This is a genomic window from Paenibacillus dendritiformis, assembly GCF_015845845.1.
Lineage (GTDB): Bacteria > Bacillota > Bacilli > Paenibacillales > Paenibacillaceae > Paenibacillus_B > Paenibacillus_B dendritiformis_C.
Window position 1 is genome coordinate 1 of sequence record NZ_LDIG01000075.1, and the last position, 57,671, is coordinate 57,671.

Below are 57,671 nucleotides of genomic sequence, written 5' to 3' on the forward strand. Positions count from 1 at the left end.
TGTGCCTCTACAAACAAGAGTGTCGAAGCGCCGACAAACAACTTTTGGGCTCGGTAATCCAATGACTCATCTCTAGTGGAATTCACATGTAACCACTTTAGGCATTGACAAATGACGTTTTGATTCGGTACGTTATCCATAGGAATCTCCTTTGTTGAGGCGTTTTATGGATAACGCTGAGGGTAACTCAACAATAGGAGATTTCTTTATTTTTGTCCACGAATATAGTTCAATAAGTTACAAATATAGAGAATTATAGGGTGAAAATTTTCGTAAAAAGATTGATGCAACGCTAGTGCAGGACAGGACGAATCTCTCGTTCTTGCAGCGTTTTGCAAATAGCTGGCGTCTTGCAGCCTGCATCCGTTGCAACCGCTTGTGTAGCCGGAACCAGACTATCAGCCTCTTCGAGAACATCTTCGAAGACTTGGCTGTGATGAAACTTTCCAGGTGTTACTTTAACCCCGAGTACAAACCCGTTTCGACAGAGGCAGAAACTGCAATAATCCCGCCGCTCTAGTCATCCCACTCCACTGAAGCTGCATTTCTCCCGCCACTCTAGTCACCTGCTCCACCAATACTGCAAAAATGCAGCAATTTCATTGACACGAGCTTGCGAAAATAAGATTGCTGCAAAAATACAGCAATTACCACACGGCAAGGCATAAGTAGCGTTCAAAATGGCGAAATAATGTAATTTTGCAGGATTTTCTCGGAATTTAGCCTCTTGAGGTTAAAAATGCTGCGCCTGTGCAGGAATTTCATACGGGAAGTAGCTTGCTTCATGCGCAGACCATCTAGCTTCACGCAGGGACCAGCTTGCGCCCTAACCTAACCTAACCTGTCCTGCCTTCCCCGGCCCCGCCCTTCCTAAGAAAAAAAGACTGTCGACAGGCTTTGTCGACAGTCCGAAACGCCCGCGCAAGCGGGCGCTTCTCTCTATGGGTTACACCGATATCGAATGCAGGGAAGCTTTGTTCCGGCTTCCGTGCAGCAGCTTCGCCTGGGCGGCGGCGATGCGGGCGAGCGGGACGCGGAACGTCGAGCAGCTTACATAATCGAGCCCCGTCGCATGGCAGAACAGGATCGAGTCGCGCTCGCCGCCGTGCTCGCCGCAGATGCCGGTTTTGAGCTGCGGATTGGCGGCAAGGCCGCGCTCCACGGCCAGCTCAATCAACTGGCCGACGCCGGACGTGTCGAGCACCTGGAACGGGTTCGACGCCAGCACGCGGCGGTCGACATAGTGGGCCAGGAACTTGCCCTCGGCATCGTCGCGGCTGCAGCCGAACGTCATCTGCGTCAGATCGTTCGTGCCGAACGAGAAGAAGTCGGCATGCTCCGCAATCTGGCCCGCCGTCAGCGCCGCGCGCGGCACCTCGATCATCGTGCCGATGCGGTACGCGCAGCTGCGCCGCTCCGGACCGAGCACCCGCTCCGCCGTGCGCTCGATCAGCTCGCGCAGCAGCTTCAGCTCGGCGGCGTGGCCGATAAGCGGCACCATGATGTCCGGCTGCACGCGCACGCCTTTGCGCAGCATGCGGGAAGCGGCGAGGAAGAGCGCCTCTGCTTGCATCTCATAAATTTCCGGGAACAGAATGCCGAGTCGGCAGCCGCGCTGGCCGAGCATCGGGTTCAGCTCATGCAGCGAACGCACCTTGGCGATCAGGCGCTCCAGTTCCTTCCGCTCGCGGGCGCTTCCCGCTCCGGTCGCTGTCCACTCGGTCTGCCGGACGACAAGCTCCTCCAGATTCGGCAGGAACTCATGGAGCGGGGGATCCAGCAGCCGAATCGTGACCGTATAACCGTCCATCGCCTCGAAAATGCCCTCAAAGTCCTCCTGCTGCAGCGGCAGCAGCCGCGCGAGCGCCTTCCGGCGCTCCGCCTCCGATTCGGCCAGAATCATCTCCTGGACGATGCGCAGCCGATCCGCGGACATGAACATGTGCTCCGTCCGGCAGAGGCCGATGCCTTCGGCCCCGAGCGCCCGCGCCTTCGCGGCATCCGCGGGTGTATCCGCGTTCGCATAGACGCCCAGCTCGCGTTCGCGGTCGGCCCATTCCAGCAGCTGCTGGAACTCATCCGACATCTCCGCGTCGACGACCGGCACGCCTCCGGCGATGACGCGCCCGGTCGCGCCGTCGATCGACAGCAGGTCGCCTTCGCGGAACGTGCGCCCGCCGAGCGCGATGCGCTTCCGGGCGAAGTCAAAGCTGACGTCCTCGCAGCCTGTAACGCAGGGTTTCCCCATACTGCGGGCGACAACGGCCGCGTGGCTCGTCATGCCGCCCCGGCTCGTCAGCACGCCTTCCGCCGCGAGCACGCCGTGAATGTCCTCCGGCGTCGTCTCCGGCCGGACGAGAATGACGCGCTCGCCGGCAGCGGCCATCCGCTCCGCCTCGTCCGCGTCGAGCACGATGCGGCCGGAAGCGGCTCCCGGCGAGGCGGGCAGGCCGGTCGCCACGGTGTCGATCGCGGCATCGGGCGCAATGGACGGGTGCAGCAGATGCTCCAGCTGCGCGACATCCATTCGCAGCAAGGCTTCCTGCGCCGTGATCAGCCCTTCCTGCACGAGCGCGACCGCGATGGCGACGGCCGCTTGCGCCGTTCGCTTGCCGGCCCGCGTCTGCAGGATGAACAGCTTGCCGCGCTCGACCGTGAACTCGATATCCTGCATGTCGCGGTAATGGCGCTCCAGCTGGCCGGCGGCTTCGACAAGCTGCCGGTACAGATCCGGCATTTCCTCCGCCATCTTGGCGATCGGCTGCGGCGTCCGGGTGCCGGCGACGACGTCCTCCCCCTGGGCATCGGTCAAATACTCGCCGAACAGCAGCTTCTCGCCCGTCGACGGATGGCGGGTGAACAGCACGCCCGTCCCGCTGTCCGCGCCGCGGTTGCCGAATACCATAGACTGGATGTTGACGGCCGTGCCCTCGTCATCGGAGAGCTGGTGCAGCTTGCGGTACACCTGCGCGCGGTGATTGTTCCAGCTGCGGAACACGGCCTCGATGGCCAGCCGCAGCTGGACATGCACGTCCTGCGGGAACGGCGCCCCGGCATCCTCCTCCAAATATTGCTTATACCGCCGGACAACCTCGCGCAGGCCGTCGGCGGAGAGAGCCTGGTCCGTCTGCGCGCCGCTATGCGCCTTGACTTCGGCGAGGATGCGCTCGAACTCGCCCGAGTCGACGCCGGACACGACATTGCCGAACATATGAATGAGGCGGCGGTAGCAATCATAAGCGAAGCGCTCGTCGCCTGTGGCTGATACGAGGCCTTGAACGGTCTCATCATTCAGTCCGAGATTGAGAATCGTATCCATCATGCCGGGCATGGAATGCACGGAACCGGAGCGGACGGAGACGAGAAGCGGATCATGGGCGTCCCCGAATCGCTGGCCGCGCATCAGCTCGACGGCCTGCAGAGCGGAACGTACCTCATCCATCAGGCCGTCCGGCAGCCGGTTCTGCGCGTAGTAGGATCGGCACGCTTCCGTCGTAATGGTGAAGCCCGGCGGCACGGGCAGCCCGATGCGCGTCATCTCCGCGAGATTGGCTCCCTTTCCTCCCAACAGCGCTTTCATGCCGGCATCGCCATGCCGGAAGTGACAGATCCAATTCGGCTTCATTCTGATTCGCCCCCGATTTTATCGATTTTGGAACAGACGGCGCAGTCATCGCACCGGTGATAGTACACGATCACTTTCTCTGTATCGATTTCCTCCAAAAGGGTACTGCAGCGTTCGCATAGAATAGCGCCCAGCATTACCGGGCAGCTGCCGTTTTGCATGAGCCTTTCACTCCCTCCAGCGCAACGTGACGGGTCAAGTCGACGACCCGGGCCGCGTAGGCCCATTCGTTGTCATACCAGGCGAGAAGCTTAATGTGGCGATCATGGGCGATAAGCGACATCCCGTCGACGACGGCCGATTTGTCGTTGCCGATGAAGTCGGTGGAGACGAGCGGCTCGTCGCACCATTCGAGATAACGATCATGTCCGTCGCGAATCGCATGCAGGAAGGCGAGCCGGACATCGTCCGCGGTCACGGAAGTTTTCACTTCGGCCGTCAAGTCCACGAGCGAGACGTCCGGCGTCGGCACGCGCACCGAGATGCCTTGCACCGAGTTCGCCAGATGCGGCAGAATGCCGGCCAGCGCCTTGCCTACGCCGGTGGTCGTCGGGACGATGGACTGCGTGCATGCCCGCGCGCGGCGCAAATCTTTATGCGGATTATCGAGATGCTTCTGATCATTGGTGTAGGAATGAATGGTGGTCATCCAGCCGGATGCGACGCCGAACGAGCGATCGAGCAGATGAAGCAGCGGCGCGAGACAGTTTGTCGTGCAGGATGCGGCCGAGACAAGATGATGGCTTTTATCGTCGTACATATGCTCGTTGACGCCCATCACGATCGTCAGGTCGAGGTCTTTGCCTGGGGCGGTGATGACGACTTTCTCCGCGCCGGCTTCGATATGTTTGGAAGCGCCCGGGCGATCCGTGAATTTGCCGGTTGCATCGATGACGGTATGAATGCCGAGCGACTGCCAGGGCAGCCGGGCCGGATCGGCTTCTGCGACGACCTGAATGGGCGTATCATTAATAAGGAGCGTATTGCCTTCAGCGGCGATGTTCGCGTTCCATTTTCCGTGAATGGAATCGTACTTGAGCAGATGCGCGATGGTGGCGGCGGGATAAAGAGTGTTCACGGCCCGGATGGCGAACGGCGAATGCGCTTCATCCATAGCGCGGCGCAGCACGAGACGGCCGATGCGGCCCATGCCGTTGATGGCAACAGGTAAAGCCATTGTCGAATTCCTCCTTCAGAGTGGATCCATAATTGGTTTGTTTTTCATGATACAGTATATCACAATAAATAAATGATGTGTAATATATAATCGCATATTTTTAATATAATACGTCATAATAAAAATGGGGCGTTCTTTTTCTACATCCTGCGGGCAAAAATGGCGTGCTGAAAAAAATAGCAGTCTGACGGCTCGGAGAGCGGGGAGAAGAGGGGAAAATAGCTATAATATCCTGTTTCTCGACGGTCCGGAATCAATCAGATATCGAACGCGATGAACTCCGCGAATTAGACTTGCAAAACAGCGGCGAGTTGACTATAATACTTGAAATGTAACAAGTTGACTATACTCAACAGCATTGGTTTTAATCTAACGCATACGTATCCATGCAACTGCCAAGATGGAGACAAGTACGCAGCACCGCTTCCCAGGGAGGATGCGCCAGCGATTGAGAGCGCGTCTGAAGACATGGACTGCCGAAATTCACTCCGGAGCAGGGCCTTGAACGGCAGGCACCGCCTGTGCCAGTAGGGGCTCCCGGCGAACGACCCGTTACCGTCGTATCAAGTGAGACAGCTCGCGGCCTCGGCTATGCCGAAGCGCGTGATGTCTAATAAGGGTGGTACCGCGGCCTTCTCGTCCCTTGAGACAGAGAAGGCTTTTTTGTTTTGAGAGGTTGTTCTTTTTGAACACGTAATTGAACTGGAAAACCAAAGGGAGGTTGACACTATGAAAGAGCGTTTGCAGGCGTTGCGCGCCGAAGCGCTGGAGAAGCTGCAGCAAGTGAAGGATGCGAACAACTTGAACGAGCTGCGCGTCAAATTTCTTGGCAAAAAAGGGGCGCTTACTGAAATATTGCGCGGCATGGGCGGTCTGAGCGCGGAAGAGCGTCCGCTGATCGGCCAGGTGGCGAACGAGGTGCGCGGAGCCATCGAGCAATTTATCGAAGAGAAGCAGGCCGCATTCCAGCGCGAGGAGACGGAACGGCGCCTTCAGGCGGAGACGATTGACGTGACGCTGCCGGGCCGCCCGATGGCCCAGGGAGCGGTACATCCGCTGCAAAAGGTCATTCAGGAGATTGAAGACATTTTCATCGGCATGGGTTATACGGTAGCGGAAGGACCGGAGGTCGAGCATGATTACTATAACTTCGAGGCGCTGAACCTGCCGAAGGATCACCCGGCCCGCGATATGCAGGATTCCTTCTACATTACGGAGGAGCTGCTGATGCGGACGCAGACATCGCCGGTTCAGGTGCGCACGATGGAGAAGATGAAGGGCGGGGTGCCGGTCAAAATCATTTGCCCGGGCCGGGTATACCGCCGCGATGACGACGATGCGACGCATTCGTTCATGTTCCATCAGATCGAGGGCCTTGTGATCGGCGAAAATATCCGGATGAGCGATCTGAAGGGCACGCTCCTTCAGTTCTCGCGCGAAATGTTCGGTCCGCATATGCAGATCCGGCTCCGTCCGAGCTTCTTCCCGTTCACGGAGCCAAGCACGGAGATCGATGTCACTTGCGTGAAATGCGGCGGCAGCGGCTGCCGCATCTGCAAGCAGACCGGCTGGATCGAGATTTTGGGAGCAGGGATGGTTCATCCGCGCGTGTTGGAGATGAGCGGCTACGATCCGGAGAAGTACACCGGATTCGCGTTCGGCATGGGCGTAGAACGGATTGCGATGCTCAAGTACGGAGTGGATGATATCCGCCATTTCTATACGAATGACCTGCGGTTCTTGCAGCAATTTGCTCGCATGTAAGCCGGAAGGGACTACTTCTCACAGGAAAGGAAGCGAACGGCCATGAATGTATCCTACCAATGGTTATCCGAATATATCGATCTGTCCGGCGTGACCGCCGAGGAATTGGCGGCGCGGATGACGGAAGCCGGCATCGAGATTGATGTCATCGAAAATCGCAACAAAGGAGTAAGCGGCGTCGTTGTCGGTTACGTGCAATCCAAGGAGAAGCATCCGGACGCGGACAAGCTCAATGTCTGCCAGGTGGATGCCGGAACAGGCGAAGTGCTGCAGATCGTATGCGGGGCCAAAAATGTGGACGCCGGCCAAAAGGTGCCTGTCGCGCTGATCGGGACGGTCATGCCGGGCGGCATGAAGATCAAGAAGGCAAAGCTGCGCGGCGTCGAGTCGCAGGGCATGATCTGCTCGGCGAAGGAGCTGGGCATGAACGACAAGCTGCTGCCGAAGGAAATGCAGGAAGGGATCCTCGTCCTGCCGGAGAGCACCGAAGTCGGAACGCCGATCGCGGATGTGCTCGGTCTGAACGACCATGTGCTGGAGCTGGATCTGACGCCGAACCGCTCGGATTGCCTCAGTATGCTGGGCGTGGCGTATGAGACGTCTGCTCTCCTTGAGCGCCCGCTTCGCCTGCCGGAGACCCAGGTCCAGGAGGACGCTACGCAGGCATCGGATGCGATCCGCGTCAGCATCAGCGCAGCCGACGGATGCACTCATTATGCGGCCCGCTATATCCGCAATGTGACGATTCAGCCATCCCCGCTGTGGCTGCAGAACCGGCTGTTGGCGGCGGGCGTGCGTCCGATCAACAATATCGTGGACGTGACGAATTTCGTCATGCTGGAATACGGTCAGCCGTTGCATGCGTTCGATGCTGACCGGTTGAACGAAGGCACGATCGACGTCCGCTACGCGCGCGATGGCGAGACCCTCGTGACGCTGGACGGGCAGGAGCGGAAGCTGGAGCCGCATATGCTCCTCATTACGGACGGATCGAAGCCGATCGGGCTTGCGGGCGTGATGGGCGGAGAAAATTCGGAGGTAACGGAGCGGACGGCCAACATTTTGCTGGAATCCGCCCATTTCGCGGGGAGCGTCGTGCGCAGAACGTCCCGTCAGCTCGGACTTCGCTCCGAAGCGTCGCTCCGCTTCGAAAAGGAAGCGAACCCGGAAGCGGTCATCCCGGCCTTGAACCGCGCGGCCGAATTGATTCGCCAATTGGCGAACGGCACGGTCTCCGCAGGCATCGTTGAAGAGATCAAGCGGCGTCATGAGCGCCCTGTCGTCACGCTTACGCTCGGCAATACGAACCGTCTGCTCGGCACCTCCCTCCACCCGCATGAAGTGAAGACGATTCTGGACCGGCTCGGCCTCGAATCGGAACCGTCCGGCGACGCATTCCAGGTGACGGTTCCGGGCCGGCGCGGCGATATTACGCGCGAAGTCGATCTGATTGAGGAGGTTGCCCGCATTTACGGCTATAACCGGATTCCGACGACGGCGATCGAAGGCGTGACGACGCCGGGCCATCTGACGAAGCCGCAGCGAATCCGCCGCGCTATCCGCCAACTGCTGACGGACAACGGCCTGCATGAGACCGTCACGTACTCATTCACGCATCCGGCGGAAGCGAAGCTGTTCCCTGCGGTGGCGGCGGATGCCGTTCCGGTCAAGCTGCTTATGCCGATGAGCGAGGAACGCAGCGTGCTCCGCACGAGCCTGCTGCCGAGCATGCTCGATGTCGCGGCGTACAACCGGAACCGCAAATCGGACAACATTCAGATTTTTGAATTGGGCAGCTTGTACATGACGCCGCAGGAAGCGCTGACGGAGATTCCTCAGGAGGAGCCGGTGCTTGGCCTGCTGTTGGCGGGCGCGCGCCGGGCGCCGCAATGGAATATCGCGGCGGAAGCCGTCGATTTCTATGATGTGAAGGGGATTGTCGACAGCTTGGCGGCGTATTTCGGCCTTGAGGGACAGATCCGCTATGAGGCGAACCGCCCGCAAGGCTTGCACCCAGGCCGTTCGGCGACGATGTATCTCCAGGCGAACGGGGAAGAGCAGCGGCTCGGCATCATCGGCCAATTGCATCCGGAGGTGCAGCGGGAGAAGGATCTGGGCGACACCTATGTCGCGGAAATTCATCTGAAGCCGTTGATTGAAGCGGCTTCCGCCGAAATCGTCTACAAGACGCTTCCTCGCTTCCCGGCTGTCGATCGCGACATCGCGATCGTCGTCGATCGCGGCGCGGCGGTCGGCGAGCTCGTGCAGACGGCGAAGGACGCGGCGGGAGAATGGCTGGAATCGGTCCGCGTATTCGATGTCTATACCGGGGATCGGATTGCGCCGGACAAGAAGAGCGTGGCGATCTCGTTCACGTACCGCCATCCGGAACGGACATTGACCGACGAAGAGATTACGGAGATTCACGGACGTGTCGTATCCGCGCTGGAAGCCGGATTCGAAGCGGAGCTCCGCAAATAGAACGACATGAAGGAAGCGGATTGCCGTCCCTCTGGGCTAATGGGGGAGCGGGCAGTCCGCTTTTCTATCATCAATTCGCAGCAACGCTTTCCTCTCGCGGAGAGGCCGAAGCGTTGCTGCCTGCTTCAACGCTCTTTTTCGCAAGGAAAACAAGACATTTCTACAGAGACCGAGAAGGAAATAATGCTTGTCATGCCGAACCTAATAGGGAAGGAAGTATAGATATTGTCAGCGCTTGGCAGCATCAGGAAGCCAGGGCGACATGAAGGCAAGGAGGACGCTAGGATGACCACTCCGGACAATAAGCATCGGGTTACGGTTGACATATATGGAACGCAGTATAAATTGGTAGGAACGACAAGCAAGGAATACATGAGAAACATCGCCGCCATGGTAGACGAGCGCATGCGCACTATCTCGGACGTCAATTCCAGATTGGACACGACGCGCATCGCCGTCCTTGCGGCCGTGCATATTGCGGAAGAAGTGCAGAAAATAAAGGATGACCATGCGCGGATGAGCCAATCTCTGCAGGAGCAGGAACAGGCCGGCCTGGAGCTGACCCGGGAGCTGGAACGGGTGAAGTCGCAATCGGTACGGGCGCTTGAGGATCTTCGGAAGGAGACGGGAGCGCAGATTAAGGAGCTCCAGCAGGCGCTGACGGCCGAGAAGGAGAACACCGAGAAGCAGACGGCGGGTTTGCGCGCGGAGACGGCCAAGCTGAAGGAGTCGAATCGGCAGCTGTCGGAACAGAAAAAGCAGGCCGATGAACGCCTTCACAAGCTGAGCCAGCAGTTGAAGGAAGCGGATCGCAGCGTGCAGTCCGCGGCGGCCCGCGAACAAGAGGCGAAGCGCAAGCTGCAGGAGCTGGAAGGCAAGTGGAAGCAGGCGGTGGCGGAGAAGGAGCAAGCCGCCGCGAAGCACGAACAGCAGATGAAGCAGAAGCTGTCCGAACAGGAGAAGACCTGGAACGAGAAGCTTGCCGCTCAGGCGAAAAGCTGGCAGGCCAAGCTGGAAGCCGGCGAGAAAGAATGGAGCGGGAAGCTGGCTGCCCGGGAGGCGGAATGGAAAGAGAAGATCGCGGCGGCAGAGCAGTTGGCCGAGGAGACAGCGACGATCTGGGAGGAACAGCTTGCCGAGCAGACCGCCGCTTGGGAAGGCCAATTGGCGGCACAGGCAGCGGAAGCGGAAGAACGGGCGCGCCAGCTTGAAGAACAGGCGCAGCAGCAGCTCGCCGAACAGGCGCGGCTGCATGATGAGGAATTGAAGCGTCGCTTGAGCGAGCTGACGGAGCAATATGAGGCTGCCCAAGAGGAAGTGCGTCAGGAGGCGGCAGTCGAGCGCCAGCAGCTTGAGCGCAGCTTCCATGAACGGATGGAAAAGATGAAGGAGCAGCAGCAGGAACAGTTGGCCGCGCTTAAGTCGGCGCATGCGCTCCAATTGAAGCAAGCCCAGGAGAACCTGGAGGCGGAACGCGAAGCTTGGGCCGAGCAGCACGCCGCCTCGCTGGAGCAGGCGAAGCGCGAAGCGGAGGAACAGGCGGCCGCCGAACTGGAGAAGCTCCGGGCGGAAATCGGGCGCCTGCAATCTGCGCATGAGGCCGAGCGCGAGCAATGGCTTGAAGCGCATCAAGAGGAGCTGGAGCAGACCATCGGCGAATGGCAGGACAAGCTGACTCGTCTTCAAGCGGCTCATGCGGAGGAGCTGGAGAAGGTGCACAATCGCCATGCCGAAGATGTGGATGCGATGACAAGCCTGCAGCTCGAAGCGGAGGAAAAGCATGCGCAGGCGCTGGCCGAGGAGAGAGCGCTGCGCGAAGCGGCGGAAGCGAAAATGACCGAGGCCGCGGAGGAGCATGCCAAGGCGCTGGCCGAGGAGAGAGCGCTGCGCGAAGCGGCGGAAGCAAAAGTGATCGAGGCCGCGGAGGAGCATGCGGAAGCATTGGCCGAGGAACAGGCCCTCCGCGAGGAAGGGGATGCGAAGCTGGCGCAAGCGGCGGCACGCATCCAGCAGTTGGAGGGCCGCCTGAGCCGGGCGGAAGAGCTGGATCGCGCCCGTCAGGTAGAGATGGAGCGCCTGATGCGGGTTCGCGACGAGGCCCATGCGAATGCGGCCGAGCTGCAGCAGTCGCTCTCCGACGCGATGGAGATGCTGCAGCAGGCGGAAGATCGCGAACGCGAACTGCTGGAGCAGGCGGAGGAGCGCGAGGCGCAGCTCGAAGCGTGGCGGAAGCAGGCGGCCGAAGAGCGGGACGCGGAGCTCGCGAGCTGCAAGCGGGAGCTGGAGGAGCGGTTCCAGGCCGAGCGGGACGCGTGGCGTTCCCAGAGCGAGCAGGCCATCGCCGCTTTGCGGGAGCAGCATGAAGCGGAGCGCAGCGCATGGCGTGCGAAGGAAGCGCAGGAGCAGCAGACCTACGATGAGCTGATCGCCGAGCTGGAAGAGAAGAACCGTCAGCTTGAAGCGGAGGCGCTCAATTGGAAAGCGGCTGCCGAGACCGTGCAGGAAGCGCAGCAGGAGGCTGCCGCAGCGGTCGAAACGGCCCAGCGCGAGCTGTTGGAAGCGCGGGAGCGGACTGCCCAGTGGGAAGCGGAATGCGGCCGTCTGGAGGCGGAATGGCAGGACAAGCTGCAAGCCCGCGAAGCCCACTGGCAGGAGCTGGAGCAGAAGTGGGAGCAGCGCGAGCGGCAGTGGCAGGAGCATTTCGAGCAATTCCAGGCTCGGGAGCAAGAATGGAAACGGACCGAAGCCGCTTGGCAGGCTCAGGCCGACGAGTGGGCGGAGCAGGAGCAAGATTGGTCCTTGGCGTTCAAGGCCTGGAACGAAGAACGGGATGAACTGCAGCGGCGGCTGAGAGAAGCGGAAGCCGAGCTGCGCAGCCTGCAGGCGGCCGAACAGAGCGGCCAGGAGCAGCTTGAGGAGCTGAAGCAGATTCAGGAGCAGTTCGAAGTGCTGTCCCATCAATTCCGGCTGTCGCAGGTGGAACGCGATATGGAGCGGCAGCAGGCCAAGGAGACGGAGGAGGCTTATCTTCGACTGAAGGACGAATACCAGAAGCTGCAGAGCGAGTTCAATGAGTGGCTGGAATTGATAGAGCAGGACGCTAATTAATAGTGATGTTCAAAAAGCGGCCTTTTTGAGCACATACGGATAAAGGAAGCAAATATGGATATAGACATCTTGGAATTTTTGGATAGACTGTGGAGCGACATCGCGAATGCTTTCGCCGCCTGGAACGGGCTGGATTATGCACTGGCGGCGGCAGCGGCGGCATCGGTGGCATGGGGAGCATGGCGGGGCATGAAATCCCAGATTTTGTCCCTCATTGGATGCATCGTGTCGTTCATTGTCGCCTCGCGGTATTACGAAGATTTCGTGCCTTGGGTGCGCCGGCGGCTGTTCACTCCCGATTCCGGGAGCCGCGCAGGAACAGGAGGGACAGCAACGTCCCTTTCCCCGGCCTTGATGGACACGGTGCATGCGGTTGTCGCGTTCATTCTGCTGTTCACCTTCGCGATGGCGGGGCTATGGCTCATCCGGTTCGCGATTCAGAAGCTGACCGCGGGGAAGCCGGTGCGCGCCGTGGATCGGCTGGTCGGCGCCCTCTTGGGATTGGTGCAATTCGCTTTTCTATGGTGTATCTTGTACGTGATGCTCCGGGCTTGGCCGGCGGGCGCGATTCGCGATTGGGCGGCAGCATCCGTCTGGATGGAATGGACCGGGGCATGGATTCCGGATGCGATGGCGCAGGCCGTCACGTGGGCGCAATGGCTGTAATTGGGCGCGTGCATCCGGCTCTGATCGAAGCGGGCGCGCCGCATGCAAAAGCCGCCGTCTCCCCGAAGGGCAGGACGGCGGCCTCTGTCTGCCTGGCGCGGCCCGTGCGTTAATCAACAATCAGCTTGGCGCGCATGTCCTTGTGGCCCGGCCCGCACATGATGGTGCAGAAGAATTCATAAGTACCCGGCTTGTCGGGCGTGATGACTTGCTCGGTCTGGTTCGGGTCCAGCTTCAGGCCGAGTTCCTTCACTTCAAGGCCGTGATTGCCCTTCGCCTCCAAAATGATGCGAACGGACTCGCCCGCCTTGATATGATATTCCGGCTGATCGAATTGGTAGTTGGTCGCTGTGATGACCAATTCGGCATCCGCGGCTTCCCTTGAGGCCGCTGGTGTATCCGCTTGCGTTCCGCCGCATGCGGCCAGCCCAAGGCTAAGCAAAATGGCGGCTCCTATCGTCCATGGCCTGCTTCGTCTCATGCTCATCCCCCTTATCAGTCCAGTGTAGCGGATGAATTGGCGGATTGCCAAGCCTCTGCGGACAAGGTGTTCCGTCAATACCGGCCTGCCGGCTGACGAGGGGGAGAGTATGGACTTGGAAAAGGATTACAGTCCGGGTTACGATTCTTTACCGGCTTCGAATGGAGACGCGATCGGGATGAACAGGTCGATCAACCCGATTACGAGCGCGGCAAGAATGGCGCCCAGAATGCTAACCGATACGCCGCCGACGAAAAATTGGGCTACATATATGACCAAGGCGCTGGCCAGAAAGCCGACAATTCCGCGTCCGAACGGCGTGACTTTTTTGCCGAAGATGCCTTCGACAATCCAGCCGATCAATGCGATTACCAAGGCCAGGATCAGGGCACTCCAGAAGCCGCCTACGGAAAACGCCGGCACAATCCAGCCCGTGACCATCAATACAATTGCCGCGACGATAAATCGAACGACATGGCCGAGAAAATTCATGGACTTTCCTCCTTACTCGTTTGAAAGGGTGTAGGTTGTGCAACAATTAGTGTAACCTTTTCCTCGATAAACATTAGTGGCAGGTTCAGACATCATAGCTATCAAAAATGAGTTTCGTTATAATGGACACCGAGAGGAGTCGAACTGGTTGTGGATTCAAAAATATTGAATACGATGGATTACCATAAAATACTAGCTTCCCTCGCCAATCATGCGGCGACCGGGCTGGGAGAGCAGGCGGCGCTGAAGCTGAGGCCGAGCTCGGACTTCGAGGAAGTGAAGCGGCGTCTGCAGGCCACCGACGAAGCGATGACGGTCGAGCGCCTGAAGGGCGGACCTCCGCTTGCGGGGGTCAAGGATATTCGGGGAGCGTTGAAGCGGGCGCGGATTCAAGCGATGCTCAGTTCCGCCGAGCTGTGGGATATTTCAACGCTGCTCTTCGCGGCGCGCCGAACGAAGCGCCATATTGCCGCCGTGCATGAGGAAGAAGCGATACCGTTATTGCAGGATCTGGCGGACACGATTAGCGATCAGAAGCAGCTGGAGGAAGATATCCGCCAATGCATCGACGAGCAGGGCGAGATTCTTGACCAGGCCAGCTTCGAGCTGGCGGCCATCCGGCGGGAGCTCCGTATCGGCGAGACGCGGATCCGGGAGAAGCTGGAGGCGATGATACGCTCCTCGAACGCGGCCAAAATGCTGCAGGAGCAGCTGATTACGATCCGCAACGACCGGTACGTAATTCCGGTCAAGCAGGAGTATCGGAGCCATTACGGCGGCATCGTCCATGATCAATCGGGTTCGGGCGCGACGCTGTTCATCGAGCCGGAGGCGATCGTGGCGATGAACAATAAGCTTCGCGAGACCAAGCTGCGGGAGGAGCGGGAGATCGAGCGCATTTTGTCCCGTCTGACCGAGCAGGTCGGCTTGATTGCGGATGTGCTGGAATATGATACCGAAGCAGTGGAGATGCTGGACTTCATGTTCGCCAAGGCCCGCCTTGCGCGCGAAATGAAGGCTTCCCTGCCGCGGATGAATGACCGCGGGTTCCTCAAGCTGCGGAAGGCCCGGCATCCGCTGATCCCGGCCGATCAGGTCGTGCCGATCGACGTCGAATTGGGCAATACCTATACGTCGATTCTGGTCACGGGTCCGAACACCGGAGGAAAGACGGTTACCTTGAAAACAATCGGGCTGTTGAATCTGATGGCGATGTCGGGGCTGTTCATTCCGGCGGAGGATGGAAGCCAGATGTGCGTCTTCGATGCCATCTATGCCGATATTGGCGATGAACAGAGCATTGAGCAGAGCTTGAGCACGTTCTCCAGCCATTTGACCAATATTATTCGCATTTTGCAGCAAATGACGCCGAAGAGCCTCGTGCTGTTGGACGAGGTTGGGGCAGGTACGGACCCGGCCGAAGGGTCTGCCTTGGCGATTGCCATTCTGGAGCATATTCACCGGCTGGGCTGCCGGATGGTCGCGACGACGCACTATAGCGAGCTGAAGGCGTATGCCTATGAGCGCAAAGGCGTCATCAACGCCAGCATGGAGTTCGATGTCCAGACGCTGCGCCCGACCTACCGGCTGCTGGTCGGCGTTCCGGGCCGAAGCAACGCGTTCGCGATTGCGGAGCGGCTTGGGCTGCCGAAGCCGATTATCGATCATGCGCGCGGAGAAGTGACGGAAGAGGATATGCGCGTCGAGACGATGATCGCGTCCCTGGAGGACAACCGGCTGAAGGCGGAGGCGGAGCGGGAGACGGCCTCCAGACTGCGCATGGAGCTGGAAGCGATGCGGCAGAAGCTGGCCCGCGAGCTGGAGAAGCAGGAGGCGGAGCGGGAGAAGCGGCAGCAGCAAGCGGAAGAGAAGGCCCGCGCCATCGTGGACAAGGCCCGCCGCGAAGCCCAGGAGATCATCGCCGAGCTGCGGCAGCTGGCGATGGAAGGAGTTCAGGTCAAGGAGCATATGCTGACGGAAGCGCGGAAGCGGCTGGATGAGGCCGCGCCCGAGGCCAAGCTGGCTGCGAAGCCGAAGCGGGACGCGAAGCCGGTCCGCCGCATTGAAGCGGGGGACGACGTCAGGGTATACAGCTTGAATCAAAAGGGCAGCGTCGTCGAGCTTGTCGGCGAGGAAGCGGTCGTTCAGCTCGGCATCATGAAGATGAAGGTGCCGCTTGACGATCTGGAGCTGCTCTCTTCGGCGAAATCCGCCGCAAAGCCCGTGCAGTCAGGCGCGAATGTAAAGCGGACCCGGGGAGAAACGGTCCGTTCCGAGCTCGATCTGCGGGGGGCCAACCTGGAGGAAGCCTTAATGGAAGTCGACCGCTTCCTCGATGAGGCGCTGCTCGGCAATCTGGGACAGGTCTTTATTATCCACGGAAAAGGAACCGGAATCCTCCGTTCCGGAATTCAGGAATTTTTACGCAAGCACAAGCACGTCAAGAGCTTCCGTCTCGGCAGCTTCGGAGAGGGCGGAACGGGAGTGACCGTAGCTGAGTTGAAGTAAAATATCTGGAGACCAAAGGGGGAGCACCGTGGAAGTGATGATTGAACAATGGCTGAGCAATCCTTACGTATCCATGATTGCTTATTTTTCCGTAGCCGTGCTGGCTTTAGTGCTGCTGTTGTCCATTTTCGAGCTGGTGACGAGATACAAGTGCTGGGACGAGATCCGCAAGGGGAACCTCAGCGTTGCCATGGCCACGTCCGGTAAAATATTCGGGATATGCAATATTTTTCGCTTCGGGATCGTGGCCAGGGATTCCTTGTACACGTCCTTGCTATGGGCTGCGCTCGGATACGTGCTGCTGCTTGCCGCCTATTTTTTATTCGGCTTCCTGATGCCTTATTTCCGGCTGGATGAAGAGATCGAAAAGGATAACCGGGCGGTCGGACTGTTGGCGATGATTATTTCCATTTCGCTGTCCTATATTATCGGGGCGAGCATCAAGTGATGCCGCCTGACGCCGCGGGTTGATCTCCATGACGTCTGGGAGGGATACGGAATGAAGTATTTATGGGGCGCGCTGTTTGCGCTGGCTGCGATATTTTTCATTATCGGGATTATTTATTGGAGAAATATAGGGTGAAAAGGAGTGGAAGCCGATGAGCGAGACCGGCAAAACAATATGTCCTTGGTGCGATACGGAGATTGTGTGGGACGAGGAGCTGGGCCCGGAGGAAGAATGTCCGCATTGTCATAATGAGCTGAACAATTACCGCACGCTTAATATCGAGCTGGAAAAGGAAGAAGAGGAAGGGACCGCCTCCGGAGATCGGGAGGAAGAGTCCGAAGAAAAGGGCTGGTCCAACTTCGGTTGGGATGATGGCGGCGTGCTGTACAGCGATACGGATACCCTTCGTTATCAGGAAGGCGTGGACCAGATCCTGCACAGCCAGGAGGAAGTCCCGGAATGTCCGCACTGCCGTGAATATATGCTGCTGGCCGGCACGGAGACGGTATCCGGATCGGGCTTCAAGCCTGCCAAGCCGGAAGCGCTGGCGGCCCCATTGCTTCAGCCGCCGTTCGAGTTGAACGTCTATGTGTGCACGTCCTGCTTCCAGGTGTCCAAACTATTGGCGGCGCCTTATCGCGAAGCGATGATGGAAAATGTGAGAAATGCAAAAGCTTAATAAATAAGACGCCTGCTTTGGGGCAAGTTAAAAGCTGTAACCATATGGCTACCAGCTCTGAAAGCGGGGAGGGTTCACCTTCGTGAAAGCGCGTCTTGACGGCCAGTCTTTGTTGCTTTTGGTCGTATTCGGTCTATTTTCGTTGGCGAACGCCCTGTCCGGGACGTTCGTCAATGTTTTTTTATGGAAGATGAAATCGGAATTCGCCTTTATTGGCTGGTTTACTTTTACACAGCAAGCGGCTATGACGATCATGTTCTATGTTGCCGGAAAATGGGTGAAGGAAGGCAATAAAATGAACTGCCTTCGCTTGGGGATTGTCCTGTCCGCCCTGTTCTACGCGGCGGTCCTGTGGCTTGGCAAAGGCGCGGTGCATTACATGCTTCCGCTTGGTTTTATACTTGGGTCCGCCAGCGGAGCGTTTTGGTTGGCCTATAATGTCATTTATTTTGAAATTACGGACGCGGACAACCGCGATTTGTACAATGGCTGGGCAGGGCTGGTCGGATCCTGCTGCGCCATGATTGCCCCATGGGTGTCCGGCTTCCTGATCTCCAAGCTGGGGGGAGATCGGGGGTATACGCTAATATTTACGAGCTCACTCGTCGTGTTCGTCGGAGCCGGCATTTTCAGCTTCTGGCTGCACAAGCGGCCGCCGCAAGGAGCCTACCGCTGGTCGCTGCCGTTTACGGCCTGGAAGCCGAAGCATAGCCCGTGGCGCGCTGCCTTGCCCGCGCTGGGGGCCCAAGGGGTGCGCGAAGGCGTATTCTACTTCCTGGTCGGGCTCGTCGTCTACATCACAACGACCAACGAACTGAAGCTGGGGAACTACACGCTCATCACTTCGGCGGTCGCGCTTGTCAGCTTCTATCTTGCGGGCCGGCTGTACCGCGCTTCCTATCGCGCCGCAGGCATGATCGCGGGAAGCGTGGCGATGGCGGCGGCCATTGTCCCTTTATTCATTCAGGTAAATTACGTGATGCTTATTCTGTTCGGCGTCATCACTTCCTTGTTCTCGCCGCTGTTCATCGTGCCGATGACCTCTTCCACCTTCGATATTTTGGGCCGGGATGACAAATCGGTCGAGCAGCGGGTGGAGCTGACCGTCGTCCGCGAATTCGGTCTGTTGGCCGGAAGGATATTGGGGATCGCGGCCTTTATCGCGCTTGTGAGCTGGCGGACCGAGCAGTGGGCCATTGTCGGCTTTCTCGCGGTTACCGGAAGCGTGCCGATCGTCGGCGCCCTGTTCATGCAGCGGCTCGTCAAGCAGGCGGCTAAGCAGTAGCTCCGCTCTCGGGAGCCGAGAGAAGCCGTCTGCGGGCGTTCCGCGGCCTGTTGCCTCGTAGCGGACGGCTGGAATCTTCAGCGGATTCGAGCTAACGGAACAAAGCGGCATCCCCGATCTTGATCGGACAAGCCATCGGATCGGGGCGAGCATGCGGTATGCGATTCCGTTGCCGCAGAAGCCAGACCCGATCGGCATCCTGCTGATGCACCGCTATTCCGCCTCTTGCCGCAGACGAACGCTGCCTCCAAGCGTATTTCGAGAACCGGGCTTGTGATGACGATCTCCTGTATTGGGAATGCCGGAGCGGCATCTGATGGGGCCAGGCCGCCGAACCGCCGAGCCGGCTCTCCATGAGCCCTTCTCGGTTCCTACGAATTTGATTTACATATTTTCCATGAAAGAGACTCATAATACATATGATTACCAACAATTTCATGGTTGAAAGGAGCAAAACCAACGATGCCATACGGACAACAAAGCCTTTCGATGAAACCGCTATCGGCAAAAGAACTGGAATATATCGTAGATTCCATTTCCAATGAAGATTTGCTGATCAAGCAATGCGCGGCGACGGCGGCAAGCACAAATAATCCCGCCGTCCAGCAGACGCTGACCCAGATGGTGTCGGCGCATCAGCAGCATTTGAATCTGCTGGTGCAATCGCTGCAGCAGCATGCCCAGATCGCGCCGAACCACGCCCAGCAGCAGAATCAGTCCCAATAACGACGATCGACAGGAGGTTATGACCAATGAATGGCACTTCGATGAGCGGGTTCATGCCCGAGAAAGATTTATTACATACGATTCTGAATGACTTGAAGCGCACTTCAAGAGAATATGCGACCGGCGTAACCGAGGCGTCCTGCCCTTCCGTTCGGCAGATGTTCACCGATCTGACGAACAGCACGCTGCAGATGCAAGGCCAACTGTTCAACCTGATGCAGCAGCAAAATATGTATTCCGTCGCCTCCCCGGCCCTTCGGGATGAAGTCAACAAACGGCTGCGCGACCAGGAGCAGACGATGCAGAAGGCGAACCAGTTCGTCCAGCAGAAGCTGCAGGCGCAGCAGAGCTACGGCGCCGGTTATTACGGGCAGGGCGGATATCAGCCGCAGCAACAGCAGCAAGCGCAGCAGGCTCCATACCATCCGCAGCAACAGCAGCAAGCCTCGTATCAGGCGCAGTCGCCGGGAAGCAGCCGCTACTCCGATTATCTATCCTAGCGCGCCGCCATACAGCCGCTTTTCCGATTCCATGGAAGGGCGGCTGTTGCTTGTTCCGGCAACCGCGCCTGACATATGTTTGTGCTGGTGTGGATCAGCAAAAAGGTGTATCATATTGAAATATCAACAATATATCGGCTGATTTGCAGACACGTCGAGGGAGGCAATGGGAATGACAGATTTAAGCTCGCTTGATATTGAAATACTTAAATTATTAAAAGAGGACGCCCGCCGTTCCCCGGACCTAATCGCCACGATGCTGGGGGTTGAGGTCGAAGAGGTTCAATCGGCGATCGCTGAAATGGAACGAAAGCATGTTATTGTTAAATATTCGACGGTGGTGAACTGGAGCAAGGTCGATGACGAGATGGTCACGGCGCTGATTGAAGTCCAGATTACGCCCGAGCGCGGCCGCGGATTTGAAGGGATCGCCGAACGAATCTATTTGTTCCCGCAGGTCAAGGCGGTCTACCTGATGTCGGGTTCTTATGATCTGCAGGTCGAGGTTCAAGGCAAAAGCTTGCGCGAGGTGGCGTCGTTCGTCTCGGATAAGCTGTCGCCGATCGAATCGGTGCTGTCGACCAAGACGCATTTTATTCTCAAAAAATATAAGCAAGACGGCATCATCTATGAAGAGCGCGAGGACGATCAACGTCTCGTCGTAACCCCGTGAGAGGTGACAGATCATGATTAAGGAAGAGGAGAAGCAAGGGACGAACCGTTCCATGCATCAATACATTAATCCGCTGGTCCGGGATATTCCGCCTTCCGGCATCCGCCGGTTCTTCGACATGGCGGTATCCAGCAAGGATATTATCACCCTCGGGGTAGGGGAACCGGATTTTTGCACGCCTTGGCATGTGCGCGAAGCTTGTGTCTATTCTTTGGAGCGGGGACGCACCAAATATACGTCCAACGCGGGGATGCCGGAGCTGCGGGAGGAAATTGCGAAATATTTGGATGAATCATTCAAAGTTTCGTATGATCCTGCCGATGAGATCATTGTAACGGTCGGCGGCTCGGAAGCGATCGATCTGGCGCTGCGAACGCTCGTCGCTCCGGGCGATGAGATTCTCATACCCGAGCCAAGCTATATCTCGTATTCGCCTATCGTGTCGATTGGCGGCGGGGTACCGGTAGGAATCGAGACGTTCGCGAAGGATAACTTTAAGCTGACCGCCGAAGGGCTCCTGGCGAAGATTACGCCGAAGTCGAAAGTGCTCATTCTCTGTTATCCGAGCAACCCGACAGGCGGCATCATGACCTATGAGGACTGGCTCCCGATCGCGAAGATCGTGGAGGAGAACGATCTCATCGTCATTTCCGACGAGATCTACGCCGAGCTGACCTATGATCAGAAGCATGTCAGCTTCTCGTCCGTGCCGGGGATGAAGGATCGCACGATTCTGGTAAGCGGCTTTTCGAAGGCGTTTGCGATGACCGGCTGGCGCATGGGCTATGCATGCGGCCATAAGGAGCTCATTTCGGCCATGCTCAAAATCCATCAATATACGGTCATGTGCGCCCCGATTATGGGCCAGATTGCCGCGTTGGAGGCATTGAAGCACGGGCATGAAGAGAAGGACCGCATGGTCGAGTCGTACAACCAGCGGCGCCGCCTCATCGTCAAGGGGCTGCGCGAGATCGGGCTCGACTGCCACGAGCCGCAGGGCGCATTCTATGCCTTCCCTTCGATTCAATCGACTGGGCTTACCTCCGAGGAGTTCGCGCATCGGCTTCTGTTCGAGGCAAAGGTGGCGGCGGTGCCGGGAGACGTATTCGGTCTGGGCGGCGAAGGCTTCATCCGATGCTCCTACGCGACCTCGGTGTCGCAGTTGAATGAAGCGCTGGATCGAATGGGGCGTTTTCTCGACAAGATTAAGCAGGAAATGTGAAAAAAATTCAAATAAAACTAAAATGAACTAGTTTTCTTTTCCTTCATCTGGTATAATATAACATGTCTCGCGTGTTTATCCCATCAAATGGCACAGATGGGCGATGGTGGGGCTTCGAGGATCCAGCTGCGAAAGGAGGAAAGGGCTTGTTTTGTTCGAACTACACCTTGACGACGTATTCACGTAGTTTACTGAGAGAAGATGGATTTCATCCCAAATGGTCGGGCAAAACAAGAAACGTTTCGTCCAAGATGCTTGCTCTGGAACAGGAGATAAGGATTTTGCGCAAGCAAATGGAGCAGATGTTTCAAGAAGAGCAGTCTTTCACGGCTGAAAGCATGATTGAAATCAGCAGCATGCTGGACTTGAAGATTAACGAGTACATGAAATCGCTCGGCAAGCGATCTTAACATACCGAAGACCCTGAGGGGTCTTCTTTTTTTGCTTATGCCGTTTGTGATATAGTTGGGGATAGACGGACAGACATGCTGGAGAAAGGGGAACACATCGTGCGGAAATGGGGATGGATGGGGATGGTGCTCGCACTGGCGCTCGTACTGGGAGGCTGCGGGCCAAAAGCGGACATATCCGTGTTCATGATGTCGACGACAACGGTGCCATCCGAATTGACCGAGGCGCTGAAGACGGAATTGAGTCAGAAATTGGAGGGACAATTCACCGTAGACGTGTTCGCGTCGCCGATGTACAATTTGCAGAAATTATTTGTCGAATATGCGGCGGGCGATAACGGCGTGCATGTCGTGCCCGAAGAAGACGTCAAGACGATGAGCAAGCAAGGCGGCCATATCCCGTTGGATGATTATTTCGACAAGGACAAATATGAAGAAGGCTATTTTGACGGCATGGTGCTGGAAAAAGCGGAAAAGGGTTATATCGAGCATCAAGAAAAGCATCTATATGCGCTTCCGGCAGAAAAGCTGCCGCTTCTGAACAAGCTCGGCATCACGGAGAAGGGCTTGTTCGTCGCGATTCCGGTGCGCACGCCGAATGTAGAACGATCCATGCAGATTTTGAAGCTGATGGAGGAAGCGAAGTGAAGGCCGGCAGATGATGCGGACGGATGGAGGGAGTCAGTGTGATTATCGGGATTACCGGAGGCCATGGCAGCGGGAAGACAGCGTTCGCGTTGTCCTATGCGGCAGGATTCGGCCGTGAAGGGCTGTATCTGTCGACATTACATACAAGCCTTCCCGATGGTATGCCCGATTCTTCCCGTTGCCGGTGGCAGCATCTGCCGGCGGGGGAAGAGCTGCCGGGACTTCTGCATCGGATTAACGAAGAGTCCAATCTGTTCCGGGCGGAACGGAGGGTCGTGGTCGTGGACAGCGCGACCGCCTATCTCGCAGGCGCCCATGCGCGGCTATGGAAGAAGCGTCCGGATGTCGACAATACAGAATATGACGCCATATATATAGAGGAGATTGCGGCTGCCCGCAAGCGGCTGGAGGAGGCCTTGCTCGCTTTTCAGGGAAAGCTGTTCCTCATTACGAACGATCCGCCGGCTTACACGCCGTTCACGGATCCGAAGGAACGGAGCTATATTATCGAGCATGCGGCACTCAATCGGGAGATTGCCCGCCGCAGCCATCAATGGTTCCGGCTGGAGGCAGGAATGCCGGAGGAGGTATCGGCCAGGAGGTTCAGAGGCTGATGCGCTTCCGGCCGCTGCCGTGACGGGATACGGACTGGATGCTGCGCCGCGCGGCGTCAACATAAGGAGGAAAAGACGTGAGAATCTATACACGAACAGGGGACGAAGGAACGACATCGCTTATCGGAGGCCGGGTGTCCAAGGATCATTTGCGAGTGGAGGCCTACGGCGAGCTCGATGAATTGAATTCGTTCATCGGCTGGGCGGCGGCATGCTGCCGGGAAGACTCGTATGAGGAGCTCCGCAACCAACTGATCGAGATCCAGCATGAAGTGTTCGATTGCGGATCGGATGTCGCCTATGCAGAGAAAAAGCAGGGCGAGGTCGTCTATAAGGTGCATGCGGAGCAGGTGGAACGGCTGGAAGCCTGGATCGACGAACATAATGCCCACACGGAAGCGATCCGCAAGTTCATTCTGCCGGGAGGAAGCGAGGCGGCCTCGGCGCTTCACGTGTGCCGGACGGTGTGCCGCCGCGCCGAACGGCGCCTCGTGACGCTGGCCCGGGAAGAAACCGTGCACCCGCAAGTGATGAAATATGTGAATCGGCTCTCGGATTACTTCTTCGTCGCCGCCCGCCGGGCCAATGCGATTGCATCGGTTCCGGATGAAGAATATGTGCGGAGCGCGGAGGTTTTCCGCCGCAGATCCCGTCATGACGGAGCCTAACGGACGGAAGCTTGCCGCGGAGCTCGAATATGTCGTGCCGGAAGGCGACGAGGGGATTCAACTGCGGGCCGTGCTGCGCTCGCGGCTGAATCTGTCGCGGCGGCTGCTGACCCGGCTGAAGACGATGGAAGCCGCCATTACGGTGAACGGGCTGACGGAGCGAAGCGGAAGGCCGCTTAGCGTGAGAGAGCGCCTCCATGCGGGGGATGTCGTTCACGTGCGGATCGAGGAGGAGGCGGCCGAATCGATACCGCCGGAGCCGATTCCGATTGATATCGTGTACGAGGATGACGATGTTCTGGTGCTGAACAAGCCGGCGGGGATCGTCGTCCATCCGACGAAAGGCTATCCGGGGGGCACGCTGGCGAACGGGGTGATCCATTACTGGCGCGCCAAGGGGGAGCTGACCCGCTTCCGTCCGGCGAACCGGCTCGATCAGGAAACCTCCGGCCTGCTGATCGTCGCGAAGCATGGCCATGCCCATCATCAGCTCGCGGATCAGATGCAGACGGATGACATCTGGAAAGGATATGAGGCGTTCGTCTATGGCGTTCCTTCGCCGCTGGAGGGGACGATCCGGGCTCCGATCGACCGCGACAAGACGGAGCCTCATTTGCGTGTCGTGACGGAGGACGGCTATGATTCGATTACCCATTACCGGGTGCTGGAGACGTACGGAGAGGAAGCATCCCTCGTATCCTGCCGCTTGGAGACCGGGCGGACGCATCAGATTCGCGTTCATATGAAGCATATCGGATGCCCGCTGCTGGGGGACAAGTTCTATGGCGGCGGGCAGCCGGAATCATCATGGCTCGCCGGAGCGCTTCAGCCGTTGACCCGGCATGCGCTGCATGCGGCCGAGCTGCGGTTCAAGCACCCGATGACCGGGGAGCCGATGCATTTCAGGTCTCCGCTGCCGGATGATCTGCTGGCCCTGCGGGAGCGCTTGCGTCATGGGCGTGAGCATTGAATTGAGGAACTGTTGGGCCGATGTGGCGCTGGGGCTCTCGCACCGGAGCCGGCAAAGAGGAACGGCTGCCAGGACAGAAGGCTTAAAACGGCAAGAACGGCATTTCACAGGCCTGAAAGGATAAGGAAGGAGTTGGAGCAAGTGAAGGTAACGGTCTATCATTATGCGAAATGCGGCACCTGCCGCAAAGCGATTCAATGGCTGAAGGAGCAGGGGCTCGAATTGGAGCTGGTGCCGATCGTTGAGCAGCCGCCAAGCGAGCGGGAGCTGGAGGAAATGATTGAGCGGAGCGGCCTGGAGCTGAAAAAGTGGTTCAATACGAGCGGGGAGGTCTATAAGGAGCTGAAGCTGAAGGACAAGCTGCCTCAGATGAGCCGCGAGGAGCAGATCAAGCTGCTTGCCTCGAACGGCAAGCTTATCAAGCGTCCCGTCGTGACGGACGGCAAGCGGGTGACGGTCGGCTTCCGCGAAGACAACTACCGCGATACGTGGACGACCGCGGCCAAGCATGACTGACCGCGCTGCGAGAATGACTGACCGCTTCGGCGAGCATGGCTAGCAGCGCTGCGGCCGGATTGCCAGGCTGGGGCGTGCGGCGCTGGCGGAAGCTTATGTATGCTATAATGGAGTGCAGTGTCAGCAATGTAGAAAAATAGCAATTCTGTCATGAAAAGATAGTGAAAGGGGAACGCGAATGATGTGGGATACGGACATGATGTCCGAACCGGCCGCGCCGCGCATGCTGCTGGTGGACGGGATGGCTCTGCTGTTCCGCGCGTATTACGCCAGCGCATACGGCGGGTCCATCCGCCGGATGAAGGACGGCACGCCGACCAATGCCGTCTATGGATTCATGCGCTACTTCTGGGATGCGGTCAAGCGGTTCGAGCCGACGCATATCGCCTGCTGCTGGGATCTGGGAAGCAAAACATTCCGGGCGGAGCAGTTCGATCAATATAAGGCGAACCGGGCCGATTGCCCGGACGATCTGGTGCCGCAGTTCCAATTGATCCGCGACGTCATGGACAGCTTCCATATACCGAATGTATCGGCCGAAGGCTATGAGGCCGATGATTGCATCGGCACGCTCTCGCGGCTGTTCCGCGATGAGATGGAAGTGTATGTATTGACGGGAGATCATGACATGCTTCAATTGGTGCATGAACGGACCCGCGTCGTCATCATGAAGAAGGGACAAGGCAATTATGCCGTCTATTGCCCGCAGACGCTGATGGAAGAGAAGCAGCTTACGCCGGAGCAGATTATCGATGTGAAGGGGCTGATGGGCGATCCGTCGGACAACTATCCGGGCGTTCGCGGAATCGGCGAGAAGACGGCCCTCAAGCTGATTCAGCAATATTCGTCGATAGACGGGATTCTTGCCAATATGAGCTCGCTCCCGGCAGGCGTCCGCGCCAAGATCGAGGCCGATCTGGAGATGCTCCATCTGTCGCGGCGGCTGGCGCGCATCCACTGCGACGCGCCGGTCGTATGCGAACCGGATCAATGCGTGTTCCGGCCGCAGCGGGATGCGGTCGCGGCCATGTTCGAGCAGCTTGAGATGACAAGCATTCTTCGTCTGATCGAGACGGCCTAACGATCCGGCTCTTCGCTGCCGATACAATAGATAGCGAGATGCGCATCGAATGACTAGAAGACCCTGTCCTCCCCGTATTCGGCACTCTGTAGGGGAGAGACGGGGTCGAATTGTTGGGGGAATGAGAGAGTTGAATCAGGACAATGTATGCCGGGCTCCTTCGGAACGCCGTGCCGGCCGATGGCGTTCCTGCCTTGCGGGCCTGATCGCATTCGGCCTGTTATGGGCGTGGACGCCGGGAGCGGACATCCGAGACGGAAGCTCCGCGGCGTCTGGCGTCGTCGTCGCGGCAGCCAAGCCCGCGAACAAGGTAAGCGTTTCAGTGAAGCGGGTCTCCCTCGGCCGCAAAGTCTTCCGCGTAACCACTGTACGCGTGCCAAAAGGAATGAAGCCGCATGTCTCCTTCGGCAAGGACCGCTTCGGCACGACCGCGACGCTGACCCGCACCGCGAAGCGGACCGGAGCGAAGGCGGCGGTGAACGGAACCTACTTCGAGGCCTATGGAGGCCGTCCCGAGCCGTATGGCACCATTATCAACCGCGGCCGGGTCGAGCATACGAGCAATTACGGCACGGCCATCGGCTTCCGTCCGGACGGACGGGCCGTGATGGACAGCCTGCGCATTGAGATTAGCGGTCAAGTGACGGACGCGGCCACCGATCGCACTTCGTCATGGTATGCCTATTTCGTCAACCGAACGCCCAAGCGGGACGGCAGCGCGGCCGTATTGTACACGCCGCTGCGCGGCAATTCGCTCGGCTTCGCTTACGGACGGGCCGTCGTCGTTCGCGGCGGCGTCGTGAAGAAGGTGACGGCGGGCCGCAACGTGAGCATTCCGAAGGACGGATATGTGCTTGTCTTTACGGGGACGGAGAAGCCGATGGCCGATCGGTTCCATGTGGGGGATAAAGTAACGATGTCGATTCGCTACACGGACCGGCTGGGCCGTCCGATCGACTGGGACGACGTGCAGGTTGGGCTGGGGGGAGGCCCTCGGCTCGTGAAGGATGGGAAGGTGGCATTGAATCCGCGGGCGGAGGGCTTCAAGGAGGACAAAATATTGTCCAAGTCGGCGATGCGGAGCGGGATCGGCATCCTGCCCGACGGCTCGATATTGTTGGCCACGGTTCCATCCGCGACGATGAAGCAGTGGGCGGAGATATGGAAGAAGATGGGCGCGGTGCAAGCGATGAATCTGGACGGCGGCGCTTCCGCAGGGTTGATCGCCAACGGCCGGATCGTCACCAGACCGGGACGGGAGCTGAGCAATGTGCTCTGGTTCTCCGAGTAAGCCCGTTCCCGGCCATTGCGGAATCCGAATCAGTCCGTAAAATGCGCCGCGCCGACGACGAGGGACAGGAATTGGCGCAGATCGGCGGCTTCTTGGTCGGTCAAACGGTAGAAATGCTCCAGATAGCCTTCCTCCTCCAAGTCGTCCTGTCCGAGAATGGCGGTCAGGCCGCTCTGCAGATCGGTGACGAGCGTCTTGCCATAGAAGCGGGAAGTCGTCGTAAGCGCGAGATCGAAGCGGCGCATGCTGCCGCCGATAAACGTAACGAACCTCGTTGACGTTGCTTCGGTATGATCGGCCAAAAAATCGAGTTCATATGCACTCATGGGACAACCCTCCTTGTATCGGTAACGCTATCATTATACCGCACGCTTGCGAAAAGGCCATAATCAATTGACAGATTCTGTAGTCATGCTATAATTTATATAAACTCATAACTAGGACGAGGAAGCACCTCTTCACGATGCGCAAGCCGCATTGGAAGAGGTGCTTTCTTTTTTTGCGTTGCTGGGTATGAGCGGCATTGAGAAGCGAGAAGGAGGAAGGTAGATCATGCAGGTTGTATGGATGGTTCGATTGGAGCGAAGCATGGAGGAGGAAGGGAGCGAGAAGCGGCCGAAGCGCGGCGGCAAGCGGAAGGAAGATTCGCCCGAGGCTCCCTTTGGGCTCCTGACCGCGGGCGAGGAGCAGGGGCAATGGATGGTGCTGTGGGAGGCGGATGGCGCGGAGCCGGAGATCTGGTTCGAAGGCGGCGATTGGAGCGAGATGCGGGCATCGCTCCGGCGGGGCATGGCGAGGCTCATGAGCGCAGGCTATCGGCTGTCGCTCGGCTTCGTTCCGGAGGTGGACATTCATGAGCGCCGCATGCGGGAGCAGCAGGAATGGATCGCCTGCTATGCCGATCTTCATCCGAATGCGGAGGTATATGATCGGCTGGCCCAATGGCGCAGGGAAGCGGCCGCGAGGCTGAGACGCGCCCCGTACTGGATCGCGTCGAACCGCATGCTTCGCATGGTCAGCGCTTATTTGCCGCAGAATCTGGAGGAACTGGAGCAGATTCCGGGCTTCGGCGCGGTAAAGGTACGCGATTTGGGCGAAGAGATTATTCAGATTACGAAGCAGTACGACCGCACGACAGACTTCCCGCTCGACTGGGTGGCCGCTGCCGTCAGCGAACCTGAATTCGCCAGATGGGTGTATGCGGAATGGGAAGCGAAGCAGGCGAATGAGTTGGCCAAAATATCGGAGCGCCGCCTGCTGATGGAAGGGCTGCAGCAAGGGATGGGGATCGAGCAGCTGATGGATCGGCTGCAGGTGGATCGGCGCGAATTGATAATGCGTATTGAAAAGATTGCGAAGGAAGGCGGCGCGTTCGAACGGCTGGCCGAGGAGGAGCTGGCTTCGATGCCTTCCGCCGAGCGAGCGGCGGTTGAGTCTGCCCTCATTGAATTGGGGGACGAGTATATCAAGCCGATCTATATCAAGGCATTCGGCGAAGCGGCGCTGGAGCTGCCGGCTTCCGAGCTGCAGACCAACTATGAACGGATACGCTTCCTCCGGCTTCTGCACCGCAGACGGAAGAGCCGGGAGGCGCGGCAGGCGGTTGCCGGTTAATCCGGGGAAAGCATGAACAAGCCCGCATCCCTTGTTGCGGGAGGCGGGCTTGGGCTTCAACGTGCGTATTCGTTCGTATTTCCTATATAAGGCCGTTGTTCGGAAATCCTTAGATCCAGTCTTTTTTGCGGAACAGGTAGAACATCAGGGCTCCGAGTATGAACATAAAGCCGATAATATAAAGCGAGCCGTAGTCCCAGTCCATGAATGGAATATAATCGAAGTTCATTCCGTAGATGCCGGTAATGAGTGTCAGCGGCATGAAGATCGTCGTAATCGCGGTAAATACGCGCATGATGTCGTTTGCGCGGTTCGCGATGCTGAGCTGATACGATTCCCGCAAGTTGCCCATCAGATCGCGGAATGTCTCGAACGTCTCGGAGACTTTGACCGCATTTTCATAGATATCCCGGAAATACTTCTGCAGATCATCCTCGATGAGACGGAGATCCTTGCGATAGAGGACCAGCAGCACTTCTTTTTGCGGCGCCAATCCTTTTTTGAGCCATAGAATCTCGCTGCGAAGACTAATGATTTCGTTCAGGTGGGCCTTCTTGGCGCTGACGATCAGTTCTTCCTCCAAGGTGTCGATCTTGGCTTCGATCCGATCGGCTACCGAGAAGTAGTTATCGACCACAAGATCGAGCAAGTGGTACAGCATGCGGTCGGCCGAGCTCACCTGCTGCTCCCACAGCATCGGCTTGACCATGCGCAATTCATTGATTTTCTGCTTCGTCACGGTGATGATGAAGTGTTTGCCGAGAAAGATATTCAGGGCCCGCAGAAATATTTCCTCATCGTCGAAGCGGATGCTGTTCAGCACGATGAAATAGTGATTTTCATAGATTTCGATTTTGGGCCGCTGCTCTTCTTCGCTCATACAGTCCTCGACCGCGAGATCATGTATGGAGAACAAGGGCTGCAGCTCGACCAGATCTTCCAAATCGGCATCTAACCAATAGAAGCCGTTCTCCGGCGGAGTGAGTGTCACCTGTATATCATCCACCGGCGTGAAGACGCCTTCGTTTACTAGACGGATTTTCATTGCCAATCTCCCCTTCGGCCGCATATCCGATGCGGCAGCTTGCTTCGTCTCTGGAGACGATTCGTACAGGGCAGATGCAGATGAGAGCCGTTGACCCCAAGGCACGGCAGTTATCCGCGCATGATGCTCGGGGATGGGCATAATGACAGAACGCGACAGCCGTCAAGCTGCACGGTGTCCCGCCGAATCGCCTTATTCGGTTGTCCGTTCGTACCTCGGCATTGCCTCGGGTCGCCATCCATCCGAAATTCACCCCGATTTGAAATGATTTACGATAATCTTCGAACTTTATGACAACAGTGCCGTTCAGGCACCTGTTTAGTATACCGCTCGGCCCGTCCCTTTTTCAAGACAAAATCGGTTCGCTACGGCGTACATGGAATACGATATGCCGGAAGGAGAAAAAGGTGATTTTCCTCTTGACTTCTGGCTCGACTTGCCTTTAAATTATTACCAAGTCCTATTCAGCTTCACGGGGCTGCAATTGAATATGATATGTTAGCAATCTTATCAAGAGCAGGTGGAGGGACAAGCCCGATGAAACCCGGCAACCGGCCAGATGCGCAGAGCCGTTCTTGCATTCAAGGACATTCTGCAGCGTGCACGGTGCTAATTCTTGCGGTAGCGGTCAGAAGACTGCTGCTGACAGATGAGAGAGGCGCATGAATCAGGCTATGCACAACCTTTCTCGAATGTCGGGAAAGGTTTTTTTGTACCCTTATCCCGCAAGCGATAACCCAATTATGATGGATTGATGAAGGAGGAGAGCGTCATGCCGATCAAGATTCCCGATCATTTGCCGGCCAAAGAAATATTGTCCCAGGAGAATATATTCGTCATGGACGAAACCCGCGCGTATCACCAAGATATTCGTCCCCTGCGAATTGTCATCCTGAACCTGATGCCGACCAAAGAGACTACGGAGACGCAATTGCTGCGCCTCATAGGCAATACGCCGCTGCAAGTGGATGTGACGCTGCTTCACCCGGCGACGCACACGTCCAAAAATACATCCGCAGAGCATTTGTCTTCATTCTATAAGACTTTCGATGAAATCGAAGAGCAGCAATTCGACGGCATGATTATTACGGGGGCGCCGGTCGAGCAGATGGAATTCGAGGAAGTGACGTATTGGAGCGAGCTGTGCCGCATTATGGAATGGTCTTCAGCCAACGTGACGTCTACCTTCCATATTTGCTGGGCTTCCCAGGCCGGCTTGTACTACCATTACGGCATTCCGAAATATCCGCTGGAGCGCAAAATTTTCGGCGTGTATCCGCACTGTACGACCATGGACAATGTGAAGCTGACGCGCGGCTTCGACGACGTGTTCCTCGTGCCCCAGTCCCGCCATACGGAGATTCGCCGCGAGGACGTGGAGCGCGTCCCTGAGCTGGACATTCTCGCCGAGTCGGAAGAGGCGGGCGTATACATCGTGGCGACGCGGGACGGAAAGCATATCTTCGTGACCGGACATTCCGAGTACGACCCATGCACGTTGAAGTGGGAATACGATCGGGATATAGCGAAAGGGATGGAGATGGATCTGCCGGTCAATTACTTTCCGAACAACGATCCGTCGCGCCAGCCGCGCTCGTCGTGGCGCGCCCACGCCAATCTTTTGTTCTCGAACTGGCTGAACTACTATGTCTATCAGGAAACGCCGTACGAACTGGGCAAAGCCGTATTGCGTAAGGAAGGGGCCAACGTCTAATGGTGCAGCGCAACGAAGCCGATTACCGCATGGAAAGCCGGCTTGCCCAGATCGGGTCGGTTCACGATCCGGCCACAGGAGCCGTTAATTATCCGATTTACCAAGCTACCGCTTACCGTCATCCGAGATTGGGACAGAGCACGGGCTTCGATTATATCCGTACGAAGAATCCGACGCGCGCCGTGCTTGAGGAAGCGGCAGCCGACCTGGAGCAGGGCGATGCCGGCTTCGCCTGCAGCTCGGGCATGGCCGCGATACAGACGGTGTTTGCCAAGTTCGGGCAAGGCGATCATCTGATTGTATCGCTCGATCTGTACGGCGGCACGTACCGTCTCCTGGAACGGATATGGTCCCGCTGCGGGGTCACCGCGACGTATGTCGACACGAACGACCTGGATGCGCTGGAGTCGGCCCGCACGCCCCAGACGAAGGCGGTCTTCATCGAGACGCCGACCAATCCGCTGATGATGATTACGGATATCGAGCGGGTGGCGGCCTGGGCGAAGAAGCATGGCCTGCTGATGATTGTGGACAATACGCTGCTGACTCCGTTTTTCCAACGCCCCCTGGAGCTGGGAGCGGACATCGTCGTACATAGCGCGACGAAGTATCTCGGCGGCCACAACGATGTGCTGGCCGGCCTTATCGTGACGAAAGGGCGCGAGCTGTCGGAGGAAATGGCATTTCTCCATAACTCGATCGGAGCCGTCCTGAGCCCGTCGGATTCCTATCAGCTGATGCGGGGAATGAAGACGCTGGCGCTGCGGATGGAGCGCCATGAATACAATGCGACCCGCATCGCGGAATGGCTGCTGGAGCACCCGGCTGTCGAAGCGGTCTATTACCCCGGGCTGGCGGATCACCCGGGCTGCGAGATTCAGCGGCGCCAGTCCTCCGGCAACACCGGCATCTTCTCCTTCCGCTTGAAGGATGCCCGCTATGTCGATCCGATTCTGCGCCATCTGAAGCTGATCGCGTTCGCCGAGAGCCTGGGCGGCGTCGAGTCGCTCATGACGTATCCGGCGGTGCAGACGCACGCTGACATTCCGGCGGAGATTCGGGACCGGATCGGGGTGGACGATCGGCTGCTGCGCTTTTCCGTCGGCATCGAGCATGTCGACGACCTGATCGAAGATCTGGCGCAGGCGCTGGAAGCGGCCCGGTTGGAGGTGGAGCAGGAATGAGCGGATCAGGGTCAGACAAAGCGAGGCCGGCTTCCAAGCGAACACAGGGACTGGATTTTGCCACGAAGCTGATTCATTTCGGCGGGGAAATCGACAAAACGACCGGCGCGTCCAGCGTTTCGATCTATCAGGCCACGACGTTCCATCATTACGATATTTACGAGCCGCCGGAATTCGATTACTCGCGCTCGGGCAATCCGACACGGCAGGCCTTGGAGGATCATATCGCCCTATTGGAGGGAGGAACGAACGGCTACGCTTTCGCTTCCGGGATGGCGGCGATCTCCTCCGCCTTTCTGCTGTTTTCCGCAGGCGATCATATTATCGTCACCGAGGATGTGTACGGGGGGACGTACCGTCTGCTGACGACGATTCTGAACCGGCTTCGGATTGAATCCACTTTCGTCGACATGACCGATATCGAGCAGGTAAAAGCGGCGCTGCGCCCGAATACGAAGGCCGTCTATATGGAGACGCCGTCCAATCCGACGCTCAAAATTACGGACATGGCGGAGGTATGCGGCTGGGCGAAGGAGCACGGGCTGCTTACGCTGCTGGACAACACGTTCATGACGCCGTATCATCAGCTGCCGATCGTCCATGGGGTGGACATTGTCCTCCACAGCGCGACGAAGTTCCTGAGCGGACACAGCGACGTGTTGGCCGGCCTGCTCGTGACGGCGACCGAGGAGTTGGGCGCTCGCATCAAGCAGCTTCAGAACGGGCTTGGCACGGTGCTCGGCGTGCAGGACAGCTGGCTGCTTATGCGCGGGCTTCCGCTGGTCGCCGTCAGCCTCGGCGCGGTGGAGAGCATCCTGTCCTATCCGGCGATGATGTCTCATGCCTCGATGCCGGCCCATGTGCGGCTGGAGCGCGGTATTACGGACGGGCTGCTGCGCTTCTCTGTCGGATTGGAGCATATCGACGATCTGCTGCAAGATTTGGATCAAGTCTTAAGCCAATAACAGGCCGTTCTTTCTTTAATTTTCCTTATATATACGGCAATATGCCCTCTTCAGAGCGGAGAACCGGCCATGTTATGCGTCGGGCTTCACTGGAGAGGGTGCTGTTTTTTCGCCCATAATTGTGGTACGATTATGAAGTCATTGACATGCATGGTCCTATGCTCGGACGGGCAGCGGCTACATGTCAGGATCGGATATCGAATGGCTTACGAATAGAGGAGCATCGTACCGGATGCATCCGCTTCGTGCTGCATGTACGCTCATACAGCATGCAACTTATGAGAGAGGAAGTGACTGTGACGATGTCACCGATTGATCGCATTTTGGATAAAGCGCTGCGCGGTGAACGTATCGACACGGATGAGTGCGTGACGTTGTTCGCGTCCGATCAGGTAGAGAAGATCGGGCATGCCGCCAACCAGATTATGTTGAAATGGCATCCTGATCCGATCGCTACGTTCGTCATCGGACGCAATGTGAATTATACGAATATCTGTGATACGTACTGCCGGTTCTGCGCGTTCTACCGCGCCCCGGGCTCCAAAGAAGGCTACGTGCTTCCGGATGAAGTCATCTTCCAGAAGATTCAGGAGACGATCGATGTCGGCGGTACGGAAATTTTGATGCAGGGCGGAACGAATCCGGAGCTTCCGTTCAGCTATTATACGAATCTGCTCAAGGCGATTAAGGAACGCTTCCCTGGCATTACGATGCATTCCTTCTCTCCGGCGGAAATCATGAAGATGAAGGAAGTCTCGGACGGGTTGTCGCTGGAGGAAGTGGTGCGCGCGATTCACGAGGCGGGTCTTGACTCCTTGCCGGGCGGCGGCGCCGAGATTCTGGACGATCGCACCCGCCGCAAGATCAGCCGGCTCAAGGGCTCCTGGCGCGACTGGATGGATGTGATGCAGACCGCGCACAAGGTGGGCATGAACACGACCGCGACGATGGTCGTCGGCTTCGGCGAGCTGCTCGAAGAGCGCGCTCTTCATCTGGAGCGGGTTCGCACCGCCCAGGACGAGTGCATCGAGAACAAGTATCCTTCCAAGGGCTTCCTTGCCTTCATTCCATGGACGTTCCAATCGGAGAATACGAATATGAAGGCGGATCCGGTCAGCCCGGAGGAATATTTGAAGACGCTGGCGATCAGCCGCATTTTCCTTGATAATATCCCGAACTTCCAGGCATCATGGGTAACGATGGGGCCGGAAGTGGGCAAGAAAACGCTGAGCTACGGCTGCAATGACTTCGGCAGCACGATGATTGAGGAGAATGTCGTCTCCGCGGCAGGCACGACGCATAAGGTCAACATCAGCAGCACGCTGCAGCTTATCCGCGAGGCCGGCAAAATTCCGGCGCAGCGGGACACGAAGTACAATATTTTGAAGGTGTTCGACGACGAGAACGTGAAGGTCGATCGCGACTTCGTCATGCAGAATTAGTTCTGCCGGAGGGCGGATATTGATATTGCAGTCTTAAGATGTGCTTAATAGCGTTATTTTATAGATGCGGAACGGGAAGGACGAACGCCGGTTCCAGAGTGTTGACAAACTCCCGCGAAATTGCTGCAACCGCGGGAGTTCTTTACGTTTTTTATCCATATTTCAAATTATCAGATGGGTGACCGGTCTTCCAGAGCCAGGTCGCCATTTTTTTGAGGCTCATGGCAGTAAAAACAAGCATCGCTTGTGTGGTGGCCCTTTTTAGTCCTCGTAAGGTCGCCCACCGTACCATGCTTCTCCTTTAAATCGGCAAAAACTCGCTCTTTTGTCTCTTTTCGCTCCATCGTCTCTTATGTATTTGGGCTATCAATGACAATCAAAGAACAGCTAAACCTTGCGATAGGACGACATAGGGAACCTGTTCACTGCTATATTCCTTTAGAAACAGGCATACCATAAAATAGCGGATGAAGGAAATGTACCAAACTCTTTAGCCGATGATTCTATATGTATGGAACGTCTGCATATCACCAATTCTATTGATTCCGCAAAATGTTGAATAAATAGGAAACCCTCTGATGCCCAGCCTAGGTAGCGTCACATCAGAGGGTTATTTTTTTAATTTATATCCTGCTACGACTTTACGCTTGGTTCGCAGCGTTAGCCAGCTTCTTCTTGCGGCCGACCTGAATCAGCGTCAGGAAGAGTGTTGCCAGTACGCCACTCGCGAGAAGCAACAGGAAGCAACCGTTCCAACCGGAGGATTCGACGATAAATCCAACGAGTGCGCTTGCAGTCAAGTTACCGAACAAGTAAGCGAACAAACCAGTCATGCCAACAGTGGTACCTACAGCGAACTTCGGTACGAAGTCGATTGCGCTCAGGCCAATCAGGAACTGCGGCACATAGATGAGACAGCCGATAATGGATACGGCGATAGTAATTACGAGGATGTTCGCAGACTGCCAATACACGAGCGTAGCCAACACGACGCCGACCATGCTGATAATACAGAGCGGCATCCGGTTGCCTTTGAACAACTTGTCGCTAAGCACACCGACGACGAGCGAGCTCAGAATGGCTGCCCATTCGAATACAGCAAATGCAACGTGATACTGCGATTGCGTGAAGCCTTTTTCTTCCGTCAAGTATAATGGTACCCAGTTCAAGACGCCGAAGCGAATGAAGTACACGAATACGTTAGCCAAGCACAGGTACCAGATGAATTTGTTTTTAAGTACATATTTGATCAAGATTTCTTTCATGGACAGCTTGTCGCCGTCTGGATTGCGTTCCACATCGTCATAATCGTTGCGATATTCATCGATTGGCGGCAGACCAACCGATTGCGGAGTATCCTTGCCGCAGAACCATACGAAAACGGCGATCATCATGGCCATAATCGAGGGAACGACGAAAATTCCGGTTTGCCAGTAAGCCGAGCCTAGAATCCCTAATGCAACACCGACGATTGGCGCGATAATGCCTCCGCCGATATTATGGGACGTATTCCAGATTCCCATATACGTACCGCGCTCTTTCTTCGAGAACCAGTTCGCCAGTACGATACTGCAAGGAGGAGCGCCCATGCCTTGAAACACCCCGTTCACGACAAGCATTATGAAGATGAGACCGAACGAGGAAGTAGATCCTACGATAAGGTTAACGACGGCAGACAAGAACAAACCAACAGCGATAAATCGCTGCGTATGGGCTTTGTCCGCCAAATTTCCCATGAAGAATTTGCTTATTCCGTAGGTAACGGCAAGTGCCGCGCTCAACATACCGATTTGAGAAGGGGTGAACCCGAACTCACTCTTCAAATATGGTGTGGACAACGTAAAGTTGCTGCGTACTAAGTAGTAGCCTGCGTAACCGATAAAAATACCGATTAATGTACGCATACGGAAAATTCGGTACATCTTCGCGATCATGTGCTCCGGCAATCGAGGTATGGCGGGAGCTTTTTTCAACCAACCTAACATTCTTCATTCTCCTTGACCTTTTTTGTCCGCACGCATTCTGTTCCAAAGGTCAATGATTTGTTCATGCCTACGCATGGAACTGTGTACAGGCAAGACAGCGGAATTCGCTGCATCCTGCTTGTTCTCGTGAACGGTCGGGGTGCCGTAAGACACTCGTTCCAAGACAGCTGCCGCCTCTTGTGACAAGCTGTAGTTGATGAACCAGTCTGCAGCGGCCTCATTGGGCGCGTTCCGGATTTTCGATATGCCATTGACGAATAGGCTCGTATTTTTCGGAACGCTGCTCACGATATCGAACCCGGCCTCGCGCAGCTTGCGCTGATCTCCCAGAAAGTTGATACCGATTGCATACTCGCCCGAGCTGACGTATTGTGCGGGCATGAAGCCGTTTACAGTAAGCAGACCGATATTGCGGTTCAACTGTCGCAAATAATCGGAAGTTCTCTGCTCGCCCCATGCATCGTATAACGAGGCGATAAACGTGTACGCGGTTCCTGAGTAATTCGGATCTGGCATGACAAGCTTGCCGCGATATGCAGGATCAAGCAGGTCTTCCCACGTTGTAGGGATCTTCAACCCGAGCGGCGCAAATTCTTGATTCCAGCGTTCGCGATTAACCGCAATGGATAACTGCTCAACCTCGTAACCGGCCCAATACCCGTCCTCATCCTTGAACGGGAACGGGATCAGATCCATATTTGCGCTGTGAATCGGGGAGGATAGATCCTCTTCCTTCATCGTCATGTGCGCATCGATCGTTCCGCCAATGACGAGATCCGCTTGCGGCTTCGTTGATTCTTGAGACACGCGACGCAATATCTCCTCTGTCGACAGCCGGATGTACTCGTACGTACATCCTGTTTGTTGACAGAAGGAGGACAGTAGCGCACTGCCGACTTCTTCACGAGCGGCCACGTATACAACCAGATGGCGCCCCTTCATGTCGGGCATACCTTGCTCATCCACAGTAATGGCATGATGATCATTGGAACAGCCTGCCTGCGCAACTAGACAGACGAATAGTAAAAGGTAGAGTAATCGTGTCATCTTATATCCGCCTTTGCGTTCTCTCGATGAAGCAGCTTCTCCAAGCCCGCCTGCAAATAGATCGAATTTCCGTTGTCATCGCCCATATACTGCATGACGACATAGTCGGAATAAACGACAATATGCAGGATATTGGCGCGGTCATTTTTCAACTCCTTGTCCTCCTTGTATGCAGTAATAGAGCCGAGCGGCTTCTGCTTGCGGAGCAACAATTGCTTAATTTCGACCAGATCTTTGATTTCCAATGCTTGTTGAATGCTGGACACCAAGTAACCCTTTTCATGATCAAGCAAATTTCCTTGTACGCCATCAGAGCGGAAAGTGAGCCCCTTTGCAGTTCGTATGAATTGTGCGAAATGCTCGGGCGTATAATAAAGACTTTGCAGCTGAGTCTGCAGGGCAGACAGCAGAGGAGTCTCGTGTCCAGGGCCGTAAGACCATTTGCCTAGGGTAAAAGTGCTGCCAAGCTCAAAGGTCTGCTCGCTTCCGTTCAAATATTGGATACGTCCCGAGAGAATGGCCTGCTCACTGTCGGTTTCAGTAGACAGCTTCGGTTCATACTCCTGCTTGATCCGATCCATATAGGATACGAACGCGTGCAGACTTACCTCGTCATTGACATGCACAGATCCCCATTTCTGATGAGAAATTATTGCTTGAACAGGAAGGGAATCGCTTACTTTTCGCAATACTTCATGCTTATCGTCGATAATGCCGACCTTCTGATAGACCTGCTCATTCAGGAAGAAGCCGGCAAAAGACAGCAATAGAATGATTCCCGTAAAAAGAAAGGCACTCCATATAAGCTTGTTCATTCTGCATTACTCTCCTTGCTCAGCATAAACAATCATCATTTCATAATCTCCTCGTAATTGTTTCATAAATGTATTATTTCGAGCATGTTGGCAGAGGATGTGTATCCAATGCTGCCGGCGAGCGGAATTGGAGCGTGATCGTCGTTCCGATCCCATCCTCGGATTGTATGGACATTTCTCCTCCTTGCAGGGCCATCAACTGCTTGCATATGAGCAATCCGAAGCCATTGCCTGCGTCCGATGTCAGGCTCTCGTCCGATGAAGAGCTTTCGAACCGTGCAATGAGGGAATGACTTATGCCGATTCCATCGTCCCGGATCGTAATTCGCTCGGCATCATCGCTTGATGTCTGTTGAATCAATAGCTCGGATGCATCGCTATATTTGATTGCGTTATCGAGCAGGTTCAGGAAAATCTGCTTCGTCTTATCCGGATCCGCGACAACCATTGTAGGTACTAGCTCGTTGTGCAGCCGAATCCGATATTTGTCGAGTCGTGGCTGCATTATATAGACGCCTTCGCTCGCAATCGCCGCGATATCGCATATGGTAGGAGATACCGAGAACGGGCTGTCTCCATACTTGGATTGGCTGAGCAGTTCCTCGACAAGTGTAAGCATGCGCTCGCTTTCCACGGAAATATGGCGCAGGCTTTCTTGAACATCCTTCGGATCCTTCAGACGTGGAATAAGGTTCGAATATCCCATAATCGCGGTCAGAGGCGTCTTCAGCTCATGAGTGACTCGATCCAGGAAATCGCGCTGCTTGTCCTTCTCCCGGCTTAGCTGCTTGATATGCAGCTCGATTGCATCGGCCATTGCATGCAAGGAATGCGCCAGCTGACTTATTTCCTCATAACCGCTTAGTTCGATACGGCTGCCATAATGGCCGTTGGCAAGCTTCTTCGCCATATCTCGAAGCTGCTCGATCGGTTTGCTCAGCGACTTGGCGAAGCGATTCGCAATCAACACGGCGGCAGCGAGAATAAGCAAGCAAGCCACCCCGAAGGTGACCTTCATTCGCTTGAGCAGCTGCGATTCATCCTCTAAGGGCTGGAGGAATCGAATTAATCCGATGACTTGATTGTCGACGTAGATTGGGCTAGAGAACAGCAGCAACGGAGAAGGAGAGGCCTTTTGAAACATATAGGACTTATTGCCAAGCATCGCTTGTTCCATATCCTGATTCACATAAGACAGCGCTCCTCGCTCGGTATCGGCCAGGACGAGATGATGCGCGTTAATGAGCTGAACACGAATGCCCATGCGCTTGGACAGATATGAGGCAATGAGCGGCGCCCCTTTTTGAAGCGTGACGTCTGGTCTTCCTTTTTGTTCGCGTTCCACATAATTGATCGTGTAGATCTGAGCTTCTACGCTTAGCTTTTGCAGCGAATTGACCGCGGAGTGATAAACATTATTCTGCAAAGAAATATCAAGCACGATATAGAGAAAAAGCATGACAGGAATGAATAGGGCAAGAAGTGCCAAGTGAAAGCGTTTCTGTAAAGTCATGGGTTGTCCACCTTGTTCAAAATGGCCGTGCAACTCAACAATCTATTTTGTATCCGACGCCGTAAATGGTTTTGATTCGCTCTCCTTCTTTTCCTAGCTTTTTGCGGAGGCGCTGTATCATAATATCGACAGCTCTCGTATTTTCCGGATAATCAAGCTTCCACACCTTCATAAGGAGATCATCGCGAGTGAAGATGCGCTGCTTATTGGATAATAACAGCAGAAGCAGATCATACTCTCGATACGTTAGCGTAATTTCCTGTCCGTTCACAACTAGCGCGCGCTTTTCCGGATCGACTTGAAAAGGTCCGCAATGCATGATGCTGGAGCCGGAGTTCGTCTGCTCTTGTTTTTTCATCCGTCTTTCGATCACCTTGATTCGGAGCAGCAGCTCCGTGCTGTGGAACGGCTTGACGAGGTAATCATCGGCGCCTAATTGCAGTCCCAGCAGCTTGTCGTTGATTTGTCCTTTGGCGGTAAGCATGATGACGGGAACGTCTGAATTGCTGTTGCGGAACTCGCGCAGCAATTGATACCCATCTGTATCGGGAAGCATAACATCAAGAATAATCAAATCTATCTGCTGCGCCTGCCATTGTTCGTGCGCGGCTTGGCCGCTTGCGGCCGTGTGTACCGTGTAGCCTTCAATCTCGAGATTGAGACGGATGAGGTTCAAGATGCTCTGCTCGTCATCGACAACTAGAATATTCATCGCGTCCTCCTTCTGGGATGTGGTTATCATTACTTGCACAAAAAAGCAGCCTGGCAAAAGGCCGCTCCTTCTTCTATTATACGGACATACCCATAACTGTACACGAATTGCTTAATCTTAAACACGGTAAAATAAACTAACTAATGATTCGTAACTCCTATAAACAAATCATTTTGGGTCGAGGCGCGCTTTGACCACCCAGCATCGCCGCCCCCGTTTTACCGGACACATTAAAAAGAAGCTTGCCTCCCAGGATCGCCCCCCGCCTTGCCTGACCTGCCTTCCGCCAGCCTGTCTCACATGCCGGCTACAGCTTGTCTAAATTGCCATCCGGCAGCCTGTCCGGCTTCGGCTTCATTTCCAGAACCCGCTTCGTATATCTGTTTCCGCAGCCCCATATACTGAATAAGGAACAGAAAGGAGTGGGCATATGGAACTGTTCACGTTAACGCTTCCGAATGCGTCACGGGAAGAGGTTTTGTCTTTAAGCAAATTGCTGCAGCAGGAGCTGGGTGATTTACATAAAGAACAGACGATTGTCCAATTGGATGTCACGTTCGGTGAACAGCTAAGCTCCATTGCGTGCAGCGGAGTGCTGCCGGATTTTAAACTGGCGCGCCATGGCGCCGAAGTATGGAATCGATGTGCCCGCGCATTGGCCGAATTCATTCTGACCGCCAAAGAAGAGCAGATTCTGCGCGCCTTGATTCAAAAATATACGAGCTATGAGCCGGAGGAATGCGTCAAAATCGAAAATTACTGTTTGCTGCTATTGAGCGGCGGTGACGATACCGGCGGGCAGGAGGCGCGGCGGCGCCGCAAAAAGAAGGTGGTGCGGGCTATCCGCAGCTATTTGGAGGAGCATCCCTCCCTTCATCTGGACGGATTCATCCGCTTCCGGCTGCAGCCTTATATGGCCGAGCTCCAGGAGGTCGTCGATTATGCCGTGGATGAATTTGTGCTCGAGCGGCAATACCAGGAATTTATCGCGCTGTTGAAATATTTTGTCTATATTCAGGAAACGAAGGTGCCGCTCGCGCATCTGATGCACAGCGGAGGCCATGATTTTACTTTGCTGAATGAGGATCTGCAGCCGTTGGAGCCGAAGCATGTCATGGACGGCATGATCGTGGAAATGGTCGATTGCGATATGGAAATGGAGGACATGATTGTGAGCACGCTTATCAATGTCTCTCCGCAAAATATCATCATTCATACGCGGGAGCCGGATTCCCAGGTTATCAAGACGATTCAGCAAATTTTTGAATCGCGGGTTCATGTCTGCATCCGCTGCAACGCTTGTCAATCGATGCTCTGGCAGAAGCAGGAGACGGCGCCTGATTATTGAGGACGGGCTGGTTCCCTGCTTGACCTCCTGCCGAAAATGCCATATAATATGGCATAATCTAAAATGCGATATCAGTCGCGATGCAACATGCTGTGACGAAGACAACAATGGCGAAATGGAACCGCCCAGAGAGAGGGACCTTGGCTGCAAGTCCCTTCGGTGGCCGCGCACATTGACCCCTTCGGAGCATTGGGCGGGAACCCCGGGAGCCGACATGCGGCTTGGCCGGGACAGTATCGCTCAACGAGTCATTCCCGTTACCGAATGCTCAAGAACCGGAAAGACCGATCGCAAGCAACCGCGCTAAGCGGTGTTGCGAGGGGATATGCGCTTCCGGTTGAATGAGGGTGGAACCACGGGTTAACTGCGTACGTCAACACTCGTCCCTTGCCGGGGACGGGTGTTTTTTGTTATCCGGGGCTCGCGGGAATGTACAGATGACGCATACGGATATCGCAGGGCAATAGCCGAAATGAGGAGGTCCAGCATCATGTCTATGGTCAAAGTAACTCTGCCCGACGGCGCCGTACGGGAGTATGCGCAGGGCACAACATTGGAGGAGGTCGCCGGTTCGATCAGCAGCGGCTTGAAGAAGAACGCGCTGGCCGGCAAGTTGGACGGCACACTGGTCGATCTGGCGACGCCGATTGAGCATGACGCCGAGGTGGCGATCGTGACGGCGGATTCGGAGGAAGGGCTGGAAGTGATGCGCCACAGCACCGCCCATCTGATGGCTCAGGCGATTAAGCGGCTCTATAAGGACGCGAATGTGAAGCTGGGCATCGGTCCGGTCATCGAGGATGGCTTCTATTATGATATCGATCTTGATATTTCGTTGACGCCGGAAGATCTGCCGAAGATCGAGAAGGAAATGGAGCGGATTATCGGGGAAAATCTGCCGATTACGCGCCGCGTCGTCTCCCGGGAAGAAGCGATGGCAATCTATGAGGAGATTGGCGATGAACTGAAGCTGGATCTGATCCGCGATCTGCCGGAGGATTCGGTAATCACGATCTATGATCAGGGCGAGTTCTTCGATCTGTGCCGCGGCCCGCATGTTCCGTCGACCGGCAAGATCAAGGTGTTCAAGCTGCTCAGCCTGGCAGGAGCTTATTGGCGCGGAAATTCGGACAACCAGATGCTGCAGCGGATTTACGGCACCGCCTTTCCGAAGAAGGCGCAGTTGGACGAATACTTGCATTACCTGGAGGAAGCGAAAAAACGGGATCACCGCAAGCTCGGCAAGGAACTGAAAATGTTCACCTTCTCCCGGGAAGTCGGCCAGGGGCTGCCGATCTGGCTGCCGAACGGGGCGACGCTGCGCCGCACGATGGAGCGCTATATCGTCGACTTGGAGGAGCGCCTCGGCTACAGTCACGTCTATACGCCGGTGCTGGCCAACGTCGAGCTGTACAAGACGTCTGGCCACTGGGAGCATTATCAGGAAGATATGTTCCCGAAAATGGAGATGGACAATGAGGAGCTGGTGCTTCGTCCGATGAACTGCCCGCATCATATGATGGTATACAAGAGCGAGATGCGCAGCTACCGCGACCTGCCGATCCGGATTGCCGAGCTCGGCATGATGCACCGCTACGAGATGTCCGGCGCCTTGACGGGGCTGCATCGCGTCCGGGCGATGACGTTGAACGACGCTCATATTTTCTGCCGTCCGGACCAGATTAAGGAAGAGTTCGCGCGCGTCATCGCGCTGCTGCGCAGAGTTTACGAAGATTTCGGCATCAAGGAGTACCGTTTCCGCCTGTCCTACCGGGATCCTCAGGATACCGAGAAGTATTTCCAGGACGATGCGATGTGGGAAATGTCCCAGCGCATGCTGCGCGAAGTCGTCGAAGAGCTGGGCCTTCCATTCTTCGAAGCCGAAGGGGAAGCCGCCTTCTATGGTCCGAAGGTCGACGTGCAGATCAAGACGGCGCTCGGCAAGGAAGAGACGCTGAGCACCGCCCAGCTCGACTTCCTGCTGCCGGAGCGCTTCCAGCTTGAATATGTCGGAGATGACGGGCAGAAGCATCGCCCGGTCGTCATTCACCGCGGCATCATCAGCACGATGGAGCGCATGACGGCGTTCCTGCTGGAGAACTTCGCCGGCGCGCTGCCGCTATGGCTATCTCCGGTGCAGGCGAAGGTGCTTCCGGTATCGCCGGCGTATGAGGCGTATGCGAAGGAAGTGACCGACAAGCTGCTCGATGCGGGCATTCGCGCGGAAGCCGATGTGCGGAACGAGAAGCTCGGCTACAAGATCCGCGAAGCGCAGCTGGAGAAAATGCCTTACATGCTCGTCGTTGGCGAGAATGAGAAGAACGAAGGCGCCGTCTCCGTCCGCAAGCGCGGAGAAGGCGATCTGGGCATGAAGCCGCTCGCGGAGCTGATCGGCCTGATGCAGGAAGAGATTCGGACGCGCTATATCGCGCAGCCGAAGGAATAGTAACCTAGCGAGCGTGCATGCGTGCCGCCAATGGCCGAGACGGAAGCCGAATCCGCTGCGCGGGCGCAGCGCTGCTTGACAATCTATGCCGTAATACAAGACGTCTGTCGTTGACAGGCGTCTTTTGTGGTTGGTGTGAGCGGCAGATGGTCCAATCGATCCGGATGCCGGGCTGACAAGTTTGTAAGCTTCCGATAAGGAAAATCACTGGCATGCCGGTTCTTGCCTCCGCTACATTTAGCAACGATAAGGAGTGGGGAGATTGATGAAAATAACAGGACGCCAACTGCTGCATAAGACCTTGGCGGCAGCGATGGCCTTCACGATGCTGGCGGCCCCTCTGGCCGGCAACGGAACCGCCTATGCCAAGGTGAGCGGCAAGCCAGGCTTGACTCAGAACGCCGCGGCGGAACAGGCGAAGCGGGATGCCGCGGCGCAGGTTCAATATGATATACAAGCGAAGCTGGACACCGAGAAGATGACGATTACCGGAAAACAGAAGGTAACCTACCGCAATACTTCATCCGACCAGATTACCGATGTCGTCTTCCGCCTGTTCGCCGACGCGAACCGCTCGAAAAAGACCCAACCTACCATGTTCGCACGGAATAATGAGCAGATCGCCAAGGAGAATCCCGATAAGAAGTCGGAGGACTTTCTCGGCGGCATCGATATTATTGGCGTGAAGGATGCGAGTACGGGACGGACGCTCGATTTCAAGAATGAGAATCAAGCGCTGACGGTTTCCTTGGCGAAGGCGTTGAAGGAAGGGGAAGCGGTCGCGCTGGAGCTGGAATTCAAGACGAAGATTCCGTTCGGCATGCAGCGGCTGTCCTATTACAAAGACATTGTGAACGGCGCGCATTGGTTCCCGGTCATGTCTGTCTATGACGGGAAGACGCATTCATGGGCAAAAAAGCCGTACAGCAAAACGTTCGAATCCGATTACTACGATATGGCCGATTATCGCGTCAGTCTGAATGTGCCGGACAAGCTGCAGGTAGCGCGATGCCGGGCCAACTGTCCGAAGCGGCGGCAGAGCCCGGACGCAAAACGGTTACGGCCCAGGCCGACAATACGCGGGAGCTGGTCTTCTTCGCCAGCCCGAAGTATCATAAGGCGAGCAAAACGGTGAACGGCTTGACCGTGGAATATTATTATTATAATGATGACAATGATCCGAAAAAGACCGAAATCATTAATCAATACATCGATGAGGCCTTCAAGGCGATCACCTTCTTCAGCGAGAAGTTCGGTCCTTACGACTATCCTGAATTCCGCATCGTGGAATCCCATGTCGAGGGCGTGGCTGTCGAATTCTCCAGACTTATCCAGATGGGGCTGGTCAGCGCGCAGGACGATCCGGAAAATAAGACAGCCTTCGTGCACGAGATAGCGCATCAATGGTTCCATTCGATCATTGGCAATGACTCGGAGCATGAATCGTTCCTGGATGAAGGCTTTGCCCGACGAACAATTTCACCCAATTTAAAGTATTCAAACAGGACGGCACGGTCTATAAAGAGAAGTTTACCGAAAATCCGCTTTCTAAAGTATCCCAGTAAAATCAAAATTGTCTCGATACCGTAGAGGATGATCCTCTGCGGTATTTTGCTGTTAACCTAACCTGCGAAGTGAGATATTTACGTTAGATTCGTTTACACGGGGATGAATGCCCTCTGGGTCATGCTGTCGGCCGTGCTGGTCCTCTTCATGCAGGCGGGCTTTATCCTGCTGGAGTCGGGCTCCACCCGCATGAAGAATGCCGGCCATATCGCAGGGAAAACCGTGTTCACGGTCGGCTTGTGCTCGCTGGTGTATTGGGCCGTCGGGTATGGCCTTATCTTCGGCGGCAGCGGCAACGGATTCGTCGGCTGGGGGGATTTTTTCTTCAATCCCCGGAGCGCTGACGGCCTGCCCCCGTTCGTATTCTTCACCTTTCAATTCGCCTTCGCGGCCGTGGCGCTGTCGATTGCGTGGGGAGGCTTCGCGGAGCGGGCGAAGCTGTCCGTCTATGTGCTGTTCACCATCCTGTTCACGGCGGTCATTTATCCGGTCGTGGCGCACTGGATCTGGGGCGGCGGCTGGCTGGCGGAGCATGGCAAGCAGGACTTCGCCGGATCGACCGTCGTTCATTTGACCGGCGCGATGGCGGCATTGGCGGCGACGCTGCTGCTCAAGCCGCGGCTTGGGCGCTTCGGCGGCAAAGGAGCCCCCGAGGAGATGAAGGGGCATAATCAGGTTTACACCACGCTTGGCGTGCTTATTCTGTGGATCGGATGGTTCGGCTTCAATGCGGGCAGCACGTTGGCCGTAGATGACGGATTTTTCGGGTATATAGCAATGAACACGCAGTTGGGCGCCGGAGCCGGCGCGGGAGCGGCGCTCGCGATCAGTTGGATCGTCAATGGCAAGGCGGATATTCCGACGCTATTGAACGGCACGTTGGCAGGGCTGGTTGCAATCACCGCCTCTTGCGCGTTTGTGGAGCCGTGGGCGGCGGTGCTTATCGGTCTTGTCGCCGGTGTGCTGGTCTTCTACAGCGCGAGGCTGTTCGATAAGCTGCGCATTGACGACCCGATTTACGCGTTGTCCGTCCATGGGATAGCCGGAATCTGGGGCACGCTCTCGAACGGAATTTTCGCAACGACGGAGCTGGCGGCCAAGGCAGGAGTCGGAACCGGAGGGCTTCTCGATACGGGCAGCCTCCACCAGTTGGGGGTGCAAGCTTACGGAATCGCGGCAGCCGGCGCGTTTGCCTTTCTCGCTTCCTATGTGCTGTTGTATGGCATCAAGCAAATCTCTGGCCTGAGAGTGCGAGAGGAGGAGGAAGTGATAGGTCTCGATCTGAGCGAGCACGGCGAGTACGGCTATCCGGAGCAGATGGGCCGGCTTGACGGTGCGCGGCACAACCGCCCCGCAAGTTCCCCGGTCCCTCAACCGATCGGCCATTCGCCCGCGAAGCCGGTCGTGCTAAGAAAATAGGAAGACCGTCTGGAAGGATAAGGTCCGAGAAGCGGTTTGCGTCTTGAACGCGGATGGCTTCCCGGGCTTTTTTTGCCGTTCATCCGGTCTGGGCATGGTCTCCCGCAGCGGGCCGAAAAAAGGGGGATCGCGGAACCGTCCCGTCACCCGTTATAATAGAAGATAAATGTAAGGCCGGAACGGACGCGCCGTCTGCATGCCAGCGCTGCGGCAGCCGGTGCTGTACCCGCGCCGGCTGCCTGATAGAAGTAAATGATTCTCCCTTGTGCATGCATGAATGGGAGTGAAGGAGGCAGCGATGAATACTTCGTGCGGCAATCAAGTGCTCGTCGTTGAAGACGACGATAATATTAGACGGTTTGTCACGATTAATTTGGAACGGAACGGCTTCCAGGTTGCGGAGGCCGCGCAAGGAGAGGAGGGGCTGCATCGTTTTGCGGCAACCCGTCCGGATGCGGTCCTCCTCGACATTATGCTTCCCGATATCGATGGCTTTGCCTTATGCGAGCGGATGAGAGAGGTGGATCCCGACATTGTCATTATCTTTCTCACGGCGCGCGGGCTAGATCTGGACAAAATCAAAGGCCTTGAGCTCGGCGCCGACGACTATATCGTTAAGCCGTTCAATCCGCTGGAGCTTGTCGCACGAATTCGGACGGTGCTGCGCCGGACCCGGCAAGGGGCCGGGCCTGCGCGGAAGATTATGGAATCCGGTCCGTTCCGTCTCGACCTGGATGCGAACCGGCTGTACAAGCAGGATGATGTGATCGGGTTGACCCCGAAGGAATATCAGATGGTCAAGGTGTTTATGGAGCATCCCGACAAAGCGCTATCCCGGGATGAGCTGTTGAACCTCGTCTGGGGAGAGGACTTCGTCGGCGATCCGAAGACGGTAGATGTGCATGTTCGGAAGCTGAGAGAGAAGCTCGAAGACGACTGCTCGAAGCCGCATCGGATTGAGACGGTATGGGGAACCGGGTACCGCTGGAGAAAGGACGAATGACATTGTGGGCATCCGACAAAGATTAGTAGGAAGCTATTTGGCGGTCATCCTGATTACGGTATCGATCTTGGAAGTGTTCCTGATCGCGTCGGTGGATTACTATTACCATTCCAGCGTCAGGCGCATTCTCATAAATCAAGCGGAAATTTCGGCCGCTTTTTTTCAGCAGTATTTCTCCGGGCAGGATGTGTCTCAGCAATCGGAGCGGCTGCTGCGGGGATTTTCCCAAAATACGGCGGCACAGGTGCAGATCATTGACGCTTCGGGACGCCTTCTTCAGGATAATGTCAACGTCCAGGCAGCCGGTAGCCGGATTGATTATCCGGATGTGCGCCAGGCGCGGGATGGAGCGATGGGCATCTGGCGGGGGACATCGGCCTCTACTGGCGAGTCCTTGCTGGCTGTATCTTATCCATTGGCGGCAGCCGGCAAGACGGTTGGGGTCGTCAGGTATGTCGCGTCCTTGACGGGCACGATTGCCACCATCCGCTGGATTGCGGCCTTATGCATTGCGGCCGGCCTGCTTGTTGTCGCCATTGTGGCGGTGGTCAGCCTGTTCCTGTCGCGGACGATCACCGGATCGATTCAGGAGCTGAAGCTGGCCGCAGACCAGATGGCAGAGGGCGATCTCTCGGCAAGAGCGGAGAAACGGTACAAGGACGAACTGGGGGCCTTGGCAGACACGTTAAATACGATGGCATCCCGGTTGCAGCGAAACGATCAGCTCAAAAATGAATTCATCTCCTCGGTATCCCATGAGATTCGAACGCCGTTAACGTCCATTAAGGGATGGACAGTGACGTTGAAGGCCGCGGGCAGCGACAGCAAGGCTTTGCTCGAGGAGGGGCTGGACGTGATTGAATCGGAAAGCGACCGCTTGACCGAGCTAGTGGATGAATTGCTCGACTTCTCCAAGCTGGCGAATGGAAAAATTACGTTGTCCCGCGCCCCGGTGCATATTCCGGAGCTGCTGCGGCATGTCGGGACACAGCTTGCCCCAAGAGCGGCCAGACTGGGTTTGGAGCTGGATGTCAAGGCGGGAGATGACCTGCCCGTCGTCTATGCGGACGCCAACCGCTTGAAGCAGGTGCTTCTCAATCTGTTGGATAATGCGCTAAAGTTCACTCTGCCGGGCGGGACCATTACGATGCGTGCAGACACGCACAAGGAATATATCGTTCTTACGGTCGAGGATACGGGGGCGGGGATTCCCGAGGAGGATATCGGGAACGTCCTGCAAAAATTTTATAAAGGCGACAACAGCGGAGCCGGCAGCGGGCTGGGCTTGTCGATCTGCCACGAGATCGTGAAGCTGCACGGCGGGTATCTGAAAATAGAGAGCGAGCCGGGACGGGGAACGAAGATTCAGGCGTTCCTTCCGCAGCGTTAGACAGCATAATTTTAACCTTTTCATAACCTATTTTTGGTTATGAACCAATACACTAGAGTGGAAGACAGGCAGAGAAGGGGATGCAATGAGAGACATACGGAGATGGGGAGCGCTCGCAGCGGCTTCTTTGCTGTGGATAGGCGGATGCAGCATGCCTTCCGCTCCGGCCGATTTGGTTCAGCCGCCACGGCCCGAGCCCCATCATCGCAGCGGCCTTGTGTTAAGCGACATTCCCGGCTTTTCCAGATTATTGATACCGGCTCTCGGCGAAGAGGGCAACGGCATCTCGGTCGGGGATGTGGATGGGGACGGCAACGATGAGGTCGTCGTCGTCTATGAAGCGAATATTCAAGACGAGAAGGTGCAGAAGGCGGCCTTGCTGAAGCGGGAGGATGAAGCGTGGCGGGTCGTGTGGGATACGAAGGGCTTCGGCCACGGCCTCGATTACGCAGGGTTGGCCGATCTGAACCAGGACGGTTATCCCGATATTGTGCTCGGCTGGGCTCTGGGCGGCGGAGAAAAGGGCATGGATGTCTATGTGTGGAAAGACGATGGCATCGAATTGTGGAGAAAACAAGCATACCGCGGCCAAATGAGTTTGGGAGAGATGAACGATGAAATTAAATAAGAAGTGGGCGATTATTGCGCTTGCTGCGGGCATTATGCTCGTCGGCGCCTTTATATTTCGCAAGCAGCTAGCCGTACTCGCCTTCGATATGTTCCTGTCGGATAAGGTGGAGCAATCATTGGATCGGACCTATAAACCGATTTATGAGACGAAGGACACCATCGGTATTGAAGATGATCCGTTCTCGCTCTTGCTGCTCGGAATCGATCAGCGCGACAAGGAGGTCGGACGCTCCGATTCGATTCGATTCTCTATACCGTCGTGAGGCCTAAGGATAACCGGATATTGCTTTTGTCTATCCCGAGGGATTCCTACGCCGAGATTGTCGGCAAGGACAAGCAAGACAAAATCGCCCATGCCTATGCCTTCGGGGGCGCGAAAATGAGCGTCGAGACCGTGGAACACCTGCTCCAGCATCCGGTGAATCACTATGCGGCCATCAACTTTAAAGGATTCAGGGATGTCGTTGATGCGCTGGGCGGCGTCGAATTGCCGATTACGGAAGACATTCGGAATCGCAGCCGTTATCATGACAAATTCCTGATCGAAGCGAACAAGCCCATTTATACCGGGCTGGAGGCGTTGAACTATGTGCGTTATCGCGAAGATTCGGACATGAACCGGATGGAGCGCAACCGTATCTTTTTGCAGGCCTTGATGAAGCGAATGGTACAGCTTGACAAGATCAGCCATTTGCCAGAGCTTCTGGAGATTGCCGGTGACAACCTGGACACTGATATTTTGCCCAGCGATATGATTGGCTTGGCCAAAATGATGTTATTGAAGGACAGCCTCCCTTCATTCACCAGCTATTCATTGGTTGAGGAAGGAAAAATTATGGATGATATCTGGTATGGCATACTGGATAAAGAGGACCTGAATTATGCGCGGAAGCTGATTGACAATTGGCTCGATCCGGAGGTGCCTTCCGAGGAATTGTTATCTCCGGAGGCAAAGGAATAGCGAGCGCCTGTATCCAAGAATAAAGTTTAATCGCTTTAACTTCTGGTTGCGGAATTTTCCGGACTCTCTGGCTGTATATCGGTCGTCACTTATTAGAATCACAAGGAGGACGAATCAACGTTGGTCGCGGAGGCGGATGCGGCGGTCAGGCGGGCGCTCCGATAGCAGAGGCCTTGGCCCAAAATTGCTGCAAATATACAGTATTCGCCCTGATGCCTCGTTTCGAAAAATAAAATCCTGCATGGATGCAGGATTTTATGCCAATTTATGTTTGTTTAATGGAGAAACAGGCGAAATCCTGGACTTTTGCAGCAATTTTCCAAATTCTTCTGGTGAGAAGAAGAAATTAATGCATTTTTGCAGGATTCCCGAAGACCACGATTCCCTCGCCAGATCTTTGCAGGAACGGTCAAGCCTCCGCACCTATGAATAAGAGGTACTGATATGATCTATATTCGCAAGCTTAAAAAAATGGATAGACCGACCGTTATTTTCATGCTCGCGCTCATTTATCATTGGCACAATAGCCGTGCATGGGGCTACGGCCGGCACCAAGCTGGACGGGTTATACGTGAACAACATCGTTTTGTTTGTCTTGTTCATTATTCCGACGCTGCTTGTCGCGGTGTTCGATTATACGATGCTCATGGGCCCCGTTGCCTACGTGTTATACGGAATCGGAATAGCGCTCCTGCTGCTCGTGATGTTCGTTGGAGAAAATATCAACGGAGCGGTCCGGTGGCTGAGCATCGGCAGCTTCCAGCTTCAGCCCTCCGAGTTGATTAAAATAGCCACGGTATTGGTGGCCGCCGATCTGCTGCACAAGCGGTCGGGACGGACGCTTCGTCTAGTCCCCGATCTGCTGCCGATAGGCGCCGTGTTTTTTGTCCCCACGTTCCTGATTATGAAGCAGCCCGATCTCGGCACGGCGCTTGTCTTCGTCGGGGTCCTGCTCGCCATGCTATGGATGGGCAACATCCGAACCTCCCAAATGGCCTTGCTGCTTGGCGCGATCGCGGTGGCCATCGGGGCGATTTGCTGGTTGTATTACGCCGATCACGATTTGCTGGCCAAGCTGGTCAAGCCGCATCAAATGTCGAGGATACAGACCTTTCTCGATCCGGCCAGCGATCCCGATAAATCATGGCATGTCAACAATGCCATGCATGCGATCGGCTCGGGGGGATTGGGGGGCGATTCGGGATTCTATATCGAGCGCGGCTACATTCCGTATGCGTATTCGGATTCCATCTATGTGGTCATCGGCGAGAAATACGGGTTTTTAGGGTCCTCGACGCTGCTGCTGCTCTATTTTCTTATCTACCGCATGATGCTCATCTCGCGCGCGAGCCGCGATCTGGCCGGATCCTATCTCGTGATCGGACTGGCCGGGATGCTGGTCTTTCAAATCTTCGTCAATATCGGCATGCATATCGGCCTGGTGCCGTTAACCGGGCTGTCGCTGCCATTCATCAGCTATGGCGGCAGCTCTCTGTTGGTGAATATGGTCTCGATCGGGCTGGTGCTGAGCGTCCAGATCCATAAGGATGACGTCATCCTGGATGTTGGCGGCCCGCTTCCCGCTGAACCCGCCCTGTTGGTCCATAAATAGATTAGCCGCTGGATTATGTCGAATGAACGCCTTCCTTATCGGAGGGGGTTCTTTTTTTGTCGATGATGCATAAAATAAATTATCCGTGGACATCCTTCCCACTAAGGGAGGGGTAACCATATGTTGACAGGAATGAACAAGGAACCAAATTGGGAAGAACGTCCGATGCTGAAGCCGACTGGCGGCAATGCCAACTATCCGGGGCTTCGACTGGCGGCCATTGTACTGCTCGGCGCGATCGCGATTGCCTTCACGCCATACCGGGGAGAAGCGGATGCCTATCCATACCGCTATCAGTACATGATGGCGCAAGGAACGATGTCTGTCGGAACGCAGCAGGGGCAATTGCCGGCCTCGGCGCCGGTATGGGGTGGCTCAGCCATTCCGCAGGACGCATGGAATCGTTATGCGGCTCTTCCGCCGATGGTGTACGGTGCGGCTTCGATGGCCTGGAACCGGTTTGCCGCGCTTGGGGCGTACAATGCAAGGAGCGAGCAGTCTCTGCCGGTTCCGCTAGTATATGTCAATCCTCCGGGCCGTCCGGAACAAGCGGCGCAATCGTCACAGAAGGAGCCGCGCAAGGCCGTGCCGACTTCCTCGATGTCGTATTCCGATATCAATCTGGCACCGGGGAAGCAGCAGGTAATCAAGAGAGTGAAGGTCATCGCCACGGGCTATACGGCAGGTGTGGAATCGACCGGGAAAAAACCGGGCCATCCGGAATACGGCATCACCTACTCCGGGGTGAAGGTGCGAAGAGATTACGTGTCGACCATCGCCGCCGATCTGTCCGTTTTCCCGCTCGGCAGCATCTTATATATTCCCGGCTACGGATACGGCATCGTGACGGATATCGGTTCGAAAATCAAGGGAAATAAAATCGATTTGTATTTCCATACAACGAAGCAGGTATATAAGCAGTGGGGCAAGAAAGAAGTGGAAGTTCAGCTTATCCAGGAAGGCAGCGGCAAGGTGTCGGAGGACATGCTGAATCAACTGAACGAAGCCGTCTTCAAAACCGGCTCGATTCCTAAATCGCTGCAGTAGCCCGCAGCGCGAATAAAGCGGGGCGGACCATCGCATACTACTTGTCGTGGGAAACGAAGTTTCCTTGACATGCTCGCCAACGACGGCGAACACTCAGGAGGTGAAATGCGATGAAAAACAACAAAGCGAACAGAATGTCCCCAGCGAATTCGAAATATGTCGACGCTGAATTTGCAGCAGAAAACACGGTTGCAGATACGGGAGTGGCCGCAAGAAACGCGGGTGCAGTTCCGGGAGGAGTTGCAGGAAGAAACGCGGCTGCGAACACGGAGTTTGCAGCGGGAAATGCCTTTGCGGATACGGAATTCGCAGCTGGCAACGAAGCTGCGGACACGGAGTTTGCGGTTGAATCGGAAGGCGCGGCAAGCGCTCTGAACAACCCGCAGGCAAACCGTATCTCCAAAAGACAGCCGGAAAAACTGTAATTACACTTCCATGGAAGACGTCCGGCAACGGCTTGTTCCCTGGTTATAAAGAGATGCAATGACCGCCGATAAGGCGGTCTTTTTTGCATCCCTCCCGGGCCGTGGGAGTATCTTGACCGGCTCTCCATCGACCTGTCGTCCCCGTTCCCGGCGCCGGGTATCGGCGTCACAGGTTTTGACGGGAATAGATGGCTAACGACAGGCGCATCGACATCCATCCAATCAACAGTCCGAGCAGCGCCGGAAGCCAAGCTTGCACGGCAGGCGGGAGCGGCAGATTAAGGCCTAGGCTGAAGCGGGAATCATGCGCCGCCCGAACGATGACCGGCGATACAAACGGCGTCAGAAAGACAAAAATCATAAACACATATTTGGACTTCTCGTAGCCGAAATGATATTGAAACGGCAGCAGAATCCCGAAGATAAGGGAAAAGAGCAGAAACGATCCGGCGAATGAAGCGGCGGACAATAATTCGAGGTTTGACGGCAAAATCAGAGCCGCTATCGTATATATCAAAAAGCAAGCGGCAAACAGTATGCCAATAAATAAATATTTCGCTTTGACCAATGCTTGGCGAGTATAGGGGGTCGCGCAAAGCAAGGCCGCGCCTTTATATTTGTATTCCATCATCGACACGGTATTGAAAAGCAGGTACACAAAATAAAGCCAGCTAATAAAAAACGCCAAAAAGCTGCCGGCGACAGGTAGCTTTGAAGAGATAAAAACGGGCAACACAAACGCCACCGCCAGCATGAAGGCCAAATGCTTTTTTGCCAGAAGAAAATCTTTTTTTACAAGATGTAACAGCATCTATTTTGCCCCCTTTAAATAACCAAGCATCACGTCTTCGATCGTGGGACGCTCGATAAGCACGTTGTTCATTTGTTGGCGGACGGCCAGCTTATCGTTCGTCAAGCCCGTAAAGCCGTAATGAGTCTCATCCAGGCTCAAAAACAACGCTCTCGTCTCCTCGTTCAGCGCCGCCCTGTCTCCTTTGACGACCGCATGAGAATCCAGCAGGTCATCCTTATCCTCCATGAATCTGATTCTTCCCTTATCCATGAAGATGAGCGCATCGGCCACTTTGTCCAGATCGGACGTAATATGGGTGGAGAAGAAGACGGATTTTCCGCCTGAATTCATAAAATCAAGCAGAATATCCATCAGCTCGCTTCGCACCAAAGGGTCGAGACCGCTGGTAGGCTCATCCATAATCAAAAGCTCGGCATGATGGGAGAGCGCCAGAGCAAGCGCATATTTCATGCGCATTCCTTTCGACAAGGTAGAGATTTTTTGGCCGGGCTCCAGGTTGAAGCGCGACATATATTGCTTGAATGCGGACTCATCCCACTGGGAATAGGCCGGCGCGACGATGCTTTTCATTTCCTCCAAGGTCAGATCCTCATAAAAGCAGCCTTCATCCATCACGACGCCGATCCGGTTTTTCAGCTCCCGTTCATGACCGGCCATGTCCTTGCCGAATAGGGCGATGCGTCCGGCATCCGCTTCCGCCAAGCCAAGGATCGCTTTGATTGTCGTCGTCTTGCCTGCCCCGTTAATCCCAACGAGCCCGGTGATGCAGCCTTCCTGCAGAGAGAAGCTGATATCTTGCAGGCTGAATGAGCCAATTTGTTTGTGAAGTCCTGTAACTTCGAGTATCGAATTCATCGGTCTTCCTCCTCGAAAAGTATCTCCATCATGGCCATGAGTTCTTCCTTGCTGATTCCAAGCGCGCGGGCGGTTGTCCATGCTTC

52 protein-coding genes, 2 pseudogenes and 1 riboswitch (1 of these 55 running past the window's edge) are annotated in these 57,671 nt (G+C 56.0%); of the genes and pseudogenes, 38 read left to right on the plus strand and 16 right to left on the minus strand.

Annotated elements, in window-relative coordinates; translation table 11 throughout:
- Window positions 1-292 precede the first annotated feature (292 nt).
- The 3 genes and pseudogenes from ABD76_RS04510 to gap form a co-directional block, all read right to left on the minus strand.
- Window positions 293-472: pseudogene (locus ABD76_RS04510) on the minus strand (IS5/IS1182 family transposase); the annotation flags it as partial.
- Window positions 473-946: 474 nt separating this feature from the next.
- Window positions 947-3,625, minus strand: coding sequence for a pyruvate, phosphate dikinase (gene ppdK, locus ABD76_RS04515; protein WP_197254601.1), 2,679 nt, complete (start codon window positions 3,623-3,625; stop codon window positions 947-949).
- 136 nt (window positions 3,626-3,761) lie between these two features.
- Window positions 3,762-4,802: a type I glyceraldehyde-3-phosphate dehydrogenase gene (gene gap, locus ABD76_RS04520; protein WP_197254605.1), complete on the minus strand. Its 1,041-nt coding sequence runs from the start codon at window positions 4,800-4,802 to the stop codon at window positions 3,762-3,764.
- 729 nt (window positions 4,803-5,531) lie between these two features.
- On the opposite strand from gap, the gene pheS reads away from it, so the two are divergent.
- The 4 genes from pheS to ABD76_RS04540 all read left to right on the plus strand — a co-directional run bounded on the left by pheS (window position 5,532) and on the right by ABD76_RS04540 (window position 12,821).
- Window positions 5,532-6,566 (plus strand): phenylalanine--tRNA ligase subunit alpha, encoded by a 1,035-nt coding sequence (pheS, locus tag ABD76_RS04525; protein WP_197254606.1) that lies wholly within the window; start codon window positions 5,532-5,534, stop codon window positions 6,564-6,566.
- Between the two features lie 42 nt (window positions 6,567-6,608).
- Complete coding sequence (gene pheT / locus ABD76_RS04530; RefSeq protein WP_197254608.1) at window positions 6,609-9,047, plus strand: phenylalanine--tRNA ligase subunit beta; 2,439 nt, start codon at window positions 6,609-6,611, stop codon at window positions 9,045-9,047.
- A gap of 285 nt (window positions 9,048-9,332) precedes the next feature.
- Window positions 9,333-12,155, plus strand: coding sequence for a cell division protein ZapA (gene zapA, locus ABD76_RS04535; RefSeq protein WP_197254610.1), 2,823 nt, complete (start codon window positions 9,333-9,335; stop codon window positions 12,153-12,155).
- Between the two features lie 54 nt (window positions 12,156-12,209).
- Complete coding sequence (locus tag ABD76_RS04540) at window positions 12,210-12,821, plus strand: CvpA family protein (protein WP_197254612.1); 612 nt, start codon at window positions 12,210-12,212, stop codon at window positions 12,819-12,821.
- Window positions 12,822-12,930: 109 nt separating this feature from the next.
- Here the strand turns inward: ABD76_RS04540 and ABD76_RS04545 are convergent, their stop codons facing one another.
- Window positions 12,931-13,302, minus strand: a complete 372-nt coding sequence (locus ABD76_RS04545) for a cupredoxin domain-containing protein (protein WP_242069360.1) — start codon at window positions 13,300-13,302, stop codon at window positions 12,931-12,933.
- A 138-nt stretch (window positions 13,303-13,440) separates the two neighbouring features.
- Window positions 13,441-13,794, minus strand: a complete 354-nt coding sequence (locus ABD76_RS04550; RefSeq protein ID WP_197254614.1) for a phage holin family protein — start codon at window positions 13,792-13,794, stop codon at window positions 13,441-13,443.
- Window positions 13,795-13,944: 150 nt separating this feature from the next.
- Between ABD76_RS04550 and ABD76_RS04555 the strand changes: the two genes are divergently transcribed.
- The 16 genes from ABD76_RS04555 to ABD76_RS04630 all read left to right on the plus strand — a co-directional run bounded on the left by ABD76_RS04555 (window position 13,945) and on the right by ABD76_RS04630 (window position 28,033).
- Window positions 13,945-16,302: an endonuclease MutS2 gene (locus ABD76_RS04555; protein ID WP_197254616.1), complete on the plus strand. Its 2,358-nt coding sequence runs from the start codon at window positions 13,945-13,947 to the stop codon at window positions 16,300-16,302.
- Window positions 16,303-16,330: 28 nt separating this feature from the next.
- Window positions 16,331-16,750 carry a DUF350 domain-containing protein gene (locus ABD76_RS04560; RefSeq protein WP_197254619.1) on the plus strand — a complete coding sequence of 140 codons (420 nt, stop codon included), beginning with the start codon at window positions 16,331-16,333 and terminating at the stop codon, window positions 16,748-16,750.
- Between the two features lie 151 nt (window positions 16,751-16,901).
- Entirely contained in the window at window positions 16,902-17,429 is a 528-nt protein-coding gene (locus ABD76_RS04565) for a hypothetical protein (protein ID WP_197254620.1), read from the plus strand.
- Window positions 17,430-17,511: 82 nt separating this feature from the next.
- Window positions 17,512-18,714 (plus strand): MFS transporter, encoded by a 1,203-nt coding sequence (locus tag ABD76_RS04570; protein WP_197254621.1) that lies wholly within the window; start codon window positions 17,512-17,514, stop codon window positions 18,712-18,714.
- Window positions 18,715-19,176: 462 nt separating this feature from the next.
- The gene (locus ABD76_RS04575) at window positions 19,177-19,440 is read left to right on the plus strand and encodes a hypothetical protein (RefSeq protein WP_197254622.1); all 264 of its coding nucleotides are present in this window, start codon (window positions 19,177-19,179) and stop codon (window positions 19,438-19,440) included.
- A 26-nt stretch (window positions 19,441-19,466) separates the two neighbouring features.
- Window positions 19,467-19,940, plus strand: a complete 474-nt coding sequence (locus ABD76_RS04580; protein ID WP_197254623.1) for a spore coat protein — start codon at window positions 19,467-19,469, stop codon at window positions 19,938-19,940.
- A gap of 172 nt (window positions 19,941-20,112) precedes the next feature.
- Complete coding sequence (locus ABD76_RS04585) at window positions 20,113-20,613, plus strand: Lrp/AsnC family transcriptional regulator (RefSeq protein ID WP_197254624.1); 501 nt, start codon at window positions 20,113-20,115, stop codon at window positions 20,611-20,613.
- A gap of 13 nt (window positions 20,614-20,626) precedes the next feature.
- Window positions 20,627-21,835, plus strand: coding sequence for an aminotransferase class I/II-fold pyridoxal phosphate-dependent enzyme (locus ABD76_RS04590; RefSeq protein ID WP_197254627.1), 1,209 nt, complete (start codon window positions 20,627-20,629; stop codon window positions 21,833-21,835).
- A 251-nt stretch (window positions 21,836-22,086) separates the two neighbouring features.
- Window positions 22,087-22,245, plus strand: coding sequence for an aspartyl-phosphate phosphatase Spo0E family protein (locus ABD76_RS29255; RefSeq protein WP_261945010.1), 159 nt, complete (start codon window positions 22,087-22,089; stop codon window positions 22,243-22,245).
- A 99-nt stretch (window positions 22,246-22,344) separates the two neighbouring features.
- Window positions 22,345-22,893 (plus strand): hypothetical protein, encoded by a 549-nt coding sequence (locus tag ABD76_RS04600; protein WP_338125037.1) that lies wholly within the window; start codon window positions 22,345-22,347, stop codon window positions 22,891-22,893.
- Window positions 22,894-22,931: 38 nt separating this feature from the next.
- Window positions 22,932-23,507: a bifunctional adenosylcobinamide kinase/adenosylcobinamide-phosphate guanylyltransferase gene (locus tag ABD76_RS04605; protein WP_197254631.1), complete on the plus strand. Its 576-nt coding sequence runs from the start codon at window positions 22,932-22,934 to the stop codon at window positions 23,505-23,507.
- A 77-nt stretch (window positions 23,508-23,584) separates the two neighbouring features.
- Window positions 23,585-24,175, plus strand: coding sequence for a cob(I)yrinic acid a,c-diamide adenosyltransferase (locus ABD76_RS04610; RefSeq protein ID WP_197254633.1), 591 nt, complete (start codon window positions 23,585-23,587; stop codon window positions 24,173-24,175).
- A complete protein-coding gene (locus ABD76_RS04615; protein ID WP_197254635.1) occupies window positions 24,162-25,145 on the plus strand; it encodes an RluA family pseudouridine synthase in 984 nt (327 codons plus the stop codon). The genes ABD76_RS04610 and ABD76_RS04615 overlap by 14 nt, the downstream gene beginning before the upstream one ends.
- Before the next feature lie 141 nt (window positions 25,146-25,286).
- Entirely contained in the window at window positions 25,287-25,661 is a 375-nt protein-coding gene (locus ABD76_RS04620; protein ID WP_420901921.1) for an arsenate reductase family protein, read from the plus strand.
- Window positions 25,662-25,842: 181 nt separating this feature from the next.
- A complete protein-coding gene (locus ABD76_RS04625) occupies window positions 25,843-26,742 on the plus strand; it encodes a 5'-3' exonuclease (RefSeq protein WP_197254685.1) in 900 nt (299 codons plus the stop codon).
- Between the two features lie 121 nt (window positions 26,743-26,863).
- Complete coding sequence (locus ABD76_RS04630; RefSeq protein ID WP_242069361.1) at window positions 26,864-28,033, plus strand: phosphodiester glycosidase family protein; 1,170 nt, start codon at window positions 26,864-26,866, stop codon at window positions 28,031-28,033.
- A gap of 29 nt (window positions 28,034-28,062) precedes the next feature.
- Here the strand turns inward: ABD76_RS04630 and ABD76_RS04635 are convergent, their stop codons facing one another.
- The gene (locus ABD76_RS04635) at window positions 28,063-28,359 is read right to left on the minus strand and encodes a DUF3055 domain-containing protein (protein WP_197254641.1); all 297 of its coding nucleotides are present in this window, start codon (window positions 28,357-28,359) and stop codon (window positions 28,063-28,065) included.
- A 226-nt stretch (window positions 28,360-28,585) separates the two neighbouring features.
- Between ABD76_RS04635 and ABD76_RS04640 the strand changes: the two genes are divergently transcribed.
- Window positions 28,586-29,647, plus strand: coding sequence for an HRDC domain-containing protein (locus tag ABD76_RS04640; protein WP_197254643.1), 1,062 nt, complete (start codon window positions 28,586-28,588; stop codon window positions 29,645-29,647).
- 109 nt (window positions 29,648-29,756) lie between these two features.
- Here ABD76_RS04640 and corA read toward each other — a convergent pair whose 3' ends face one another.
- On the minus strand, window positions 29,757-30,692 hold the full coding sequence (gene corA, locus ABD76_RS04645) for a magnesium/cobalt transporter CorA (protein WP_197254645.1): 936 nt from the start codon (window positions 30,690-30,692) through the stop codon (window positions 29,757-29,759).
- A 504-nt stretch (window positions 30,693-31,196) separates the two neighbouring features.
- A riboswitch (SAM riboswitch) is annotated at window positions 31,197-31,348 on the plus strand.
- A 116-nt stretch (window positions 31,349-31,464) separates the two neighbouring features.
- Between corA and metA the strand changes: the two genes are divergently transcribed.
- The 4 genes from metA (at window position 31,465) to mqnC (ending at window position 35,997) form a co-directional block, all read left to right on the plus strand.
- Window positions 31,465-32,406, plus strand: coding sequence for a homoserine O-acetyltransferase MetA (metA, locus tag ABD76_RS04650; protein ID WP_197254646.1), 942 nt, complete (start codon window positions 31,465-31,467; stop codon window positions 32,404-32,406).
- Complete coding sequence (locus ABD76_RS04655) at window positions 32,406-33,590, plus strand: aminotransferase class V-fold PLP-dependent enzyme (protein WP_197254647.1); 1,185 nt, start codon at window positions 32,406-32,408, stop codon at window positions 33,588-33,590. Before metA ends, ABD76_RS04655 begins: the two co-directional genes overlap by 1 nt.
- Complete coding sequence (locus ABD76_RS04660) at window positions 33,587-34,555, plus strand: aminotransferase class I/II-fold pyridoxal phosphate-dependent enzyme (RefSeq protein ID WP_197254648.1); 969 nt, start codon at window positions 33,587-33,589, stop codon at window positions 34,553-34,555. Before ABD76_RS04655 ends, ABD76_RS04660 begins: the two co-directional genes overlap by 4 nt.
- A gap of 302 nt (window positions 34,556-34,857) precedes the next feature.
- On the plus strand, window positions 34,858-35,997 hold the full coding sequence (gene mqnC, locus ABD76_RS04665; protein WP_197254649.1) for a cyclic dehypoxanthinyl futalosine synthase: 1,140 nt from the start codon (window positions 34,858-34,860) through the stop codon (window positions 35,995-35,997).
- A gap of 151 nt (window positions 35,998-36,148) precedes the next feature.
- Here the strand turns inward: mqnC and ABD76_RS04670 are convergent.
- The 6 genes and pseudogenes from ABD76_RS04670 to ABD76_RS04695 form a co-directional block, all read right to left on the minus strand.
- Window positions 36,149-36,338 (minus strand): annotated as a pseudogene (locus tag ABD76_RS04670) (transposase); the annotation flags it as partial.
- 300 nt (window positions 36,339-36,638) lie between these two features.
- Window positions 36,639-37,982: an MFS transporter gene (gene pgtP / locus ABD76_RS04675; protein WP_197254650.1), complete on the minus strand. Its 1,344-nt coding sequence runs from the start codon at window positions 37,980-37,982 to the stop codon at window positions 36,639-36,641.
- Window positions 37,983-37,985: 3 nt separating this feature from the next.
- Window positions 37,986-39,029, minus strand: a complete 1,044-nt coding sequence (locus ABD76_RS04680; RefSeq protein ID WP_197254651.1) for an ABC transporter substrate-binding protein — start codon at window positions 39,027-39,029, stop codon at window positions 37,986-37,988.
- Window positions 39,026-39,844, minus strand: coding sequence for a DUF3919 family protein (locus ABD76_RS04685; protein WP_197254653.1), 819 nt, complete (start codon window positions 39,842-39,844; stop codon window positions 39,026-39,028). Before ABD76_RS04685 ends, ABD76_RS04680 begins: the two co-directional genes overlap by 4 nt.
- A gap of 73 nt (window positions 39,845-39,917) precedes the next feature.
- On the minus strand, window positions 39,918-41,357 hold the full coding sequence (locus ABD76_RS04690; protein WP_197254654.1) for a sensor histidine kinase: 1,440 nt from the start codon (window positions 41,355-41,357) through the stop codon (window positions 39,918-39,920).
- A 34-nt stretch (window positions 41,358-41,391) separates the two neighbouring features.
- A complete protein-coding gene (locus ABD76_RS04695; RefSeq protein WP_197254655.1) occupies window positions 41,392-42,069 on the minus strand; it encodes a response regulator transcription factor in 678 nt (225 codons plus the stop codon).
- Between the two features lie 430 nt (window positions 42,070-42,499).
- Between ABD76_RS04695 and ytxC the strand changes: the two genes are divergently transcribed.
- The 13 genes from ytxC to ABD76_RS04750 all read left to right on the plus strand — a co-directional run bounded on the left by ytxC (window position 42,500) and on the right by ABD76_RS04750 (window position 55,916).
- A complete protein-coding gene (ytxC, locus tag ABD76_RS04700) occupies window positions 42,500-43,417 on the plus strand; it encodes a putative sporulation protein YtxC (protein WP_197254656.1) in 918 nt (305 codons plus the stop codon).
- A gap of 490 nt (window positions 43,418-43,907) precedes the next feature.
- Window positions 43,908-45,863 (plus strand): threonine--tRNA ligase, encoded by a 1,956-nt coding sequence (gene thrS / locus ABD76_RS04705; protein WP_197254657.1) that lies wholly within the window; start codon window positions 43,908-43,910, stop codon window positions 45,861-45,863.
- A gap of 265 nt (window positions 45,864-46,128) precedes the next feature.
- The gene (locus tag ABD76_RS04710) at window positions 46,129-46,998 is read left to right on the plus strand and encodes a gluzincin family metallopeptidase (RefSeq protein WP_242069363.1); all 870 of its coding nucleotides are present in this window, start codon (window positions 46,129-46,131) and stop codon (window positions 46,996-46,998) included.
- A complete protein-coding gene (locus ABD76_RS29260; protein ID WP_242069364.1) occupies window positions 46,995-47,453 on the plus strand; it encodes a gluzincin family metallopeptidase in 459 nt (152 codons plus the stop codon). The genes ABD76_RS04710 and ABD76_RS29260 overlap by 4 nt, the downstream gene beginning before the upstream one ends.
- Window positions 47,454-47,531: 78 nt before the next feature.
- Entirely contained in the window at window positions 47,532-48,848 is a 1,317-nt protein-coding gene (locus ABD76_RS04715; RefSeq protein ID WP_242069365.1) for an ammonium transporter, read from the plus strand.
- Window positions 48,849-49,146: 298 nt separating this feature from the next.
- Window positions 49,147-49,851, plus strand: coding sequence for a response regulator transcription factor (locus ABD76_RS04720; RefSeq protein ID WP_197254658.1), 705 nt, complete (start codon window positions 49,147-49,149; stop codon window positions 49,849-49,851).
- Window positions 49,852-49,855: 4 nt separating this feature from the next.
- Entirely contained in the window at window positions 49,856-51,241 is a 1,386-nt protein-coding gene (locus ABD76_RS04725) for an ATP-binding protein (protein ID WP_197254660.1), read from the plus strand.
- Window positions 51,242-51,326: 85 nt separating this feature from the next.
- On the plus strand, window positions 51,327-51,869 hold the full coding sequence (locus tag ABD76_RS04730) for an FG-GAP repeat domain-containing protein (protein ID WP_197254662.1): 543 nt from the start codon (window positions 51,327-51,329) through the stop codon (window positions 51,867-51,869).
- Complete coding sequence (locus ABD76_RS30370; RefSeq protein WP_338125039.1) at window positions 51,856-52,134, plus strand: LCP family protein; 279 nt, start codon at window positions 51,856-51,858, stop codon at window positions 52,132-52,134. Before ABD76_RS04730 ends, ABD76_RS30370 begins: the two co-directional genes overlap by 14 nt.
- Window positions 52,135-52,154: 20 nt before the next feature.
- Entirely contained in the window at window positions 52,155-52,832 is a 678-nt protein-coding gene (locus ABD76_RS04735; protein WP_338125040.1) for an LCP family protein, read from the plus strand.
- 571 nt (window positions 52,833-53,403) lie between these two features.
- Window positions 53,404-54,444, plus strand: a complete 1,041-nt coding sequence (locus ABD76_RS04740) for an FtsW/RodA/SpoVE family cell cycle protein (protein ID WP_338125041.1) — start codon at window positions 53,404-53,406, stop codon at window positions 54,442-54,444.
- A 120-nt stretch (window positions 54,445-54,564) separates the two neighbouring features.
- Entirely contained in the window at window positions 54,565-55,491 is a 927-nt protein-coding gene (locus ABD76_RS30825) for a 3D domain-containing protein (RefSeq protein WP_197254664.1), read from the plus strand.
- 110 nt (window positions 55,492-55,601) lie between these two features.
- The gene (locus ABD76_RS04750; protein ID WP_197254666.1) at window positions 55,602-55,916 is read left to right on the plus strand and encodes a hypothetical protein; all 315 of its coding nucleotides are present in this window, start codon (window positions 55,602-55,604) and stop codon (window positions 55,914-55,916) included.
- Between the two features lie 166 nt (window positions 55,917-56,082).
- Here ABD76_RS04750 and ABD76_RS04755 read toward each other — a convergent pair whose 3' ends face one another.
- The 3 genes in view from ABD76_RS04755 to ABD76_RS04765 are tightly spaced (each overlapping or abutting the next) and all read right to left on the minus strand, a layout consistent with a single transcriptional unit that may run on beyond the window.
- Window positions 56,083-56,727: an ABC-2 transporter permease gene (locus tag ABD76_RS04755; RefSeq protein ID WP_197254668.1), complete on the minus strand. Its 645-nt coding sequence runs from the start codon at window positions 56,725-56,727 to the stop codon at window positions 56,083-56,085.
- Window positions 56,728-57,585, minus strand: a complete 858-nt coding sequence (locus tag ABD76_RS04760) for an ABC transporter ATP-binding protein (RefSeq protein WP_197254670.1) — start codon at window positions 57,583-57,585, stop codon at window positions 56,728-56,730.
- On the minus strand, window positions 57,582-57,671 hold the 3' portion of the coding sequence (locus ABD76_RS04765; protein WP_197254671.1) for a GntR family transcriptional regulator. Its footprint extends 291 nt past the window's final position; only the last 90 of its 381 coding nucleotides appear in the window; its start codon lies beyond the right edge, outside the window — the gene reads right to left on this strand; it ends in the stop codon at window positions 57,582-57,584. Before ABD76_RS04765 ends, ABD76_RS04760 begins: the two co-directional genes overlap by 4 nt.

Excerpts from the sequence above, each read along its gene's own strand:
- ABD76_RS04730 (WP_197254662.1), top strand. The coding sequence starts at position 51,327 with ATGAGAGACATACGGAGATGGGGAGCGCTCGCAGCGGCTTCTTTGCTG.
- ABD76_RS29255 (WP_261945010.1), top strand. The coding sequence starts at position 22,087 with ATGCTTGCTCTGGAACAGGAGATAAGGATTTTGCGCAAGCAAATGGAG.
- ABD76_RS30370 (WP_338125039.1), top strand. The coding sequence starts at position 51,856 with ATGAAATTAAATAAGAAGTGGGCGATTATTGCGCTTGCTGCGGGCATT.
- ABD76_RS04545 (WP_242069360.1), bottom strand. The coding sequence starts at position 13,302 with ATGAGACGAAGCAGGCCATGGACGATAGGAGCCGCCATTTTGCTTAGC.
- pheT (WP_197254608.1), top strand. The coding sequence starts at position 6,609 with ATGAATGTATCCTACCAATGGTTATCCGAATATATCGATCTGTCCGGC.
- ABD76_RS04635 (WP_197254641.1), bottom strand. The coding sequence starts at position 28,359 with ATGAGTGCATATGAACTCGATTTTTTGGCCGATCATACCGAAGCAACG.
- mqnC (WP_197254649.1), top strand. The coding sequence starts at position 34,858 with ATGTCACCGATTGATCGCATTTTGGATAAAGCGCTGCGCGGTGAACGT.
- ABD76_RS04615 (WP_197254635.1), top strand. The coding sequence starts at position 24,162 with ATGACGGAGCCTAACGGACGGAAGCTTGCCGCGGAGCTCGAATATGTC.
- ABD76_RS04625 (WP_197254685.1), top strand. The coding sequence starts at position 25,843 with ATGTGGGATACGGACATGATGTCCGAACCGGCCGCGCCGCGCATGCTG.
- ABD76_RS04695 (WP_197254655.1), bottom strand. The coding sequence starts at position 42,069 with ATGAATATTCTAGTTGTCGATGACGAGCAGAGCATCTTGAACCTCATC.
- ABD76_RS04710 (WP_242069363.1), top strand. The coding sequence starts at position 46,129 with ATGAAAATAACAGGACGCCAACTGCTGCATAAGACCTTGGCGGCAGCG.
- ABD76_RS04550 (WP_197254614.1), bottom strand. The coding sequence starts at position 13,794 with ATGAATTTTCTCGGCCATGTCGTTCGATTTATCGTCGCGGCAATTGTA.
- ABD76_RS04655 (WP_197254647.1), top strand. The coding sequence starts at position 32,406 with ATGGTGCAGCGCAACGAAGCCGATTACCGCATGGAAAGCCGGCTTGCC.
- ABD76_RS04715 (WP_242069365.1), top strand. The coding sequence starts at position 47,532 with ATGAATGCCCTCTGGGTCATGCTGTCGGCCGTGCTGGTCCTCTTCATG.
- ABD76_RS04565 (WP_197254620.1), top strand. The coding sequence starts at position 16,902 with ATGAGCGAGACCGGCAAAACAATATGTCCTTGGTGCGATACGGAGATT.
- ABD76_RS04690 (WP_197254654.1), bottom strand. The coding sequence starts at position 41,357 with ATGACTTTACAGAAACGCTTTCACTTGGCACTTCTTGCCCTATTCATT.
- ABD76_RS04660 (WP_197254648.1), top strand. The coding sequence starts at position 33,587 with ATGAGCGGATCAGGGTCAGACAAAGCGAGGCCGGCTTCCAAGCGAACA.
- ABD76_RS04685 (WP_197254653.1), bottom strand. The coding sequence starts at position 39,844 with ATGAACAAGCTTATATGGAGTGCCTTTCTTTTTACGGGAATCATTCTA.
- ABD76_RS04750 (WP_197254666.1), top strand. The coding sequence starts at position 55,602 with ATGAAAAACAACAAAGCGAACAGAATGTCCCCAGCGAATTCGAAATAT.
- ABD76_RS04590 (WP_197254627.1), top strand. The coding sequence starts at position 20,627 with ATGATTAAGGAAGAGGAGAAGCAAGGGACGAACCGTTCCATGCATCAA.
- ABD76_RS04575 (WP_197254622.1), top strand. The coding sequence starts at position 19,177 with ATGCCATACGGACAACAAAGCCTTTCGATGAAACCGCTATCGGCAAAA.
- ABD76_RS04540 (WP_197254612.1), top strand. The coding sequence starts at position 12,210 with ATGGATATAGACATCTTGGAATTTTTGGATAGACTGTGGAGCGACATC.
- ABD76_RS04630 (WP_242069361.1), top strand. The coding sequence starts at position 26,864 with ATGAGAGAGTTGAATCAGGACAATGTATGCCGGGCTCCTTCGGAACGC.
- ABD76_RS04680 (WP_197254651.1), bottom strand. The coding sequence starts at position 39,029 with ATGACACGATTACTCTACCTTTTACTATTCGTCTGTCTAGTTGCGCAG.
- thrS (WP_197254657.1), top strand. The coding sequence starts at position 43,908 with ATGTCTATGGTCAAAGTAACTCTGCCCGACGGCGCCGTACGGGAGTAT.
- gap (WP_197254605.1), bottom strand. The coding sequence starts at position 4,802 with ATGGCTTTACCTGTTGCCATCAACGGCATGGGCCGCATCGGCCGTCTC.
- ABD76_RS04585 (WP_197254624.1), top strand. The coding sequence starts at position 20,113 with ATGACAGATTTAAGCTCGCTTGATATTGAAATACTTAAATTATTAAAA.
- ABD76_RS30825 (WP_197254664.1), top strand. The coding sequence starts at position 54,565 with ATGTTGACAGGAATGAACAAGGAACCAAATTGGGAAGAACGTCCGATG.
- corA (WP_197254645.1), bottom strand. The coding sequence starts at position 30,692 with ATGAAAATCCGTCTAGTAAACGAAGGCGTCTTCACGCCGGTGGATGAT.
- ABD76_RS04640 (WP_197254643.1), top strand. The coding sequence starts at position 28,586 with ATGCAGGTTGTATGGATGGTTCGATTGGAGCGAAGCATGGAGGAGGAA.
- metA (WP_197254646.1), top strand. The coding sequence starts at position 31,465 with ATGCCGATCAAGATTCCCGATCATTTGCCGGCCAAAGAAATATTGTCC.
- ABD76_RS04580 (WP_197254623.1), top strand. The coding sequence starts at position 19,467 with ATGAATGGCACTTCGATGAGCGGGTTCATGCCCGAGAAAGATTTATTA.
- ytxC (WP_197254656.1), top strand. The coding sequence starts at position 42,500 with ATGGAACTGTTCACGTTAACGCTTCCGAATGCGTCACGGGAAGAGGTT.
- pheS (WP_197254606.1), top strand. The coding sequence starts at position 5,532 with ATGAAAGAGCGTTTGCAGGCGTTGCGCGCCGAAGCGCTGGAGAAGCTG.
- zapA (WP_197254610.1), top strand. The coding sequence starts at position 9,333 with ATGACCACTCCGGACAATAAGCATCGGGTTACGGTTGACATATATGGA.
- ABD76_RS04755 (WP_197254668.1), bottom strand. The coding sequence starts at position 56,727 with ATGCTGTTACATCTTGTAAAAAAAGATTTTCTTCTGGCAAAAAAGCAT.
- ABD76_RS04720 (WP_197254658.1), top strand. The coding sequence starts at position 49,147 with ATGAATACTTCGTGCGGCAATCAAGTGCTCGTCGTTGAAGACGACGAT.
- ppdK (WP_197254601.1), bottom strand. The coding sequence starts at position 3,625 with ATGAAGCCGAATTGGATCTGTCACTTCCGGCATGGCGATGCCGGCATG.
- pgtP (WP_197254650.1), bottom strand. The coding sequence starts at position 37,982 with ATGTTAGGTTGGTTGAAAAAAGCTCCCGCCATACCTCGATTGCCGGAG.
- ABD76_RS04760 (WP_197254670.1), bottom strand. The coding sequence starts at position 57,585 with ATGAATTCGATACTCGAAGTTACAGGACTTCACAAACAAATTGGCTCA.